57 protein-coding genes and 2 pseudogenes (1 of these 59 running past the window's edge) are annotated in these 55,734 nt (G+C 69.0%); 24 read left to right on the plus strand and 35 right to left on the minus strand.

Annotation, left to right across the window (positions count from 1 at the left end):
- Positions 1-136 precede the first annotated feature (136 nt).
- A complete protein-coding gene (locus OIE13_RS28560) occupies positions 137-1,300 on the minus strand; it encodes an acetoin utilization protein AcuC (protein WP_326646780.1) in 1,164 nt (387 codons plus the stop codon).
- A gap of 479 nt (positions 1,301-1,779) precedes the next feature.
- Positions 1,780-2,574 carry a pyrroline-5-carboxylate reductase gene (gene proC / locus OIE13_RS28565; RefSeq protein WP_326646779.1) on the minus strand — a complete coding sequence of 265 codons (795 nt, stop codon included), beginning with the start codon at positions 2,572-2,574 and terminating at the stop codon, positions 1,780-1,782.
- Between the two features lie 250 nt (positions 2,575-2,824).
- On the opposite strand from proC, the gene OIE13_RS28570 reads away from it, so the two are divergent.
- From OIE13_RS28570 to OIE13_RS28600, 7 genes and pseudogenes are all read left to right on the plus strand, one after another.
- The gene (locus OIE13_RS28570) at positions 2,825-3,301 is read left to right on the plus strand and encodes a hypothetical protein (protein ID WP_326646777.1); all 477 of its coding nucleotides are present in this window, start codon (positions 2,825-2,827) and stop codon (positions 3,299-3,301) included.
- Between the two features lie 242 nt (positions 3,302-3,543).
- Entirely contained in the window at positions 3,544-5,415 is a 1,872-nt protein-coding gene (gene dnaK / locus OIE13_RS28575; RefSeq protein ID WP_326646776.1) for a molecular chaperone DnaK, read from the plus strand.
- 28 nt (positions 5,416-5,443) lie between these two features.
- Positions 5,444-6,055: a nucleotide exchange factor GrpE gene (grpE, locus tag OIE13_RS28580; protein WP_326646775.1), complete on the plus strand. Its 612-nt coding sequence runs from the start codon at positions 5,444-5,446 to the stop codon at positions 6,053-6,055.
- A gap of 34 nt (positions 6,056-6,089) precedes the next feature.
- Positions 6,090-7,292: a molecular chaperone DnaJ gene (gene dnaJ / locus OIE13_RS28585; RefSeq protein ID WP_326646773.1), complete on the plus strand. Its 1,203-nt coding sequence runs from the start codon at positions 6,090-6,092 to the stop codon at positions 7,290-7,292.
- Between the two features lie 2 nt (positions 7,293-7,294).
- Positions 7,295-7,547: pseudogene (locus OIE13_RS28590) on the plus strand (heat shock protein transcriptional repressor HspR); the annotation flags it as partial.
- Positions 7,548-7,805: 258 nt separating this feature from the next.
- Positions 7,806-10,388: an ATP-dependent chaperone ClpB gene (gene clpB / locus OIE13_RS28595; protein ID WP_326646771.1), complete on the plus strand. Its 2,583-nt coding sequence runs from the start codon at positions 7,806-7,808 to the stop codon at positions 10,386-10,388.
- A 120-nt stretch (positions 10,389-10,508) separates the two neighbouring features.
- On the plus strand, positions 10,509-11,462 hold the full coding sequence (locus OIE13_RS28600) for a hypothetical protein (protein WP_326828956.1): 954 nt from the start codon (positions 10,509-10,511) through the stop codon (positions 11,460-11,462).
- A gap of 95 nt (positions 11,463-11,557) precedes the next feature.
- Here the strand turns inward: OIE13_RS28600 and OIE13_RS28605 are convergent, their stop codons facing one another.
- Entirely contained in the window at positions 11,558-12,097 is a 540-nt protein-coding gene (locus OIE13_RS28605) for a tetratricopeptide repeat protein (RefSeq protein WP_326828957.1), read from the minus strand.
- Positions 12,098-12,266: 169 nt separating this feature from the next.
- Here OIE13_RS28605 and OIE13_RS28610 point away from each other — a divergent pair, with 169 nt between their 5' ends.
- The gene (locus tag OIE13_RS28610) at positions 12,267-12,713 is read left to right on the plus strand and encodes a hypothetical protein (protein WP_326646768.1); all 447 of its coding nucleotides are present in this window, start codon (positions 12,267-12,269) and stop codon (positions 12,711-12,713) included.
- On the opposite strand, the gene OIE13_RS28615 is transcribed toward OIE13_RS28610, so the two are convergent.
- The 6 genes from OIE13_RS28615 to OIE13_RS28640 all read right to left on the minus strand — a co-directional run bounded on the left by OIE13_RS28615 (position 12,689) and on the right by OIE13_RS28640 (position 16,186).
- Positions 12,689-13,336, minus strand: coding sequence for a TetR/AcrR family transcriptional regulator (locus OIE13_RS28615; RefSeq protein WP_326646766.1), 648 nt, complete (start codon positions 13,334-13,336; stop codon positions 12,689-12,691). The genes OIE13_RS28610 and OIE13_RS28615 overlap by 25 nt on opposite strands.
- Before the next feature lie 59 nt (positions 13,337-13,395).
- Positions 13,396-13,581, minus strand: a complete 186-nt coding sequence (locus OIE13_RS28620) for a hypothetical protein (RefSeq protein ID WP_326828958.1) — start codon at positions 13,579-13,581, stop codon at positions 13,396-13,398.
- 49 nt (positions 13,582-13,630) lie between these two features.
- Positions 13,631-14,746, minus strand: coding sequence for a CapA family protein (locus tag OIE13_RS28625; protein WP_326828959.1), 1,116 nt, complete (start codon positions 14,744-14,746; stop codon positions 13,631-13,633).
- Positions 14,747-14,850: 104 nt separating this feature from the next.
- Positions 14,851-15,042 carry a hypothetical protein gene (locus tag OIE13_RS28630; RefSeq protein WP_326646763.1) on the minus strand — a complete coding sequence of 64 codons (192 nt, stop codon included), beginning with the start codon at positions 15,040-15,042 and terminating at the stop codon, positions 14,851-14,853.
- 3 nt (positions 15,043-15,045) lie between these two features.
- Complete coding sequence (locus OIE13_RS28635; RefSeq protein WP_326646761.1) at positions 15,046-15,237, minus strand: DUF397 domain-containing protein; 192 nt, start codon at positions 15,235-15,237, stop codon at positions 15,046-15,048.
- Positions 15,238-15,325: 88 nt separating this feature from the next.
- Complete coding sequence (locus OIE13_RS28640) at positions 15,326-16,186, minus strand: helix-turn-helix domain-containing protein (protein WP_326646760.1); 861 nt, start codon at positions 16,184-16,186, stop codon at positions 15,326-15,328.
- Positions 16,187-16,652: 466 nt separating this feature from the next.
- On the opposite strand from OIE13_RS28640, the gene OIE13_RS28645 reads away from it, so the two are divergent.
- Together OIE13_RS28645 and OIE13_RS28650 are read left to right on the plus strand one after the other, a co-directional pair.
- Entirely contained in the window at positions 16,653-16,913 is a 261-nt protein-coding gene (locus tag OIE13_RS28645; RefSeq protein ID WP_326646759.1) for a hypothetical protein, read from the plus strand.
- Positions 16,900-17,583, plus strand: coding sequence for a hypothetical protein (locus tag OIE13_RS28650; RefSeq protein ID WP_326646758.1), 684 nt, complete (start codon positions 16,900-16,902; stop codon positions 17,581-17,583). The genes OIE13_RS28645 and OIE13_RS28650 overlap by 14 nt, the downstream gene beginning before the upstream one ends.
- Before the next feature lie 195 nt (positions 17,584-17,778).
- Here the strand turns inward: OIE13_RS28650 and OIE13_RS28655 are convergent, their stop codons facing one another.
- Positions 17,779-17,964 carry a hypothetical protein gene (locus OIE13_RS28655; RefSeq protein WP_326646756.1) on the minus strand — a complete coding sequence of 62 codons (186 nt, stop codon included), beginning with the start codon at positions 17,962-17,964 and terminating at the stop codon, positions 17,779-17,781.
- 165 nt (positions 17,965-18,129) lie between these two features.
- On the opposite strand from OIE13_RS28655, the gene OIE13_RS28660 reads away from it, so the two are divergent.
- Together OIE13_RS28660 and OIE13_RS28665 are read left to right on the plus strand one after the other, a co-directional pair.
- A complete protein-coding gene (locus OIE13_RS28660; protein WP_326646948.1) occupies positions 18,130-18,684 on the plus strand; it encodes an HD domain-containing protein in 555 nt (184 codons plus the stop codon).
- Positions 18,685-18,773: 89 nt separating this feature from the next.
- Positions 18,774-19,640, plus strand: a complete 867-nt coding sequence (locus tag OIE13_RS28665) for a Rieske 2Fe-2S domain-containing protein (protein ID WP_326646754.1) — start codon at positions 18,774-18,776, stop codon at positions 19,638-19,640.
- Positions 19,641-19,712: 72 nt separating this feature from the next.
- Here the strand turns inward: OIE13_RS28665 and OIE13_RS28670 are convergent, their stop codons facing one another.
- The 3 genes from OIE13_RS28670 to OIE13_RS28680 form a co-directional block, all read right to left on the minus strand.
- Positions 19,713-19,958 (minus strand): hypothetical protein, encoded by a 246-nt coding sequence (locus tag OIE13_RS28670; protein ID WP_326646753.1) that lies wholly within the window; start codon positions 19,956-19,958, stop codon positions 19,713-19,715.
- A gap of 29 nt (positions 19,959-19,987) precedes the next feature.
- Complete coding sequence (locus OIE13_RS28675) at positions 19,988-20,743, minus strand: sulfite exporter TauE/SafE family protein (protein ID WP_326646752.1); 756 nt, start codon at positions 20,741-20,743, stop codon at positions 19,988-19,990.
- Between the two features lie 130 nt (positions 20,744-20,873).
- Positions 20,874-21,668, minus strand: coding sequence for an ABC transporter ATP-binding protein (locus OIE13_RS28680; RefSeq protein ID WP_326646751.1), 795 nt, complete (start codon positions 21,666-21,668; stop codon positions 20,874-20,876).
- 66 nt (positions 21,669-21,734) lie between these two features.
- On the opposite strand from OIE13_RS28680, the gene OIE13_RS28685 reads away from it, so the two are divergent.
- Positions 21,735-22,454, plus strand: a complete 720-nt coding sequence (locus OIE13_RS28685; RefSeq protein ID WP_326646750.1) for a hypothetical protein — start codon at positions 21,735-21,737, stop codon at positions 22,452-22,454.
- Between the two features lie 20 nt (positions 22,455-22,474).
- Here the strand turns inward: OIE13_RS28685 and OIE13_RS28690 are convergent, their stop codons facing one another.
- Entirely contained in the window at positions 22,475-25,168 is a 2,694-nt protein-coding gene (locus OIE13_RS28690; protein WP_326646749.1) for a protein kinase domain-containing protein, read from the minus strand.
- 172 nt (positions 25,169-25,340) lie between these two features.
- On the opposite strand from OIE13_RS28690, the gene OIE13_RS28695 reads away from it, so the two are divergent.
- From OIE13_RS28695 to OIE13_RS28705, 3 genes are all read left to right on the plus strand, one after another.
- Positions 25,341-26,066 (plus strand): hypothetical protein, encoded by a 726-nt coding sequence (locus tag OIE13_RS28695; RefSeq protein ID WP_326646748.1) that lies wholly within the window; start codon positions 25,341-25,343, stop codon positions 26,064-26,066.
- 378 nt (positions 26,067-26,444) lie between these two features.
- Positions 26,445-26,990, plus strand: coding sequence for a hypothetical protein (locus OIE13_RS28700; protein WP_326646746.1), 546 nt, complete (start codon positions 26,445-26,447; stop codon positions 26,988-26,990).
- A 164-nt stretch (positions 26,991-27,154) separates the two neighbouring features.
- Complete coding sequence (locus OIE13_RS28705) at positions 27,155-27,712, plus strand: hypothetical protein (RefSeq protein WP_326646745.1); 558 nt, start codon at positions 27,155-27,157, stop codon at positions 27,710-27,712.
- A gap of 77 nt (positions 27,713-27,789) precedes the next feature.
- Here the strand turns inward: OIE13_RS28705 and OIE13_RS28710 are convergent, their stop codons facing one another.
- The 4 genes from OIE13_RS28710 to OIE13_RS28725 form a co-directional block, all read right to left on the minus strand.
- Positions 27,790-28,677, minus strand: coding sequence for a VOC family protein (locus OIE13_RS28710; protein ID WP_326828960.1), 888 nt, complete (start codon positions 28,675-28,677; stop codon positions 27,790-27,792).
- A gap of 99 nt (positions 28,678-28,776) precedes the next feature.
- The gene (locus tag OIE13_RS28715) at positions 28,777-29,070 is read right to left on the minus strand and encodes a Dabb family protein (protein WP_326646743.1); all 294 of its coding nucleotides are present in this window, start codon (positions 29,068-29,070) and stop codon (positions 28,777-28,779) included.
- Positions 29,070-29,588 carry an aromatic-ring-hydroxylating dioxygenase subunit beta gene (locus OIE13_RS28720; protein WP_326646742.1) on the minus strand — a complete coding sequence of 173 codons (519 nt, stop codon included), beginning with the start codon at positions 29,586-29,588 and terminating at the stop codon, positions 29,070-29,072. Before OIE13_RS28720 ends, OIE13_RS28715 begins: the two co-directional genes overlap by 1 nt.
- Before the next feature lie 19 nt (positions 29,589-29,607).
- Entirely contained in the window at positions 29,608-30,903 is a 1,296-nt protein-coding gene (locus tag OIE13_RS28725) for an aromatic ring-hydroxylating oxygenase subunit alpha (RefSeq protein ID WP_326646741.1), read from the minus strand.
- Positions 30,904-31,100: 197 nt separating this feature from the next.
- Between OIE13_RS28725 and OIE13_RS28730 the strand changes: the two genes are divergently transcribed.
- On the plus strand, positions 31,101-32,204 hold the full coding sequence (locus OIE13_RS28730; protein WP_326646740.1) for an acetamidase/formamidase family protein: 1,104 nt from the start codon (positions 31,101-31,103) through the stop codon (positions 32,202-32,204).
- A 20-nt stretch (positions 32,205-32,224) separates the two neighbouring features.
- On the opposite strand, the gene OIE13_RS28735 is transcribed toward OIE13_RS28730, so the two are convergent.
- The 7 genes from OIE13_RS28735 to fdxA all read right to left on the minus strand — a co-directional run bounded on the left by OIE13_RS28735 (position 32,225) and on the right by fdxA (position 37,997).
- Positions 32,225-32,596 (minus strand): cupin domain-containing protein, encoded by a 372-nt coding sequence (locus OIE13_RS28735; RefSeq protein WP_326646739.1) that lies wholly within the window; start codon positions 32,594-32,596, stop codon positions 32,225-32,227.
- 11 nt (positions 32,597-32,607) lie between these two features.
- On the minus strand, positions 32,608-33,381 hold the full coding sequence (locus tag OIE13_RS28740; protein WP_326646738.1) for an HpcH/HpaI aldolase family protein: 774 nt from the start codon (positions 33,379-33,381) through the stop codon (positions 32,608-32,610).
- Positions 33,378-34,535, minus strand: a complete 1,158-nt coding sequence (locus OIE13_RS28745) for an amidohydrolase family protein (protein WP_326828961.1) — start codon at positions 34,533-34,535, stop codon at positions 33,378-33,380. Before OIE13_RS28745 ends, OIE13_RS28740 begins: the two co-directional genes overlap by 4 nt.
- A 50-nt stretch (positions 34,536-34,585) precedes the next feature.
- Positions 34,586-35,392, minus strand: coding sequence for a fumarylacetoacetate hydrolase family protein (locus OIE13_RS28750; RefSeq protein WP_326828962.1), 807 nt, complete (start codon positions 35,390-35,392; stop codon positions 34,586-34,588).
- A gap of 482 nt (positions 35,393-35,874) precedes the next feature.
- Entirely contained in the window at positions 35,875-36,651 is a 777-nt protein-coding gene (locus OIE13_RS28755) for an IclR family transcriptional regulator (RefSeq protein ID WP_326646735.1), read from the minus strand.
- A gap of 54 nt (positions 36,652-36,705) precedes the next feature.
- Complete coding sequence (locus OIE13_RS28760) at positions 36,706-37,683, minus strand: NAD(P)/FAD-dependent oxidoreductase (protein ID WP_326646734.1); 978 nt, start codon at positions 37,681-37,683, stop codon at positions 36,706-36,708.
- On the minus strand, positions 37,680-37,997 hold the full coding sequence (fdxA, locus tag OIE13_RS28765; RefSeq protein ID WP_326646732.1) for a ferredoxin: 318 nt from the start codon (positions 37,995-37,997) through the stop codon (positions 37,680-37,682). Before fdxA ends, OIE13_RS28760 begins: the two co-directional genes overlap by 4 nt.
- A 98-nt stretch (positions 37,998-38,095) precedes the next feature.
- Here fdxA and OIE13_RS28770 point away from each other — a divergent pair, with 98 nt between their 5' ends.
- From OIE13_RS28770 to serB, 3 genes are all read left to right on the plus strand, one after another.
- The gene (locus OIE13_RS28770; RefSeq protein WP_326828963.1) at positions 38,096-39,373 is read left to right on the plus strand and encodes a hypothetical protein; all 1,278 of its coding nucleotides are present in this window, start codon (positions 38,096-38,098) and stop codon (positions 39,371-39,373) included.
- Between the two features lie 98 nt (positions 39,374-39,471).
- A complete protein-coding gene (locus tag OIE13_RS28775) occupies positions 39,472-40,263 on the plus strand; it encodes an IclR family transcriptional regulator (RefSeq protein WP_326646730.1) in 792 nt (263 codons plus the stop codon).
- A 76-nt stretch (positions 40,264-40,339) separates the two neighbouring features.
- Entirely contained in the window at positions 40,340-41,560 is a 1,221-nt protein-coding gene (gene serB, locus OIE13_RS28780; RefSeq protein WP_326646729.1) for a phosphoserine phosphatase SerB, read from the plus strand.
- A 42-nt stretch (positions 41,561-41,602) separates the two neighbouring features.
- Here serB and OIE13_RS28785 read toward each other — a convergent pair whose 3' ends face one another.
- The 5 genes from OIE13_RS28785 to OIE13_RS28805 form a co-directional block, all read right to left on the minus strand.
- Entirely contained in the window at positions 41,603-43,696 is a 2,094-nt protein-coding gene (locus OIE13_RS28785) for an FUSC family protein (protein WP_326646728.1), read from the minus strand.
- Positions 43,697-44,073: 377 nt separating this feature from the next.
- Positions 44,074-44,547: a SixA phosphatase family protein gene (locus OIE13_RS28790; RefSeq protein ID WP_326828965.1), complete on the minus strand. Its 474-nt coding sequence runs from the start codon at positions 44,545-44,547 to the stop codon at positions 44,074-44,076.
- 181 nt (positions 44,548-44,728) lie between these two features.
- The gene (locus OIE13_RS28795) at positions 44,729-47,062 is read right to left on the minus strand and encodes a sodium-translocating pyrophosphatase (protein ID WP_326646726.1); all 2,334 of its coding nucleotides are present in this window, start codon (positions 47,060-47,062) and stop codon (positions 44,729-44,731) included.
- 423 nt (positions 47,063-47,485) lie between these two features.
- Complete coding sequence (locus tag OIE13_RS28800; protein WP_326646725.1) at positions 47,486-47,932, minus strand: ATP-binding protein; 447 nt, start codon at positions 47,930-47,932, stop codon at positions 47,486-47,488.
- Positions 47,933-47,934: 2 nt separating this feature from the next.
- Positions 47,935-48,285 carry an STAS domain-containing protein gene (locus tag OIE13_RS28805; protein ID WP_030916965.1) on the minus strand — a complete coding sequence of 117 codons (351 nt, stop codon included), beginning with the start codon at positions 48,283-48,285 and terminating at the stop codon, positions 47,935-47,937.
- Between the two features lie 223 nt (positions 48,286-48,508).
- On the opposite strand from OIE13_RS28805, the gene OIE13_RS28810 reads away from it, so the two are divergent.
- Positions 48,509-50,791 carry a DEAD/DEAH box helicase gene (locus tag OIE13_RS28810; protein WP_326646947.1) on the plus strand — a complete coding sequence of 761 codons (2,283 nt, stop codon included), beginning with the start codon at positions 48,509-48,511 and terminating at the stop codon, positions 50,789-50,791.
- A gap of 208 nt (positions 50,792-50,999) precedes the next feature.
- Here the strand turns inward: OIE13_RS28810 and OIE13_RS28815 are convergent, their stop codons facing one another.
- The 3 genes from OIE13_RS28815 to OIE13_RS28825 all read right to left on the minus strand — a co-directional run bounded on the left by OIE13_RS28815 (position 51,000) and on the right by OIE13_RS28825 (position 52,077).
- Positions 51,000-51,374 (minus strand): Rv3654c family TadE-like protein, encoded by a 375-nt coding sequence (locus tag OIE13_RS28815; protein ID WP_326828966.1) that lies wholly within the window; start codon positions 51,372-51,374, stop codon positions 51,000-51,002.
- 80 nt (positions 51,375-51,454) lie between these two features.
- Positions 51,455-51,844 (minus strand): TadE family type IV pilus minor pilin, encoded by a 390-nt coding sequence (locus tag OIE13_RS28820; protein ID WP_326646721.1) that lies wholly within the window; start codon positions 51,842-51,844, stop codon positions 51,455-51,457.
- Entirely contained in the window at positions 51,841-52,077 is a 237-nt protein-coding gene (locus OIE13_RS28825) for a DUF4244 domain-containing protein (protein ID WP_326828967.1), read from the minus strand. The genes OIE13_RS28820 and OIE13_RS28825 overlap by 4 nt, the downstream gene beginning before the upstream one ends.
- Positions 52,078-52,766: 689 nt before the next feature.
- Between OIE13_RS28825 and OIE13_RS28830 the strand changes: the two genes are divergently transcribed.
- The 3 genes and pseudogenes from OIE13_RS28830 (at position 52,767) to OIE13_RS28840 (ending at position 54,995) form a co-directional block, all read left to right on the plus strand.
- Entirely contained in the window at positions 52,767-53,375 is a 609-nt protein-coding gene (locus OIE13_RS28830; protein WP_326828968.1) for a helix-turn-helix domain-containing protein, read from the plus strand.
- Positions 53,348-53,899, plus strand: a complete 552-nt coding sequence (locus OIE13_RS28835; RefSeq protein ID WP_326830281.1) for a transposase — start codon at positions 53,348-53,350, stop codon at positions 53,897-53,899. Before OIE13_RS28830 ends, OIE13_RS28835 begins: the two co-directional genes overlap by 28 nt.
- A gap of 89 nt (positions 53,900-53,988) precedes the next feature.
- A pseudogene (locus OIE13_RS28840) lies at positions 53,989-54,995 on the plus strand (IS5 family transposase).
- A gap of 34 nt (positions 54,996-55,029) precedes the next feature.
- Here OIE13_RS28840 and OIE13_RS28845 read toward each other — a convergent pair.
- Positions 55,030-55,620 (minus strand): IS630 family transposase, encoded by a 591-nt coding sequence (locus OIE13_RS28845; protein ID WP_326830317.1) that lies wholly within the window; start codon positions 55,618-55,620, stop codon positions 55,030-55,032.
- A protein-coding gene (locus OIE13_RS28850; protein ID WP_326828969.1) for a helix-turn-helix domain-containing protein crosses the window boundary here: on the minus strand, positions 55,554-55,734 show its 3' end. Its footprint extends 428 nt past the window's final position; the window shows 181 of its 609 coding nt (coding positions 429-609); the start codon falls outside the window, past its right edge; its stop codon occupies positions 55,554-55,556. Before OIE13_RS28850 ends, OIE13_RS28845 begins: the two co-directional genes overlap by 67 nt.

Genomic DNA, 55,734 nt, shown 5'->3' on the forward strand with positions numbered 1-55,734 from the left:
CGACGCTGCGCGTCATGGTTCGGCCGCTCAGGCAGTCCCTCGGACGGATCACTCATCCCGCCTCTCACCCGCGCCCCCTCTCCCGTGGCGTGCCGATTCCCCTCCTGGAGGGACCTGGGAGATCCGGGGACCCCGGTCACGGGAAGGGGTCGAGGCCGTGGAAGGGGAAGACGGCCTTCCTTGTCGCCATGATGGCCCGGTCGATCGAGTCTGCTGGGTCATAACCAGTTGAGAAATAACGAAATTCCGGATTTCGGCCATCGGTCAGTGTCAGGGGTGCCGACTGGTCGGTCCGTTCCTTGACGAACTTGCGCCATGTCTCGGGGGTGGTGGTCCTCGGATCGAGCGGGTGGCCCGCCACCTCCGCGAGCAGATGGGTCCACGCCCGGGGCACGACCTGCACCAGCTCGTATCCCCCTCCGCCGGTCACGACCCACCGCCCGCCCGCGGTCTCGTGTGCCAGCTCGTGCAGCGCCGCGTACGCGGCGCGCTGGCCGTCCAGGCTGAGCATCAGGTTGGCCAGCGGGTCGAGGGCGTGGCTGTCGCAGCCGTGCTGAGTGACCAGGACGTCGGGGGCGAACTCCCGCAGCAGCGGCGGGACCACCGCGTGGAAGGCCCGAAGCCAGTCACTGTCGCCGCATCCGGCGGGTAGGGCCACGTTGACCGCGGTGCCCTCCACGCCGCACTCCTCGGGGAAGCCCGTGCCGGGGAAGAGCGTGCGGGGGCTCTCGTGCAGGCTGATGGTGAGAACCCTGGGATCGTCGTAGAACATCGCCTGCACGCCGTCGCCGTGATGCACGTCCACATCCACGTAGGCGACCCTGGACGCCCCCTGGGCCAGCAGCCACGCGATCGCCGCGCCCGGGTCGTTGTAGACGCAGAACCCGCTCGCCGAGGCGGCCATCGCGTGGTGCAGACCACCCGCGATGTTGACCGCGTGCTCGACCTCACCGGTCCACACCGCGCGTGCCGCGGCCAGGCTGGCCCCGGTGATCAGCGCGGACGCCTCGTGTACCCCGGCGAAGGCGGGATTGTCCTCGGTGCCGAGCCCGTAGGCCAGGTCGCGTCGCCCGGTGGCGGAAACCCGCTTGACGGCCTCGATGTAGTCACGCTTGTGGACGAGCGCCAGTTCGTCGTCGGTGGCGGGCGCACAGCCGCTCATCTCCACCAGGTCCAGCACACCGAGCTCCCTGGCCAGCGCCATGGTCAGCTCGACTCGTACGGGCGCGAGCGGGTGCCCCGGACCGAAATCGTAGGAGATGAGCGCATCGTCCCAGACAACCCGCACGGACCGGCTCATGCGCACTCCCTGTCTGGTCGCGACGTCGCGCGCCACGGCCCGATCTTCCTACTCCCAGATCGACGTTACCGCACGTGTACGGAATGCGGTTTACGCAGGCGTCTTGGAGGATGTGACCGTTTTCATCTGAGCGAAATATCATGATTTATTGCAATTAATGGTCCTGCGTCCCGGTACGCGGCACCGCTGCCCGGGACACCACCTGGAATGTCCTTCCCCGGCCGGCCGGACGCGGGACGGCACGGTCAGGCGGGGGACACCCGGCGCAGTCCCCGGACCGCGGGGACCAGGAGAAGATCGACCTGGCGGTGAAGAAGAGCAGGAAGCTCCGTGTCCAGACGGCGGGTCCGCCGAGTTCCCGCTGATCATCAGCCAGTACGGCCTGCTCCACGATCGCCCCATCTCCCCCGGAGTTCCGTGGGAAATGATGCCGTTTTATAGGAAAATTTCCTAATAGATTTCCTGGCGGAGGGGCGAACTCAGCCCTCGGCGAGCTGGCGTCCCCTGTCCCTGGCGGCCTCGATGGCGGCCAGGAAGGCGGCGCGGACACTGTGCCGCTCCAACTCGGCGATGGCGGCGATGGTGGTGCCACCCGGCGAGGTGACCGCCTCGCGCAGTATCACCGGGTGCTCGCCCGAGTCACGGAGCATGATCGCCGCGCCGACGATCGACTGGGTGACCATGTCAAGGGCGGCGGCACGGGGCATGCCGAGCAGGATTCCGGCGTCGACCATGGCCTCGACGAGATAGAAGAAGTAGGCGGGACCACTGCCCGACAGGGCCGTGGCCGCGTCCTGCTGCGACTCGGGGATGCGCAGCACCTTGCCGACCGGGCTGAACAGGTCCTCGGCGCGCCGCAGGTGCTCCTCGGAGGCGTGTGCTCCCGCCGAGATCACGCTCATCGCCTCGTCGACCAGCACCGGCGTGTTGGACATGACCCGGACCACCGGGATCTCGGCGCCAAGCCACGACTCGACGAACGAGGTCGTGATCCCCGCCGCCGCCGAGATGACCAGGCGGTCGGCCGGCAGGTGCGCCGCGATCTCGGCGAGCAGGGCCCCCATGTCCTGCGGCTTGACCGTGAGGATGATCGTGTCGGCGCTCTTGGCGGCCTCGGCGTTGGAGACCACCCGCACGCCGTACCGCTCCGCGAGGGCCTCGCCCCGCTCGGCACGCCGCGCCGTCGCCATCACGTCGCCCGGCTTGAACCCGGCTCTGAGCAGCCCGGACAGCAGGGCCTCCCCCATCTTGCCGGTTCCAAGAATCGCGATCATGTGAGCACCTCGAAATCGGGGATCGAAACTCCTCGCAGCCTATCGGCACCGTTCCACCGGGCGGATCGACCCGACGCCGTGCGCGACCGCCGTGCACCAAGGGTTGACGCCGCCACACGTCGACGATGACTTCGTCACGGTTCAGGCGATGACTTCGTCACGGTTCAGGCGGTCATGACCGAGGTGCGGCACCGCGACGTCAGGGCGTCCTGAACCCGGCGGGACTCCGATCCGTCTTAGGGGTATGCGTATGATCGCGACCCCCATCCTGGCCGGAAGCCTTCTGTTGGCCCTGGGCTGCGGCACCGACCCCAGCGCCACGGCCCCCTCGCAGCCTGTGAGCCGGAGCACCGCCCTTACCGGCGGCCCCTCGGAGCCGGCGAGCCACACCGTGGCACCCCGGGACGAACCCACCGGCGGCGCCCCCAGACCGACGAGACCGGAGGGCCACACAGTCAATCCCCGCAAGGTCAGGTGGCTGAAGGCGAAACCGTCGAAGGACGGCCGGAGCCTGCGGATCACCTGGTGGTCCGGGGTGGAGCCGTGCAACGTGCTCGACCGGGTCACCGTACGAGAGACCTCCAAACGGGTGACCGTCACCCTGTGGGAGGGCCCGAGCAGCAAGGCCCAGAACGTCGCCTGCATCGAGATCGCCATCCTGAAGGTGACGACGGTCAAGCTCAAGAAGCCTCTCGGCTCCCGCAAGGTGGTCGACGGCGCCCGCTGACGCGGCGCCCCTGCAGGACCCCGTCCCGCCGACGGTGACCGAACGGCCTTCGGTCACCGCCGGGAACGACCACGCGCGCTCCCTCGTCGGAGGGGATGGAGAACACTACCCGTTTCCTGGAAATCGGGAATGCTCCCACCCGGTCGAAGGTTGAGCCCAATAGACTCAAGTCGTTTGACAAACCTCACCCGAGGTTCCACTATGAGTCCCATCGACTCAACTTTGACTACAAGGACGTACTCATGGCACGTGCGGTAGGTATCGACCTGGGGACGACCAACTCCGTCGTCTCGATTCTTGAGGGCGGTGAGCCCACCGTCATCGCCAACGCCCAGGGTTCGCGGACCACGCCGTCCGTGGTCGCCTTCGCGAAGAACGGCGAGGTCCTCGTCGGAGAGGTCGCCAAGCGGCAGGCCGTCACCAACGTCGACCGGACGATTCGCTCTGTCAAGCGCGAGATGGGCACCAACTGGTCCGTCGAGATCGACGGCAAGAAGTTCTCCCCGCAGCAGATCAGCGCCTTCGTCCTGCAGAAGCTCAAGCAGGACGCCGAAGCCTACCTGGGCGAGAAGATCACCGACGCGGTGATCACCGTTCCCGCCTACTTCAACGACGCCCAGCGTCAGGCCACCCAGGAAGCCGGCACCATCGCCGGCCTCAACGTGCTGCGCATCATCAACGAGCCCACCGCCGCGGCGCTCGCCTACGGCCTGGACAAGGACAAGGACGAGACCATCCTCGTCTTCGACCTCGGCGGCGGCACCTTCGACGTGTCCCTGCTCGACGTCGGCCAGGAGGACGGCCACGGCTTCGTCGAGGTCAAGGCCACCAGCGGCGACAACCACCTCGGCGGTGACGACTGGGACCAGCGCGTCGTCGACGAGCTCGCCACCCGGTTCAAGAACGCCCACGGCGTCGACCTGACCAAGGACAAGATGGCCCTCCAGCGCCTGCGTGAGGCCGCGGAGAAGGCCAAGATCGAGCTCTCCAGCCAGTCGGAGACCTCCGTCAACCTGCCCTACATCACCGCCTCGGCCGAGGGTCCCCTCCACCTGGAGGAGAAGCTCACCCGCGCCGAGTTCCAGCGGCTCACCGCCGACCTGCTCGAGCGGTGCAAGGGCCCGTTCAACCAGGTGGTCAAGGACGCCGGCATCAAGGTCTCCGACATCGCCCACGTGGTGCTCGTCGGCGGCTCGACCCGCATGCCCGCCGTCGCCGACCTCGTCAAGGAGCTGACCGGCGGCAAGGAGCCCAACAAGGGCGTCAACCCGGACGAGGTCGTGGCCATCGGCGCCGCCCTCCAGGCCGGTGTGCTCAAGGGCGAGGTCAAGGACGTCCTGCTGCTCGACGTGACCCCGCTGTCGCTGGGCATCGAGACCAAGGGCGGGATCTTCACCAAGATCATCGAGCGTAACACCACGATCCCGACCAAGCGCTCGGAGGTCTTCACCACGGCCGAGGACAACCAGCCGTCGGTGCAGATCCAGGTCTACCAGGGCGAGCGCGAGATCGCGGCGTACAACAAGAAGCTGGCCACCTTCGAGCTGACCGGCATCGCCCCGGCGCCGCGCGGTATCCCGCAGATCGAGGTCACCTTCGACATCGACGCCAACGGCATCGTCAACGTCTCCGCCAAGGACCTCGGCACCGGCAAGGAACAGACGATGACGATCACCGGCGGCTCCGCGCTGCCGAAGGACGACATCGAGCGCATGATGCGCGAGGCCGAGTCCTACGCCGACGAGGACAAGAAGCGCCGCGAAGAGGCCGAGACGCGCAACAACGCCGACTCGCTCGTCTACCAGACCGAGAAGTTCCTCGGCGAGAACGCCGAGAAGGTCCCGGACGACATCAAGAACGAGGTCAACGAGGCCGTCGCCGAGCTCAAGAAGGCTCTGGAGGGCACCGACTCGTCCGAGATCCGCGCCTCCGCGGAGAAGCTCGCCACGGTCAGCCAGAAGATGGGTTCCGCCATCTACGCTCAGTCGCAGGGGTCCGAGGCCCCGGACGGCGCCCCCGAGGCGGACGCCACCGCCGGACAGAAGGCCGACGATGACGTGGTCGAGGCCGAGATCGTGGACGACGAGCCGAAGCGCGACAACAGCGCCAAGTGATGATCGGAAAGCCGAGGGGAGCAGCAGCGTGAGCACGCGCGAGAACGGTTCCGAGGAGGAGCCGGTGATCCGCGACAACCGGAAGATAGACCCGGAGACGGGACAGGCCCGCGGGGCGGCCCCGGCGGAGGCCACGGGTCAGAACGACAGGGAGCAGGCCGACAAGCCGTCCTCCCTGGCGTCCGACCTGGCCTCGATCGAGCTGGCCACCCAGCTCGCCGAGCGCACCGCGGACCTGCAGCGTCTTCAGGCCGAATATTCCAACTATCGCAAGCGGGTCGAGCGGGACCGGGCGCTGGTCAAGGAGCAGGCGGTGGCCGGCGCGTTGGCCGAACTGCTGCCCGTCCTCGACGACATCGGCCGAGCCCGCGACCACGGCGAGCTGACCGGCGGCTTCGCCAAGGTGAGCGAGTCACTGGAGGCGGCCACGGGGAAGCTGGGGCTGAGCTCCTTCGGCACCAAGGGTGAGCCGTTCGACCCGACGGTGCACGAGGCACTGATGCACAGTTACTCCCCCGACGTCACAGAGCCGACCTGCGTGGAGATCCTGCAGCCCGGTTACCGGATCGGCGAGCGAGTGCTCCGCCCCGCGCGAGTCGCGGTGGCCGAGCCCGAAGAGCCCGCCGCGGACGACAACTGACCCCCCAAGATCCAATCTCTAAGAAGGAACGTGGATGAGCACCAAGGACTACTTGGAGAAGGACTACTACGCCGTCCTTGGTGTGCCCAAGACCGCCACGGCCGATGAGATCAAAAAGGCGTACCGGAAGCTGGCCAGGAAGTATCACCCGGACGCCAATCCCGGAAGCTCGGCGACCTCCGAGAGCACCGCCAAGTTCAAGGAGGTCTCCGAGGCCTACGACATCCTGTCCGACACCAAGCGCCGCAAGGAGTACGACGAGGCGCGGACGCTGTTCGGATCGGGTCTGGGCGGCTACGCGGGGGGTGGAGGGGCTCCGCGCACCGGTGCGGGTGGTTTCCCGTTCGACCTGGGAGACCTGTTCGGGGGCACCCATCAGCAGCAGAGTGGCGCCGGGGAGCGCATCGGCGACATCTTCGGCGGCCTCTTCAACCGGGGTGGCGCGAGCCGCCCCACCGGGACGACGAGCAGGGCACGGCGCGGCCAGGACATCGAGTCCGAGGTCTCGCTCTCCTTCTCCGAGGCGGTGGAGGGCAGCACGGTCTCGCTCCGCCTGACCAGTTCCTCCGCGTGCACCGTGTGCGGGGGCACCGGCGCCAAGGCCGGCACCACCCCGCGGGTCTGCCCGACCTGCGAGGGCACCGGGGCGGCCAGCCGTAACCTCGGAAACTTCGCCTTCTCCGAGCCGTGCCGCGACTGTAAGGGCCGCGGCCTGCTGGTGGACGACCCGTGCCAGGTGTGTGATGGGAGCGGGCGGGGCAAGAGCACCCGCACGATCCAGGCCCGCATCCCGGCAGGGGTCGGCGACGGCCAGCGCATCAAGATCAAGACGAAGGGCGCGCCCGGTGAGAACGGCGGCCCCGCCGGTGACCTCTACGTTCAGATCCACGTCAAGCCGCACTCCGTGTTCGGCAGGACGGGAGAGAACCTGACGGTCACCGTCCCGGTCACCTTCACCGAGGCGGCGCTGGGAGCCGAGATCAAGGTGCCGATTCTCAAGGGAATGCCGGTCACGCTGCGCATCCCCGAGGGCACCCCGAACGGCCGCACCTTCCGGGTGCGCGGCAGGGGTGTGGCGCGTAAGGACGGCACCAAGGGCGATCTGCTCGCCACGATCGAGGTTCTGGTGCCACAGCAGTTGGAGGACAAGGCAAGGGGTGCCCTTGAGGAGTTCCGCGACGCCACCTCGGGTGGTGACCCGCGGGCGGACCTGATCGAACAGGCCAGAAGCGAGTAGCCATGGAAGCCAACTACTTCGATCTGTCGGACGACACACCCGTCTACGTGATCTCGGTGGCCGCCCAGCTGTCCGGTCTGCATCCGCAGACCCTTCGCCAGTACGACCGTCTCGGCCTGGTCAGCCCAGGTCGTACGGCGGGACGCGGACGTCTGTACTCCACCCGCGACATCATGATGCTCCGCGAGGTCCAGCGGCTCTCCCAGGAGGAGGGCATCAACCTCGCGGGCATCAAGCGAATCCTGGTACTCGAGACGGAGGCCCTGCGCCTGCGTGACGAGAACCACCGCCTCCGCGCGGAGATGAACATGATCCGCGCCCTCATCCAGTACCAACTGCCTCCCGCCTGAATCTCCCGTGGGGAAGTCGCCAGGCAAGAGCGTCCTCACCGCGACGCGCGGCGTCGCCGTCAACCCGTGAGACCGCGCCGCTGACCGGCCCGTGGGAAGGCTGACCGGCCCATGGGAAGAAGGGCCGCGAGGAACGAACGGCCCTGAACTACGAGGGAAGTCAATGGACTACAAGCTCACCCAGAAGAGCCAGGCCGCGGTCTCCTCCGCCATCCGGCGAGCGGCCGCGGAGGGTAATCCCGAGGTCGCCCCGGCCCATCTGTTCACCTCACTGCTGGCCCAGACCGGCGGCACCGCGGTGCCCCTGCTCGAAGCGGTGGGCGCCGACTGGAAGCAGCTGCGGATCGAGGCCGAGAAGCAGCTCGCGGCCCTGCCGAAGGCACAGGGCGCCACGGTCAGCGCCCCGTCGAGCTCCCGGCAGCTTCTCACCGTGCTGAACACGGCGGCCCAGCGGGCCCGCGGGCTTGAGGACGACTACGTTTCGACCGAGCACCTGCTGGTCGGTCTCGCCACGGACGGCGGCCCCATCGCCGAGCTGCTCAAATCGCGTGGCGCGAGCCCGAACGCGCTGCTCGACGCCTTCGAGAAGGTACGCGGACACGCCAGGGTGACCAGCGAGACGCCTGAGGACACCTACCAGGCGCTGGAGAAGTACGGGATCGACCTGACCGAGCGGGCCCGGGCGGGCAAGCTCGATCCGGTGATCGGCCGCGACTCGGAGATCCGGCGCGTCGTCCAGGTGCTCAGCCGCCGCACCAAGAACAACCCGGTGCTCATCGGCGAGCCCGGCGTCGGAAAGACCGCCGTGGTGGAGGGGTTGGCCCAGCGGATCGTCGCGGGTGACGTGCCCTCCAGCCTGCGCGACAAGCGCCTGATCGCGCTCGACCTGGGCGCGATGGTCGCCGGCGCCAAGTACCGCGGCGAGTTCGAGGAACGTCTCAAGGCGGTGCTCGGGGAGATCAAGGAAAGTGACGGCCAGGTCGTCACCTTCATCGACGAGCTGCACACCATGGTCGGCGCGGGCGCCGGCGAAGGCGCGATGGACGCGGGCAACATGCTCAAGCCCATGCTGGCCCGTGGCGAGCTGAGGATGATCGGCGCGACCACGCTGGACGAATACCGCGAGCGCATCGAGAAGGACCCCGCGCTGGAGCGGCGGTTCCAGCAGGTCTACGTTGGCGAGCCCACCGTCGAGGACACAATCGCCATCCTGCGCGGCCTCAAGGGGCGCTACGAGGCACACCACCAGGTCCAGATCGCCGACGGCGCGCTCGTGGCCGCCGCCGCCCTCTCTGACCGCTACATCACCTCCCGGTTCCTGCCCGACAAGGCGATCGACCTCGTCGACGAGGCCGCCTCCCGGCTCCGCATGGAGATCGACTCCCGTCCTGTCGAGATCGACCAGCTCCAGCGGAACGTGGACCGGATGAAGATGGAGGAGCTGGCGCTCGCCAAGGAGACCGACGAGGGCAGCCTGCAGCGGCTGGAGCGACTCCGCAGGGAACTGGCCGACCGCCAGGAGGAGCTCAACGCCCTGGTCGGCCGGTGGGAGCAGGAGAAGGCGGGGCTCAACCGGGTCGGTGACCTGAAGAAGCAGATCGACGAGGTGCGGAGCACCGCCGAGCGCGCGCAGCGCGACGGTGACTTCGAGGCCGCCTCGCGGCTGATGTACGCCGAAGTGCCCAGGCTGGAGGCCATGCTCGCCGAGGCCAGCAAGACCGCCCAGCCGGAGAACCCGATGGTCAAGGAGGAGGTCGGCGCCGACGACATCGCCCAGGTCATCTCCTCGTGGACCGGCATCCCCGCCGGTCGGTTACTCGAAGGCGAGACCAGCAAGCTGCTCCGCATGGAGGAGGAGCTCGGCAGGCGGCTGATCGGCCAGCGGCAGGCGGTCGGAGCGGTCTCCGACGCCGTACGGCGAGCGCGGGCGGGCATCTCCGACCCGGACCGGCCGACCGGCAGTTTCCTGTTCCTCGGTCCGACGGGCGTCGGCAAGACGGAGCTGGCCAAGGCACTGGCGGACTTCCTGTTCGACGACGAGCGGGCGATGGTCCGCATCGACATGAGCGAGTACGGCGAGAAGCACAGCGTCTCGCGACTGGTGGGCGCCCCACCCGGCTACGTGGGCTACGAGGAGGGCGGGCAGCTCACCGAGGCCGTGCGGCGCAGGCCGTACACCGTGGTGCTGCTGGACGAGGTCGAGAAGGCCCATCCGGAGGTCTTCGACATCCTGCTCCAGGTGCTCGACGACGGGCGGCTCACCGACGGGCAGGGCCGGACCGTCGACTTCCGCAACGTGATCCTGATCCTCACCTCCAACATCGGCTCGCAGTTCCTCGTGGACCCGGGCATGACGAAGGAGGCTCAGCGAACCGCCGTGATGGCCGCGGTCAGGAGTGCGTTCAAGCCCGAGTTCCTCAACCGGCTCGACGACGTGATCCAGTTCGACGCGCTCGGCACCGAGGAGCTGTCCCGGATCGTTGACCTGCAGGTGACCCATCTGGCCAGGCGCCTGGCGGACCGGCGGCTCACCTTGACGGTGACCCCGGCGGCGCGCGACTGGCTGGCGCTGACGGGCTACGACCCGCTGTACGGCGCGCGCCCGCTCCGCCGCCTCGTCCAGTCCGCGATCGGCGACAAGCTGGCCAAGGAGGTGCTCTCCGGCGAGGTCCAGGACGGCGACGAGGTGCTGGTCGATCTCGACGAGGCGAGCGACTCCCTGGAGATCGGCCCGGTAAGGGCTTGACCAATGCCGGATGAGGTCCGGTAATGGCTCGGCCACCATTGGGTTAAGCGCGCCCCTGGGCAAGACCCCCCTGTTACGTTCGGCATTCGTTGGATTACCGAACGCAACAGGGGGATGTGCATGTCGAACGCATCACGGAACATCCGGGGAATCCTCGCGGTGGCGCTGCTCACCGCCGGCACCGGCTGGACACTGGTCTCTCCGGCCTCGGCGGAGGTCGCGCCCTGCCAGGAGCGCGAGGCGGCGGGGGCGCCGCAGGCGCCCGGGGCCATGGCGGCCGCCTGCGAGGAGGTCGGCGACGCCGGGGGCACCGCGGCGGCCGAAGGGACGACGACCACCGACAACGCCGGAACGCCGGCGACCACGGACGGTCCCGGGGCATCGGTGACCGCGAACACGGGTGAGACACCGGCGAGCACGGACGGCGCCGGAGCATCGGTGACCGCGAACACGGGCGAGACACCGGCGAGCACGGACGGCGCCGGAGCATCGGTGACCGCGAACACGGGCGAGATGCCGGTGACCGCGGACCGGCTCGCACACGTCACCGAGCTGCCCGATCTCTCCCAGGCCTCCGCGCTGGTCAGCTTCGCCGATGCCGGGGGCGTCGCCGCGGGCACGGGCTTCCACGCGCTGCCCTTCGGGCTGTCGAGCCCTCCCAGCCACGAGTGGACGAACTCCTGGGTGGGCATCATGGCCGAAGGGCCGGATCTGCCCGGCCTGCCGGGCGCGCCGGGCGCTCCCGGCGATGGCATCAGCTGGCTACGGGCCCCGGTGCCCCCGGCGCCCGAGCGACCCGCCGGAGCGGCGGTCGCACCGGACGACGACACCGCGCCGCTGCCCCAACCGGCGCAGGCGGACGCCGTCACCGAGGACCTGCCGTCGGCCGAACCGTCGTCGGCCGAACCCCCCTCCGCCGGATCGCCGGTGGCGGAGTCACCGGCCGCCGCGGGCCCGGAAGCCCCCGCTGTGCCGGACACCTCCGCGGGTGGCGCCCACCTGACGGAGGGCAGTGCGGAGGTCTCCGTTCTCCCGGCACTGGAGAGGACGATCCCGGACCTCAATGTGGGGTAGCCACCGGAGTTCGAACCACGACGCAGGGAGGGTCGTGCCCCAAGGGGCACGGCCCTTTTCCGGCCTTGTGACAGGCCGCGGGAGCGACGGCCGCGTCAGTACGAGGCGTCGAGGAGGGCGTCGAGTTCGTCTTCGGGGAGCCCGAGGTCGACGCGGATCCGGTAGCGGGTTCTGAGCAGGGCGATGTGCTCGCCACCGCCTTCCACCGCCCGATGCGCCCCCTCGGTGGCCCAACGGTGGGCCTCCCCGAGGTCTCCATAGGCGACGAGCGTCTCGGCGACCGTGAGAGCGGTGGCCGCGCTGACCCCGCCGACCGCGTGAATCGCCGCGATCACCTCTCTCGCCTCCTCCGGCTGTTCGAGCTCGAAAAGGGTGTCGGCGATCCCGGCCCGGGGATCGACGCTCACCTCGCCGCCGTCGTCCACCGCCCGCTGGAAGCAGTCGAGGGCCCGAGCGGGCTGTCCGGCCTGCCGCCACTCCTCGGCGGCGAGCATGAGGATCGCCGCCCGCGACATGTCGCCGGACGTGTACGCCTCGACCAGGGCTTCGAGTCGCCGGGCCAGGGCTTCGTGATCGTCGGCCAGAAGTGTCTGCTCAAGCAATCGATCAAGTTGCTCACGTGTCACATGCGCCACATCGCGAGAGTACCGAGCGACGCTCGACCACGTACGGCCAACGGCAGGTATTGGCCATGCGACCTTGAGTAAACAAACGGCTACGGTGCGCGTTTTTCTCCAGTAAAACGGGCATATGAGCGACGACTCCTGCTACAGGAGCACATCATGGGGAGGAGCTGCGATGGGCATGTCCAGGCAGACGGCCTTCACTCTGATGCTTCTCCTGGTCTTCTCCGTGATCGTTCCGGGGTCCGCCGGATACCTGTCGGTCAAGATGGAGGCGATCGGGCAGGCCCACCAGGAGCTGCTCACCCTGGAGAACAGGATCCGTCACGAGAAGCTCGCCGCCCGGATCAAGAGGATGGAGCGGGTCCATCGGGCCCGGCGTCTCCAGCCGGTCGCCCCCTCCGGCCGCGAGCCCGCAGAGCCCGTCCGGAGCTCCCGGGTCGAGTTGGGGACACCGCCGCTCGAACGCCGGGGCGGGGTCCCGCAGTACCGGGAGCGGCTCACCGGCTCGGGGTCCGTGTCCACCGCGCCGGACTCGATCGGCGGCGGCCCGCGTGAGGGCACCGGCGAGTCCCTCGAAGAGGGTCTCCTCCCCCAGCTCTCTCAGACCGAGACCCGGGCGAACTGACGGTTCAGATAGCCACGGATCAGACGCTTGGCCTCGGCCACGATCTCCGGGGCACCGTTCGGATCGCGGCGGAACGCCAGCTTGAGCACCGCGTCTCCGGCCTCCACCGCGACCAGGATGGCCAGGTCGAACTCCTCACTGTCGGCCAGGCCGTACTCCTGCAGGAGGAGGCCGCGCAGCCGTCCGGCGATCACCGTGTGGTTCTCAGAACCGGCGTCGAGCAGGTTGAGGTCGACCACGTCACCGAAGTGCAGGGACCGGAAACCCGGCACGGTCCTGTGCATCTCCACGTACTCGTCGATGATCGCGTCGACCGCCTCCCACCAGCCCGCGTAGTCCTCCGACAGGAAGCGTCTCCCGATCCGGGAGACGAACCCCTCGATGTGGCGCCGGGTCACCGCCTGGGCGATGGCCCGCTTGTCGGGAAAGAACTGGTAGACCGAGCCGATCGCGACCCCCGCGCGCTCGGCGATCCGTGTGGTGGAAAGCGCGTCGTAGCCGATCTCGTCCAGCAGGTCGGCACACGCGTCGAGCATTCGCTCCACGCGCCGTGCGCTCCGTCGCTGGGTGGGCTGACGCCGCAGTGAAGCTTCGCCGGGCTCCTCGGCAGGCACGATGGACACCCCCCCATCTTGCCCGCCTGACACCGTCGGGTCGGTGCTTATTCGTCAACCCCTGTCCGTCAATCGCGAGATTTCTCCGCCCCCGGCGAGCCGCCGACGGAGGTGGAGGAGGAGAAGAAGGAGGAGGAGAGGATCCGCTCCTGGACTCCCGGCCTGCCGATCAGCTTCCAGCCCTGGATGGAACCCTGGCCGTACCCGACGAGGCGCACTCCCGGCTTGCCCACCGCGCCAAGGACCGCGATCATGTCGGCGGCCGGGTGGTCGTGGCCTCGGTGGCACGTGCGGAAAACGGGGCTAGCCGGACTGGCCGGGTCTGGCGGTCAGCCCGGTGCAGTCGCGCAGCGCCTTCCAGTTCGCGATGGCCGGTTGCCGCCCGAGCCCGGTGATCGGGACCGGCACCCCGCCCTGGATGCTGGCCGGAGTCCACTGGTCCTTGAGCACCTTGCGACCGTTGATCGTCAGGGTGAGCACGCCGGTCCTGCCGGTCTCCGGGCCCCAGTTGTAGAAGACGAAGTTGCCCAGGCCGTAGTTGACGTAGCTGTTCTTCAGGTAGCCGCCGCCGAGCAGGATGTGCGCGTGGCCGCCCACGATGACGTCCGCCCCGGCCGCGACCAGCTTGGGGGCCAGGCCGCGCTGCGCCTCGTTGGGACACTTCTGCAGTTCGGTGCCCCAGTGCAGGTGGACGATCACGGTGTCGGAGTTCCTGCGGGCCCTGCGCACCTCCTGGATCAACCGTGCCTCGTTCTTGGCCGAGGCGAGGCCCGCCTTGTCGCCGGAGGCGGTCCACGCCCCGACGAACTCCGCGTCCAGCACCTGGGTGGCGCCGATGATGGCGACGCGGTTGCCGTTCACAGTGGTCCGCCACGGCCTGTAGGCCTCGGCCTCGTTCCTGCCCACGCCCACGACGGGGAATTTGGAGCGTTTGATGGCGGCAAGGGAGTCGCTCAACCCGCTCTGCATGTAGTCCATGCCGTGGTTGTTCGCCAGGGAGGCCACGTCCACCCCGGACGCCTTCAGCGCGGTCAGCGCGGCCGCCGGGGCGCGGAAGGTGTACTGCTTTCCCGGTGCGGGGGTACCACCGGTGGTGATCGCGGTTTCCAGGTTGACCATCGCCAGGTCAGCGCGGCTGAGCACCTTGGAGATCGGGCCGAGCGCGGTCTTCGGATTGGCGTTCAGACGGGTTCGCAACACGCCTTCGAAGTGCACGTCGCCACCGAAGGAGATGGTGTACGGCCTGCGCTCCGGCTCGGGCTCCGGCGTGGGTTCCGTCTGGGGGGTCGGCTTCTCCTCGGCGTCGGCGAGCGCTCCGGGGGTGACCGACTCGGCCGTGGAGCAGGCCGCGAGGAGCACGGCTGAGGCGGTGACCGTGGCGGCCAGGGCAAGGCGTCGGGCGGTGCTGTACGTGTCCATCGGTATCCGAGGATGCCATCTCACCCGCACTGTTTGGCACAACTCGCCCTACGAGATTCGATTACCATAAATTAGAGTAAGTCGCTTATTTGAATAGGTCAGCTTTAGATCGCACCGTGTCGTCCGTGGAGGGCGAGGACCGGCTCCGGCAGGCGGGCCTTCGGATGACCGCGTCCCGGCCGGTGATCATGCAGACCGTACGGGAGGGTGACCACCTCGATGTGGACACCGTCTATCACGGCGTGCGCGGTCAGGTCGGTCGGGTCTCCCCGCAGGCCGGCTACGACTCCCTGCACGCGCTACCAGGGAACGGCCTTCCGCGGCGGATGGAAATCAAAGTCTCCGCCCTTCACCGCGGCGATGAACGCGGCCCACCCGGCCCCACCGAAGATCAGCACCGGCCCCGTCCGGTCCTTGCTGTCCCTGACCGCGAACCCTCGTCCGGGCAGGTGAGCCACCTCGACACAGTTGCCGTTGAGGCCGCTTCGCACACTCTTCTTCCATATCACATCGTTGTGATTTTGCGCGTTCATCATTCTTCCCACCAATGACGGAATAGCGGCAGCGGTAAATCTGTCGCTAGTTGTTCCAGTATTCGATTGTTTCCTTGATCAGCTCCTGTGACGCCATCTCGTCGAGAGCCCGTTCCATCAGAAGGCCGAAGGCACGCTCGTACAGGTAGACCATTTCCGCATCCTCGACGATTCGTCCTCCGGGGAGCGACTCCTCGTAGACGACGTCCTGGAAGTCGGAAAACGCCAGGTGCATGAACGCGCCGGTGGACACCGGCGGTGGAACGGCCTGGGGAAGAATCCTCATCTCCACGTGCGCCAGCTTCGAGACCTCGATCAGGTGCGCGAGCTGGTCCCGCATGACACGGGCGTCGCCGTACTGGTTCCGCAGCACGGATTCATGGAAGACGCTCATGTGGATCAGCGGATCGGGCCCGTACAGCAGTGTGCGCTGCCGCGCCATCCGTATCTCGACCCGGTCCTGAAGCCAGATCGGTGGAACCTGGCCGGCATGCTGGCCCGCCTGGACGACCGACCGGACATATCCCTCCGTCTGGAGAAGGCCGGGCACGATCTGGGGTTCCCAGTTTCGCGCCACCGTGGCCTCCGCCTCCATCCCGATGAGCGTGATGTAGTCATCCGGAGTGGAACTTCGATATCTCTCCCACCACCCTTTCCGGGCGGCGTCGCGCCGCAGCGCGACCAGAACCCCCCGGAGGGCTTCCTCGACTCCATAAAGCCCGGCGAGGGCCTCGACGTCGCTCTCCTTGGCCAGCGTCTTGGCGTTCTCGATTCGGCTCACCTTGGCGGTCGACCACCCCAGACGGCCGGCCACCTCCTCACCGGTCATGTTCAGGCTTTCGCGGAGCCGACGCAGCTCCAGACCCAGCCGACGCTGACGGAGCTCTGGACTACCACGCTCCGACATCACGACCTCCTCACCATGACGGGTGGGCAGGTGTCATGGCCTCAACAGGAACCAGACGAATGGTAGTGCAAATTACACGAACGGTTGCAGTGCACGTGTAGAAGTTTATTGCTTTTTTCCTTACGGCAAGCCTTGCAGGTAAATCTCCGCTGAGCGACTATCAGGACAGGAAGGTTCTCGGAAGATCGGGGAAGCCGCCGGTGATCATCCGGCGGGATGTCTCCGAGGGCCTCTGTGAGCCGCGCACGGAGCGGAACGGGCGCGCACCCGATCGGCAACGGCGCCGTCTTCGACCTGGCGGAGTTGAACCGGGGAGGCCAGCAGGGGCAGTGGAGAAAACCGGCCGGCGACGGCCCAGAGTCGCACGCACCAGAAGCGTCCGATCGGGCGCAAAAAACACCGGGCCGGCGGCCACCGACCCGGTTGGCACAAGAACTCCGCGTCAAAGCCACGAAGGGAGTCTCCTATGTCCCTCCACCGTACCAAGGGACTCTGCGGAATCAAGACCTTCATTCTCGATTTGATCTACATAGGCGACCGAGAGCTCTGCATGGACCAGGACGAGTGGGCCCACCGGCTCGGCTGGATCGTGACCAGGACCGGTTTCGGGGCCAGGCACTACCGCGAGCCCCGCTTCGACCTGCTCAAAGCCGAGCGGATCGCCGCTCCCGCCCTCGCCCTGGCACCCACCCCCGACAAGGGGGTGGGTGGCGATGTCACGGCGTAGCCTCCGCAACAACCGCTACGGTCGCCCCGACGACCGGCCGTCCGGGAGGGCGGGCCTTCTCGTCCGGCTGTGGCGCTGGCGGACGGAGATCGTTCTGCTTGCCGCCGCCTCGACCGTCCTGACCGCCGTGGCCCTCTCCTTCAAGGAGGGCCACTGGTGGCCCTCCGCCGTTCTGGCCTGTACCTCCAGCGTCCCCGCCGCCTCCCACTACGGGCGGAGATGGGTGAGCACGCACGCCTGGTGTCTGATCTCCCGGCATCGCATTCGGCGGGCGTGCGCGGAGACCGGGATACACACCCGCTCGGGCCGGCTCCCGGCGGTGCTGTGGATCACTCCTTCCGCCGCCGGGGAGAAGGCGCTGATCCTCGCCAGGGCCGGGATCTGCGCCGAGGACTTCGAGGCGTTCTCGGCCGAGATCGCGTCGGCGTGCTACGCCCGCGACGCCGTGGTCCTTCGGCACCGCAGGTGGGCTCACCTGCTGACCGTCGAGATCGTCCGCAGGGACGAGGCCCTCGCCTCCCCGATGGGACTCGACCGGCTGTACGGGCGGGCGAACTGGGTGAGCCCGCGGGCGGGTCGGACCGCGCGGGAGGAGCCCGATACCCGCTCCGTCGCAGCCCCGCTCCCCGTGCCGCGCGAGCCCGCCGACCACGGGCAACGAGCCGCGTGAACCACCCGACCACGGGCAACAAACCACGTGAACCACCCGACCACGGGAAGCAGATCGCGGACCGCGTGAGTCTCCCGACCACCGGACGGCGGCCCACCTGGGTTCCAGGGACCGTCCTGCTCTCCGTGCGGTGCGAACGCCCCCGAGTTCACCCTCGGGGGCTTCCCCCCACCCCGGCCTGCAGCCATGATGAGTTCACTTGCCGCACTCAGGAGTGCCGATGAGAACAGCGCACCGGACCTGCTCGACGAGCTGATCCTCGACCGGATGCTCCGCAAGGCGGTCGAGACGCCCGGCTCGCCGGTGGAGGGCGGGCACCTCGCAGCTGGTGGCCGCCAAGCACGCGGGAGTCAACGTGAACGCGCTGACAGACGATTCCATCGTGGACGTACCCTCGGGAAACGCCGTGTTCAACGGGGTTCCTGTCACACTCGGTCGTGCATGATCCCATGATCGCTCGGAAAAGGGGGATCGACGCGCATTAGGCTTACGCGCGTGACCACCCCTTTAGCACAGGACCGTCTACACGCTCAGCTCACCTTCGCCATGGAGATCGACAAGCTCAGACGCATCGTCCGCCGCAACACCCTCATGGACGGGTCGCGGCGGGAGAACGACGCCGAGCACTCCTGGTACGTGGGCATGCTGGCAATGGTCTTGGCCGAACACGCGCCACCGGGCACCGACCTCGACAGGGTCGTCGCGATGCTGCTCGTCCACGACATCGTCGAGATCGACGCTGGAGACACCTTCATCTACGACGCCTCCGCCGTCGAGGCCCAGCTGGGCATCGAGCGCAAGGCCGCCGACCGGATCTTCGGGCTGCTCCCCGATGACCAGGCCGTGCGGTTGCGCGAGCTCTGGGACGAGTTCGAGGAGCGCAGGACTCCGGAGGCCAGGTTCGCCAAGGCCCTCGACCGGATCGCGCCAATCATGGCCAACCACCACAACGAGGGCGGCACCTGGTCTCTCTACAAGGTGACGGCCGAGCAGGTGCTAGAGAAGGTGAAAATCATCGAGGAGGGGTCGGCGACGCTGGGCGCCTATGCCACCGAGATCATCGCCCTCTCCGTCAGTCGAGGACATTTGGCGCGTGCATAACACCGTTCCCGGGTAGGTCCCTATGGGTCGAGAAGGGGGCGATAGTGAAGGAAACCGTCAAAACAGGGCGTCGAACTTTCAGGCGCCTGGTGCCCGGAGTCGAGTTCACCGATCGGATCGAGCGATCGCCCAGGGCCGACAGGCCGATCCGCATACTCGCCAAGGCCGTGCGCCGGCGGATCGGCCCCGGTCTGCTCCGTGATCTGCTGCACGGGGTGCCGATCGGCAAACCGCTCCATCCACCGCTCGCCAACCTCAGCCTGGGCCTCTGGGCGGCGACCGCGGTGCTCGACGTGACCCGCTCGGATCCACGCGCGTCGCAACTGCTGGTCACGGGCGGGCTCGTCACCGCGACGCCCGCGGTGGCCGCGGGCATCGTCGACTGGTCCGCGCTCCATCGCGAGCAGCAGCGGGTGGGATTCGTGCACGCGATCGCCAACCTGACCGCCCTCGGGCTCTACGCCGGATCGCTGGCGTTCCGGATGACCGGGCGCGACCGGACCGGACGGCTGCTGTCGTTCGCCGGGCTGGGCGCCGCGAGCCTGGGCGGCTACCTCGGCGGCCACCTGGCCTACCGGCAGGCGGCCGGGGCCAACCACGCCGAGTCGGTCGCCCACCTGGTCCCGCTGGGCTGGCACGACCTGTGCGAGATCGGCGACCTGCCCGACGGGCGTCCGGTGACGCGACGGCTCGGCTACATCGACCTGTTCGTGCTCCGTGTCGGGGGCGCCGTCACGGTCCTCGCCGACCAGTGCGCCCACCTGGCCGGGCCACTCCACCAGGGGCGCCTGATCTCTGAGGACGGCACCGCCTGCGTGGTCTGCCCGTGGCACGGAAGCACCTTCAGGCTCTCCGACGGGGCCGTCGTGCACGGCCCGGCCACGGCTCCCCAGCCGTCCTTCGAGACCCGGATCCGCCGTGACGGCGTGCTCCAGGTCCGTCCCGCCCAGGCATGACGAACCACCTGGCCCGGGCGCGATGAGAACCGGCCCGCCACCGGTTTTGACCTATTCGAGCCTACTTCGGGCCTATTCCCTGCTTCGGGCCTGTTCGGGCTTGCCGTCGGCGGGGTGTTCGACCAGGGCGAGGATCCGGCTGGACATGAACCGGGCGGTGCGCACGGCCGTTCCGCTCCGGGTGACCTCGCTCACCTCGACGACGCCGCCGCGCGCGTTGGCCACCTCAACGCGGCGCCCCGCTCTGGTGGCACTGACCTCGTAGGTACGGGAACTGTCTCCTGCGTCGATGACAACCTCGACCTTGTCACCTTTCATGCCTGATAAGTACCCAATAGTGGGCAGGTTCACCCGTACACCAGTTTGACTATCGCCACCACACCGATGCAGACGATGAACCAGCGCAGCACCGGGGCGGGCAGCCTCCTGCCGACCTTCGCACCCAGGAAACCACCGATCGCGGCGCCCAGCGCCACCATCAGCACCGCCAGCCAGTCGATCTCCGCGATCAGGATGAACAGCGTCGCGGCGGACGCGTTGATCAGCAGCGAGAGCACGTTCTTGGCCGCGTTGATCCGCTGCAGGCCGTCGTCGAGGAAGCTGCCGAGCAGCCCGATGAGCAGCACACCCTGCGCGGCACCGAAGTAACCGCCGTAGATGCCGCAGGCGAAGACACCGGCCCAGAGCCAGAGGCCACCGTGCGGCTGGGCGTGCTCCCGCCGGGCGCTCAACCACCTGTTGAGTCTCGGCTGGGCGATCACCAGCACGCACGCCACACCGATCAGGACCGGCACGACGATGTCGAACGTCTCCGGGGGGAGGTAGAGCAGGAGCACCCCGCCGATCACCGCGCTGATGACGGTCGGGATTCCGAGCCGGATCAGCCGCTGGCGCTGCCCCTTCAACTCCGCCCGGTAGCCGAGCGCGCCGGTCAACGAGCCCGGGACCAGGCCGACACTGTTGCAGACGTTGGCGACGACCGGAGGCATCCCCAGCGCGACCATGGTCGGAAACGTGATCAGAGATCCGGAGCCGACGACGGCGTTGATACCTCCGGCCCCGATACCGGCCACGAAGATCGCGGCTGCCTCCCACGGCGTCATGAACTCTCCCTCACTGGTAAGGCTCGCGCCCATGACAAGGTGCACGGCACTCACCGGATGGTAAGAGGAGGTCGACGACTATCTCACGGCAGGGGTGTCCTTTACCGGGTTTCAGATGGCCGGAACCGCCTCAGAGCTGGTGCGCCCGCGCGTACCACCGGCCGTCCCGCCCCTGGTCCAGGGTGAGCGGGACACTGAAGGTGTGCGACAGGTTCTCCGCCGTCATCACCTGCTCGATCGGCCCCTGAGCCACCACGGAGCCATGCCGGAGCAGCAGCGCGTGGGTGAACCCGCTGGGCACCTCCTCCACATGGTGGGTGACCAGCACCATGGTCGGCGCCTTCGGATCGTGCGCGAACGTCGCCAGGCGGCGGACCAGGTCTTCGCGCCCGCCCAGGTCCAGGCCGGCGGCGGGCTCGTCCAGCAGCAGCAGCTCCGGGTTCGGCATGAGCGCGCGGGCGATCTGCACCCGCTTACGCTCTCCCTCGGACAACGTGTTGAACCGGCGCCGGATCAGGTGGGCACATCCGAACTGGTCGATCAGCTCGACGGCGCGCGTGACGTCGTGGGAGTCGTACTCCTCCGTCCAGCGGCCGAGGATGGCGTACGAGGCCGTGAGCACCAGGTCGATGACCTTCTCCTCCGGCGGCACCTTCTCCGCCAGTGAGGCGCTCGCGAGCCCGATGCGGGGCCGCAGTTCGAAGACGTCACTCTGGCCGAGCCGCTCGCCCAGGATCTCGACGATGCCCTCGGTGGGGAACAGCATCGCCCCGACCACCTGCAGCAGCGTCGTCTTCCCCGCACCGTTGGGACCGATGACGACCCACCGCTCGTCCTCGTGAACGGTCCAGTCGATCTCCCGCAGCAGGGCCGCCCCGTCCCTGCGGACGGTGACGTCCTGTAGCCGAAGCACCTGACCGCCCATCCCTTACGCCTCCTTGTGAATCGCTGGAACAAAACCTATTGCAGGGCAAGCGCATATCGTGGATCGGTGCACCCTGATTCACCGATCTCGGCCACCCTGGTCTGCTGGGGCAACGCCTGGCTCGCCGGACAGGTCGGCCTCGACGAGGCCGCCGACCGCGTGGAACGACAGGCAGGCCCCCAACTCGTCGCCGCGGAAAGCGGCGACCTTCCCCTCCGCGAGTTCCTCGCCGACCTGCGGATCGAGGGCATGAAGTCGCTGCGACTGGCCCTCCCCGTCCCGGGCGACCCGCTCGGACTCACCGGACCGCCCCCCTTCAACTCCGCGGCCATCGAGGCCGGACAGGCGGCGACGGCCGTGCTCGGTGACAGATGCCTCGGCCTGGTCCCGGTAAAGGACCGCCGCGGGTCATCGTACGCCGGGGTTCGCTGGAGCGTGCTGGAGGCCCGCACCGCGGCACCCGACCTGCCCTCTCTCGCCGACGCGGAGCACGAGCTGACCCGCGCGATGCGCGTGGCCACCGACGCCCTGCTCGGCGTGGAGGGCCCGGCCCAGGGCCGCCGGCAGCCGAAGATCACCGATGACGGCCTGGCCCCCGGCTACCCCGCCCGCGCCCATCGGGTCGCCGCCCTGGCCGCCCGCCTCTCCGCGGTGCTCCGCATCGCCGACGACCGGGGGCTCACCTCGGGTCAGCTCGCCGTACGCGGCGAGGCCCTGCGTGAGCTCGACCGCGCGGTGCGCCGGGCCCGCGTGGTCGCCCACCACGCCATCACCGAGCTGGTCTGACGGCGAGGTCGCGGGACGGGCTACCGGCTGGAGGTCAGCTTCCAGAGCTTGACGGCGCGGTCCTTGCCGGCCGAGACGACCACCATACGGTCGCCGACGGTGATGACGGTGACCGAGTAGACCCCACCCTTGTGTGCCTTGATCGCCTTGCCGAGAGGCCTGCCCTTGGCCGGGTCCCAGAGCCGGACGGTCCCGTCCGTGCTGCCCGACACCAGCACGGTGCGCCCGTCCACCGTGCCGAACGCCAGGGAGTAGATGTTGCCGCCCTGGCCCTTGAACGGCTTGCCGATGGTCTTGGAGGTCTTCGGGTCCCAGATCCTGATCCTCTTGTCCTTGCCGCCCGAGGCGATCACGGTGCGGTCGCCCAGCTTGCCGAAGGCCACCGAGAAGACCCGCCCGCTGTGCCCCCTGTAGACCTTGCCATATCGCTTCCTGGTGACGAGGTCCCAGATCTTCAGCGTCCTGTCGGCGCTGGCGGACACGACGACGGAGCGCTTTCCGATCTTGCCGAAGGCGAGCCAGTTGACGTCGTCGCGGTGCGCGGAGATGACTTTGAGCAGTCTGCGGCTCTTCAGGTTCCAGAAGTAGAGCGTGCCGTCGCCGTCCCCGGTGACGGCGAGCGGTGAACCGTTCACGACGCCCGCCGCGGCGGAGAAGACCGCGATGGGGTGGTGGCCCAGAACCCTGCCTTTGCGGGTCTTCAGGTTCCACAGGCGGACGGAGTGGTCGTAGCCGCCGGTCACCGCGTACGGCTTGCCGCCGAAGGTGACGGTGGCGACCGCGTAGACCTCGCCCCGGTGGCCGCGGAGCCGGTGGAGCCTCTTGTGCTTGGCGGGGTCCCAGATCCCGAGCGAACCGTCCTGGCTGCCCGAGACCACCGTGGGCCTGCCCTTTATCTCGATCTTGGCGAGGGACTGTACGGCCTTGCTGTGCCCCTTGAGCGTCTTGCCGTCCTGGCCGTCGAAGAGCACCGCGGTGGGCGGCAGGGCGGGCGGCTCGGACGGCTCGGAGGCCGGCCCTGTCGTGAGGCTCACCGTGGGGGCCGGGGTCAGATCCTGGGTGACAGGTGTCGGGGCCTGCGTGGGAGCCTGCGAGGCGGCTGCAGGGGACCGCGTGGAGAGGGTTGGGGACGGCGACGTCCGCGTACCGTCACCGGGAGCCGGGGAGCTCACCGCGGGATCGATCCGCATGCTCGGCACCGCCACCAGCACGGCGCTGGCCAGAGCCAGGGCTCCCACGAGCACCCCGGTCACGAGGGCGGCCCGCCTGCTCCGCGACCTGTGCTCGCCGGGCGCGACGGGTAGCGAGTCTCCGAAGAGGTCGGGGCGCCGCGGCGGCGGCGGGGGATACGCCCCCTGCGGGGATGTGGCCTGCCGGCCGACGGGCGTCAGGTTGCCTGGGTAGCGCATCGGCCCCGCGGGTGAGGCGAAGGGAATGACCGCGGGCGGAGGGCCGGCCGATGAGCCACTGGGAGAGGTACCGGGCTCGCTCCGCGCGGCACCGTCGGGACGGCCGGGGGAGGCGCCCGCCTTGCCGCCCGGGGCGCGGCCGGGGGCGGCACCGGGCTCCCCGCCCTCCGGATCCGTCCCCGACGGCCGCACCCACAACGTCTCAGGAGCGGGCGGCGTGGACGGGGCGGCGGGCGAAGGCACGGGAGTGGAAGCGGGAGTGGAAGCGGGCGCGGGAGTGGAAGCGGGCGCGGAAGCGGGCGCGGAAGCGGAAGCGGGCGCGGAAGCGGAAGCAGGGGTGGAAGCGGGCGCGGAAGCGGAAGCAGGGGTGGAAGCGGGCGCGGAAGCGGAAGCAGGGGTGGAAGCGGGAGTGGAAGCGGGCGCAGAAGCAGGGGTGGGAGCGGAAGCGGGCGCAGAAGCAGGGGTGGGAGCGGAAGCGGGAGTGGGAGCCTCATCGGACTGGGTGTCCAGAAGCGCGAACAGCACCTCGGAGGCGCTGAGCCGTTCCTCGGCCTGCTTGCTGAGGCATGAGGCGACGATCGGCCGCAGCGCGTCGGGGAGCTCGGACAGGTCGGGCTCCCCGTTCATCACCCGGTAGATGACCGCGGGCACGCTGTCCTGGCCGAACGCGGGCCGCCCGGTCGCGGCGAACACCATCGTCAGCGCCCAGCTGAACATGTCGGAGGAGGGCTCGACCCGATGCCCGGAGACCTGTTCCGGCGACATGTAGGCGGGGGTGCCGACCACCCCGCTCGTCACGGTCATCGCCGAGTCGAGAGCCCTGGCGATACCGAAGTCGATCACGCGGGGTCCGTCGGGACCGAGCAGCACGTTGCTGGGCTTGAAATCGCGGTGCACGATGCCCGCCCGGTGGATGGCGGCCAGCGCGGTCACGGTGCCGACCGCGAGCCGGTGGAGCACGTTGCCGCCGCGGGGCCCCTCGGCCTGCACCACCCGCTGCAGGGAGACCCCCTCCACCAGTTCGCTCACGATGTAGGGGCGGTCACCGTCCATGTGGGCGCCCAGCACCTGAGCGGTGCAGAACGGTGCCACCCGGCGTGCGGCGGAGACCTCGCGAAGGAACCTGTCGCCGTCCATGCCGGTGTCGCTCAGCCTGGGATGGAGCAGCTTGATCGCCACCATCACCCCGTCGTGCCCCCGGCCCGCGTAGACCACACCCTGCGCCCCCTCGCCAAGGCGGCCGAGCAGCCGGTAGTCCCCCAGTGACTCCGGGTCCTCCCTGCGCAGCGGGCTCGTATCCGGCACCTGAGCCTCCCCTTTGTCCAGCCTGTGAACCGCCGCTGTCCCCGAGTCACCAAAGATACGCAAATAACTAATCTTCAGGTAGATCATTCGCTCTTCTGGCGTGTCCTACTTAAGTCATAATCGTTGAAACAAATGGTGACTACGGTCACCCCTAGCTCGTGCGGAGACGCCCATGCGCCGAAGCTTCGGCACGCTCCTAGGTCTCGGCCTCATCACTCCACTCGCGATCGTCCCCAGTGCCTCCTCCGCCGCCGCGAACGCGCAGTCCCCGGCCTCCTCCAACGTCCCGTCGGCAACCCGCACGGACGTTTCGGCCGCGACCCCGTCCGCGACGAGGCAGGACAGGCCCTGGTCTGCTTTCAAGGTCTCGGTGAAGGCCCCGAAACGGGTCAGGAACGGCAGCGAGTTCATGTACGAGGTCAAGGTCACCAACCGGGGACCGCAGAAGGCCGACTACTTCTACGTGGGAGGGACCCTCCTGCCCAAAGGCATCAGCCGCACCGTCTACTACAAGGGTCCGAAGGGCACCGACTGCGACTTCTACACCGACGGCTTCTGGTGCGTGACCCCCTGGGCCCTCGACAAGGGCGAGTCGGAGACGGTGCGCATCTGGATCAAGCTCAACAAGCGGACCAAGGGCACCGCGGTCGCCAGGCTCGGTGCCGACACCTGGAACGTCCCGACCGGGGGCGGCGAGCTTGGCCGCGATGAGTGGAAGCGACTGGCCTTCCCCAACTGGTACTACCTCAAGACAGTGAAAACCAAGATCGTCCACCCCGCGCCACCCAAGCCCAAGCCCAAGAGCGGAGGGGGCAGGACCTACACCCCGCCACCACCGCCGCCTCCCCCGCCGCCGCCGCCACCGCCGGGCCGGCGCGAGGAGAAGAAGGACATCTGACCCGGCACGCTGGTCAGGCCAGGCCGTTCCGCACCGCGTAGAGGGCGGCCTGGGTCCTGTCCCGCACGCCCGGCTTCATCGGCCTCCCCGGCACTGACCGAGGTCGGCACGAGCGCCCTCGGCGACGGTCCCAGCCGACACGGCGTCCCGGCCCTCATTCCCGGAACTCACGGAACTCACGGAACTCACGGAACTCACAGAACGACTCCAGCCTCGGCCTGACGAGAGTCGGGAGTCGCCGTTCGGCGGCCCCCTGTGCGTCGTCCACCTGCTCACCGTTCGGCCGGCCAGTCAGTCACAAGGGTTTTCCAAGTGGGCCCCCGCATGCTGGTCGCAGTAACCAACGGGGGATCACCGAATTCCGACTGGAGTAAAGAAATGCGCCGGCACCTGACCGCCTTCGCCGCCATCGCCCTGGCGGGAGGCATGCTGCTCACCCCGGGAACCGCGAACGCCGCGGCTCCCCAGATCGCCGCCCCGCAGGGGACGGTCCACGCCGACCAGCCGCTCGCGCCGCTGAAGCTGACCGTCACCTACCCGCGCAGGGCCTGGGCGGGTGACTCGTACATCTACACACTCACGACCAAGAACGTGGGCAGGTGGTACACCGACATCGCCTACGTCGGCGGCTACCTTCCCTCGCAGGTCTCCAAGGTCCGCGTCATCCGCAAGCCCGCCGGATCGTACTGCGAGACCTCCGGTCGCGAGGTGGGCTGCCTGCTCGACACCCTGAACCCCGGGAAGTCGGCCACCATCAAGGTCAGGGTCTGGCTGAAGAACAGCGCCAGGGGCACCGCGACCGCCGAATTCGGCTCGGCCTCGATCGACGTTCCCGCAGGTGGGCTTGGCACCTTCGACATCCACGGCATCGATATCGGCAGCGACGTCAAGTACGTGCGGGTGAAGACCCGGGTCCTCCGCTAACCAGGAATTCCACGCGTGCCGCCGTCCTACCTGGGGCAATCACCAAAAACAGCGACGATCGTAGTGAAATATGATTTCTCTCCACATCTATATATGTGGTAAAACGCTGGAACTTTATGGGACGCCCCTTGCGTCCCACTGACTCTTCAGCTGGGAGACGTTCGATGCGCCACCCGATCTCCAAGATCGTCGCTCTTGCTCTGGTCGCCCCGCTGGCCGGCGGCATGCTGCTCACCACCCCTGCCTCCGCCGCTTCCACGCAGGCGCCGACGGCGGCGGTCAAGTCAGCGGACGAACCGTACGCCTCCTTCGCGGTCAGCGTCTCCGCGCCGAAGAAGGTCAGGTCCGGCGGAAAAATCACTTACACCATCAAGGCCGTCAACAAGGGCCCCTACAAGGCCGACTACTTCTTCATGGGCGGCCTGCTGCCCAAGCACTCCAAAATCACCTCGGTCTCCGCGGCCAAGGGCACGGAATGCGACAACTACCAAGACGGCTTCTGGTGCTGGACCCCCTACGCCGTTGATGTCGATGAATACGAGACCATGAAGATCACGGTGAAGCTCGGCAAGAAGTCGGGGCGAACCGCCGAGGCCATCCTGGGCGTCGACTCCTACGACGTCCCGACCGGGGCCGAGACCCTCTCCCGGGACGAGCTGGAGCGCCTGGGCACCAAGAGCTGGTACTTCGTGAAGAAGGTCAAGACCAAGATCGTTCGCTGACCGTACCTGACGAGAAACGAGGAGCCCCGTCCTGCCACAGGCCGGGGCTCCTCGCCTTCTCCGTTCGGGAACACCGCTCAGAAGCGGCCCCAGTCGTCGGCGGCGGCGCGCCAGACGTCGATGTTGCGCGGGTCGAGGGCCATCCTGCGGGGCCGGTGCGTCTCGTGCTCCTCGGGGGTGAAGACCCGGTGACCGTCGCACAGCTCAAACCTGGGCCCGTGCTTGGGGTCGAACATGTAGAAGGCGATCGAGGTCGACGCGGAGTGGTTGACCATGTCGGACGCGATCGGCACGCCCTTGTACAGGGCGCGCGCCCTGCCGCGCATGACGTGGTCGAGGCTCTTCATCATGAAGCACAGGTGGGCGACGTAGTACTCGTTGTTGCGCTGCAGGGCCAGGCTGTGGTGGTAACGGTCCTCGGCCCGCAGGAACACGGTGCCGTCCCCGACGTAGTCGGAGGCCATGAAGCCGAGCACCCCGGTGTAGAAGGCCAGGGACTCGTCGTACCTGTCGGTGGCGATGAAGGGGTGCACGAGGTCGAGCGGGCGCAGCTCGATGACAGGAGCCTCGGCGTACTCCTGGAACTCGGTGAACAGCTCCACGATCAGCCCGTTCGGGTCGCTCACACCGAAGCCGCGCTGGCACAGGCCCTTCATCCGATCCTGCAGGGGCAGCACCTCCAGCCCCGCCGCGATCACCCTCTCCCTCAGGTCGTCGAGGATCTCGTCGGACTCCACGCTGAAGCCGATCGCGACCGTGTGCGACGTCTCCCTGCCGGGCTCGTGGAGCAGTTCCACGCAGTGGTGCTCGATGTCGGCACGGAGGTAGGCGTACTCGTCGTCGTGCTGTTCAAGCTGGAGACCCACGTGATACTGGAGGAACTCAATGGTCGCGGCCATATCCGGCACCGCGATCCGGGCGTACTCCATCCCGTACGGTGCCCGGGGACGGGCGTCAGCTGTCATGGTGCCTTCCTCATTCCTTCTTGGTCCTTCGTGACGTGCTTGGTCCTTCGTGACGTGCTCGTCGTGTGGTGCCGGCGCGGGCGTCGCGGCGCGGCGGGGTCAGCAGTGGAAGCTGACGATGGCCTGCCGCTCGATCACCGGCCGCCAGCGCAGCCGTACGAACTCCTCGTGCGAGGAGCTGTGCAGGTAGTCCAGCAACTCCTGCTCGGAGTCGAACCCGACGACGAAGCCGTGCGTCATGCTCGTGTCGCGCGTGCTGACGTTGGGACCGCAGGCCCAGTCGCGCATGGCCGGATACTTGCCGGGGAACGTCTCCAGCTCCGCCAGGACCGCCGCGACCGTCTCGGCCGGCACGTCCTCCTTGAAGCGGAAGACCAGCATGTGCTTGATCATCAGAGGATGAAGCTCAGTCGTGCGCCCGCGTCCATGGCCTCCATGGCGGGAATCGACCTGCGGAGCCTGAAGCGGAGCCCCTCGTCCTCGACCAGCAGGACGTGCTCGTAGCGGCCCACGTAGCTGTAGGCCCCGCCGTCGCGGTAGCGGTGGATGATGAAGTTGGCACTCACCCAGACCGTTTTGTCGCCCTGTTCCAGGATGATCACGTTGGAGATCATCCGGTGGGTCCTGGAGTGCGGGTTCTCCGCGTGCGCCTTACGGCTCTTGAGCCGCTTCACCCTGGCCTTGATGAGGTCGTAGTCGTCACACATGAAGGAGCCGGCCGAGGCGCTGTCCCAGCCCTTCCAGTCGGTGGTGGCGACCTCCATGCGTCCGCCCTCCTCGAAGAGGGTGAACCACTCGTCGAGGCGCCACTCGTCGAGCAGCGACGCCTCGCGATAGAGGAAGTCCTCCACCTCGTGCCGGGTGATGGTCCTGCCGCCCACGGCGCTCTCCTTACTCTTCTTACCGTCCATCGACTCGGTCCCGGCCCGCTCAGTCCCGGCCCACGACGCCGGCCCAGTGACGCCAGAAGCTGCGCATCGCGCCCTCGTCGATGGAACGGCCCTGGTTGCCCTTTTGCTCGTTGGCCATGCCGCGCGACATGTCGCTCCAGTCGAAGCCTGGGTCCGCCGCGTTCGCGGTCGCCTCGATACCGCGCTGCACCGCCTCGTACGCCTCGATGTCGTCCGGCGTGGCGAGGCCGCCGGGGCCGACGAAGCTGACCATCGTCTTGATCCGCAGTGCCCGCACCTCTGCGGGCTCGTCCACCTCGACGAACTGCCAGGCCCGCACGCTGGTCTGGTCGGCTGCGACCGGATCGATCTGGCGGATGGTCAGCGCCTCCAGGTCGAACAGGAGCAGGTTGGGGAAGACGAAGAGGATGCGGCTGGCGTCGGCGATCTCCTTGGCGAGCTCGGGGCCGAGCCGGTCTTCCATCTCCTGGCGCTTGGCGACGGTGCGATCCTTCTCCGCCTCGCCGAACCTCGGCTCCCAGACCATGCCGATCCGCCCGTTGTGGCCGGTCAGGATGAGCAGTCCGTGGCCGCCGCCGAGGTCGTAGGCGTACTGGTCGTCGTCGGTGACCGCGAAGCCGGTCTCGCGCAGGTAGCCCACGAAGGTGTTGTGGGTGGGCGCGAAGTGGTAGCCGTCCATCGCGTTCTCGACCGCGAGCTTCCAGTTGCCCTTGACCGAGTACAGCTGCACCCCGGGCACGGTCTCCATGCCCGCGGGGCCGATCCTCGCGGTCAGCGACATGTAGTGGGCGGCCTTGCCGAGGTGGGTCATCAGGTCGGGCACGTCCGGGTCGAAGGCGATGAACACGAAACCCTCGTGGCTCTGGACCCTGGGCACGGAGCGCAGCCTCATCGCCTCGCGGAACTCCGGCACGTCGACGTACGCGTCGTCGCCGGGCAGCGCCGAGAGATCACCCGAGTTGCTGAACACCCACGCGTGGTAGAAGCACTGGAAGAACTTCGTGTTGCCCTCGCTGTGGCGGCACAGCACGGTGCCCCGATGGGTGCAGGAGTTGAGGAAGACCTGGATCTCGCCGGAGGAGTCGCGGCAGAAGATCAGCGGGCGCCCGCCGAGGGTCCTCGTCTTGAAGTCACCCGCCTTGGGGATCTCCGTCTCGTGGCCGAGGTAGAGCCAGGTGTGCCCCCAGATCTTGGAGATCTCCTCCTGGAAGACCTCCTGGGACCGGTAGGCGGATCTGTGCACCTTGAACGACAACGCCTCCCCGTCCTCCTTCACGAGGGAGGAGAGCGGATATCCCTGTGTCAGCTGCGTCATCGCGGCGCCTGGCCTTCCTACGGACTTTGAACGAGAATTCGAGATGCCATCTCGCTATGTGATGCTGCTACCGCGCCCTCGCGGTGTCAAGTGCCAGTCTTCGCACCGAAATCTTCGGTTACTCCCCGTTAACGACGACGCAACACCTGTCGAGTTTTCTCAGCCGGTGACAGCGACGTATCCCCCGTGGAGGGACAATGCTCCAGCCGAAGACCGGCCGCATCGATGGTTCCCACTACCTCCCCACCAGCCCGGACACCAGCCTCTGGGGCCTGCTGCCCAACCGCGATCACCAGCACGTGCTCCACGTCGAGTCCGGCGACACCGTCACCATCGATACTCTCAGTCACGAGGGAATCCTGGAGGACCAGGGCCGTGATCCGGTCTCCTACCTCGCGGGGTTCGGCGTCGGCGCCGACCGGGTGCTCACCGACGCACGCGACCTGGCCGCGTCCGACGTCGCCCACGACTACGACAACGACGGCCCGCACGTGGTGACAGGACCGATCTCCGTCGCCGGGGCACGACCCGGCGACGTGCTCAGGATCGACGTGCTCAGCCTGCTGATCCGGGCGCCGTACGGGTTCATCAGCAGCAGGCACGGCTACGGCGCGCTCCCCGAGGAGTTCCCCGAGACCGCCGCCGACACCGGCCCGCTCACGGACGGCGCACGGGAGTACAACAGCGTCTGCGTCTTCACCGAGGTGGTCGAGGAGGCCGGGCGCCTGCACGGCGTCATCCCGTTCGGCACGGGGCGGGCGGCGCGCTTCCCGCTCGCCCCGTTCCTGGGCCTGATGGGGGTGGCGGTCGACACCGGCGACCCGGTCCACTCGGTGCCGCCCGGCTCCTTCGGCGGGAACCTCGACATCAACGAGCTGCGGGTCGGGTCCAGCCTCTACCTGCCGGTACAGGTCCCGGGTGCCGGGTTCTACGCGGGCGATCCGCACTACGCCCAGGGCGACGGCGAGGTCGCCCTGACGGCGCTTGAGGCACCGCTGCGCGCCACGCTGCGCCTGTCGGTGATCCCCGCCGAGGAGGCCGGCACGCTCCTCGGCGCGCTCGGCGAGCCGTTCGCCGAGACCTCGACCCACTGGCTCCCCGTCGGCCTGCACACAGACCTCAACGAGGCCATGCGGCGTGCCGTACGGGCAGCCGTGACGTTCCTCGAACTCACCCAGGGCATGGAACCCTCAAGGGCGCTCGCCTACCTCAGTGCGGCGGCCGACTTCGAGATCAGCCAGGTCGTCGACCAGGTCAAGGGAGTGCACTGCCTGATCAGGAAGGCCGACTTCGGGCTGTAGCCTCCGGACCGGCCGGGATGCTAGCTCCCGGGCAGCCAGACGGAGTCGCCGAAGTCCGCCCGCGGGGGGCTGAACACGTCAACGTTGACGCACGGCCCCTCGGTGGGCTCGACGTAGTGCTCGGACCCCCGGGGGACCAGCATCATCGAACCCGCGGACATCTCGTGCGGCACGCCGTCGACGTAGTAGTTGCACCTGCCCTGCAGGATCAGCACGAGCTGGTCGAAGTCGTCGTGCTTGTGCGGGTTGAGCGTCATGCCGACGGCCAGTTCGTGCCAGGCGAGCATGGTCTCGTCAGTGGAGTACACCTTGCGCCGGACACCCGGCCGGATCTCGGTGGCGGGGATGTCGTCCCAGTTGACGGCGGTGGCGTACAGCCGCTGGTTGAACACGGGCGTTCCTTTCATTGATCCCACTTGTCCATTACCTCGCGCAGGGCCGAACCGAGGAGCTGCAGGTCCGAGCCGACGATGAGGTAACGCGCGGCGCCGAGGCCGCTCCCGGCGGCCGACTCGGCGTCCGCGCGGGCGAGCCAGCCGCCCGATGCCACCCCGACGGAACGGGCCGCGTCGACGATCTCCCCCACCCGCGCGAGCAGCGCCTCCGCACCGGGGAGGCCCAGGCTGACGGCCAGGTCGGTGGTCCCGACGAAGGCCACGTCCAGGCCGTCCAGCAGCTCCGGCAGCGGGTCGCGGGTGGTGGCGGTCTCGATCTGCCCGACGAGCAGGGGCGGCTCCGCCGCCTCCGCCGCCAGGTACGTCGCCAGGTCCACGGCGCCGAAGCCCGCGCTCGGATGGGAGAGGCTGATGCTCCGTCGCCCGTGGGGGGCGTAGCGGGCCGCGGCGACCAGGGCCGCGGTCTCGGCCGCGGCGGTCAGCGTGGAGAGCTGAACTCCCGCCGCGCCCGCCTCCAGCACCCTGTTGATCAGCGGCGGATCCACGACGGGCACCCGGACCAGGGCCGGGACGCCCGTCGCGGCGGCATGTCGCACCAGGGAGATCACCGTCTCCACCGGCAGCGAGGAGTGCTCCAGATCGACGACGACGAAGTCGAACCCGGCCTGCCGGGCGAGATCCACGCTGTCGACGGTGGGCAGCTTGACGAACGTGCCGACGACCCGGCCTCCACCGGCCAGCGCGGTCCGCAGTCTCCGTCTCGCCTCGGCGACCGGCGTCACCGGCCGGCGTCCAGGCCGCGCCAGGGCGTCGTCTCCACCCGCTGCCCGCCGTGCAGGACGAGGACCGGCTCCAGTCTGGGGGCCACGATCGAGTTGCCGGACGCGTCGGGCAGGGTTGTCTCCTCGGTGTCCTCCAGCACCGTGACGTGGGCGGGACCGCCCTCGACGAGGGTGCCGTACCCCTCCGTGTCCAGGCCGAGCCGCCGGGCGGGGGCGATGGTCATCCGCGGCACGATGTCGTCCATGGACATGCCGAGCGCCCGCAGCTTGGCGGCGCTGGTGACCAGGTCGAAGACCGGGCCGCGCCAGTTCCTGGCGCTGGTGTCGGAGGTGAGCAGGTCGGGCAGGAAGCCCTCCGCGATCGCCTTCCTGGCGACCTCGAAGCTGAGGTTGCTCTTGCCGTGGGCGCTGTCGAAGAGCACACCGCGGGCCCGTGCCTCAAGCACCTCGGGGATGACCTTCCCGTCGTCGAGAATGCCGTGCGGCTTGCCGGTGTAGCAGTGGGCGACGATGTCCCCGGCGCGGAGCAGCCCGAGGACCTCGGGCAGCGGCTCCTCGGTCTCCCCGATGTGGACCATGAGGGGCAGACCCGCGTCGGCCGCGAGGTCGAGCGAGCTCTTGAGCAGCGAGCGCCAGGCGGAGCCGACCACGTCCTCGGAGAGACGGATCTTGAAGCCGCGGACCACGTCCGGGTTGTCACGTGCCACGGCCAGCGCGTCCTCGGCGACCAGCGTGTCCGGGTTGAGCAGCTCGCCGAAGCGGAAGTCGATCAGTCCGAGCACCGAGACGTTGAGGAAGTTGACCAGGCGCATCTCGGCGGGCTGGACGACGAACCTGTTGAAGGCGGCGAAGGTCGAGGCGCCGACCGTACCGGCGTCGGCGGCGGCGACCACTCCCCGGCGCAGATGGGCCTCGTCCGGCGGGGCCCCGACCTTCGAGACGTTCTCGAAGACGTGGGTGTGCGCCTCGACCAGACCGGGGAGGACCCACTTCCCCGCGCAGTCGACGACCTCCTGGGCCTGCGAGGCGAGCGAGGGCGCGATGCGCGCGACGCGGCCATCGGTCACGGCCACGTCGGTGACCGCGTGGGTGCCCGCCACGGGGTCGAAGACGGTACCGCCGGACAGAACAAGGTCAAACGAAATCTCGATCATCTCACATCTCTCATCTATGGGGGACTGTGCGGGCTTCAGGAGCACGAAACTCAGCGGTACCGGGTACACAGCGGCAGCACACCGGCGACGGACACCTCCACCTCGTCGCCGGGACACAGGAAGACCCCGCGGTCCTGGCCCGTGCCCGCCGGGGTACCGGTCAGCACGACGTCGCCGGGTCGCAGCGCGGCGAAGTGGGAGATCCTGGAGATGAGCTCGGGCACGGCGAAGATCAGTTCCGCCGTGCTGGAGTCCTGCCGAACCGTTCCGTTCACGCTGGTCCTGACCGCGATCCTCTCGGGGTCGTCGACCGCCGAGAGTTCGAGCACCGAGGCGCCGAGCGCGCCGAAACCGGGGAAGCTCTTGGCCAGGGTGGGGGTCGCGGTGGCGACCATGACGTCGCGCGCGGTCATGTCGTTGGCCGCCGTGATGCCGGCGATGTGGTCCCACACCTCACCGGGCGGGGTGCGGAGCATCGGCCGCCCGATCACGAAGGCGACCTCGCCCTCGTAGTCCACCTGGCTGGAGCGGTCCTGCGGCAGCGGCACCTCCGCTCCCGGCGCGGACACCGCCGAGGGCGACCGCAGGAAGAGGATGGGGGCGGAGGGGACGGACCTCCCGGTCAGGCGTGCCTTCGACAGGTAGTTCAGCCCCACCCCCCAGATGGCCCCGGTGCTGCCCAGCGGGGGCCGGAGCTCTCCCAGCGGGATCCGGTCCCGCTCCCGCGCGGCGTGCGCGGGAGCGAAGCCCTCACCCGCGGCGAGCATCTCCGCCACATCGGCGAAGGGCAGGTCGAGGAGGACGGCGCCGTCGTCGTCGAGACGCGCCAGGCCCTGCGATGTCGCGATCAGGTTCATGCCTCCCCCCCGGAGAACGAGCCGCCGCAGGCGGTGGCGAGGAGAACTGTCGCGAAAGCCATGACGGCCCCTGCGCGTCGCATACCCATGCTTGCTCCTAGTCCTCTCGCCGCCGCTCTGGGGGGAGACGGCGAGGGTTCAGGGGGGTGGTTTTTCTCAGGGCATCGGCGGGCGGTCGCGCCAGTGGCGGGGTTCCCCACCGTCGTGCCAGGCCAACCGGGCTTCATGAACGTACGAGGAACGCTTGGCGCGTGTCAAGATGCGGAATCACATCTCGCATTGCGTCACACTGCAGGCGTGCTTGACGGCTGCGGAGACCACCTGCGATTTCTGGAAAGAATGTCTGATCAGCGAGAACGCATGCCGACGGGACAGGCCGCCCACCCGTGATTTCCGCTTCCGAGCCCGCCGGCCCACGCTCGAACAGGCGCGGTGCCACCCAGCCCGGCGCTCAGACGGGCGCGGCGCCACCCGGCCCACGCTCAGACGGGCGCGGTGCCGCCCAGCTCGCGCGACAGGTCGCGCGCCACCCTCAGCAGCGCGGCGGCGGCCTGCGGCTCCAGGTCGCCCGCGAGGGATGCCACCGTGCCGAGGACCGCCATCGAGGCGACCACCTGGTCACCCTCGAAGATCGGCGCCGCGAGCACGCGTACCCCGTGGTCCACCGGGGAGTTGACCGCGATCCCGGTCCGCCGGACCTCCTTGAGGAGTTCGCGCAGCTCCGCGGATGCCCGCAGTCGCCGCGCGAGCCCGGGAACCTCTCCCGCGGGCAGGTAGGCGCAGAAGATCCGGCCCTGGGCCGAGCGGACGACGTCGAGCTGCGAGCCGGTGCGGACGCTCAGCCGGACATCGCCGACGGTGTTGTCCACGCAGCCGACCACCACCGGGCACTCGCCGTTCCAGACGCTGAGCACGACCGTCTGGTTGATCTCGCGCATGAGCAGTTCGAGGTGGGGTCCGGCGGCCGCGGCGATGGGCAGCCCGGCCCGCGCGGCGGCCTCCAGCCCGAGCAGCTGGGGACCGAGCGAGTACAGCGCGCTGCGCGGGTCGTAGCGGAGCAGATTGGCCGCCCGCAGCGCCCTGGCGTACCGGTGGGCCGTGGGCTTGCTGACCCCCAGCCGCGCGGTGATCTCGTTGAGGCTCAGCCAGGGGTGCTCGCTGGTGAAACCACTCAGGATCAGCGCGGCGCGCCGCACCGTCTGGATGGCGGGCACCTCGTCGGCCACGTCGGCGTCGCCGGAGTGCGCCTGATCCGCCATGCCGACTCCTCCGCACAGATCATTCGTTGGACCGGACTCTACCGACTGTCAAGCTCAGGCCGCATCGGAAGAATGACCCGGAGTGGTACCGAGGGCGGGATTCACCAGGGGCGCCAGGTTGTTGACCGCCGCCGCGGCCTCGCCGAACCCGACGGAGATCAACCTGACCTTGCCGTCGTAGTCGCTGATGTCCCCCGCGGCGAACACCCTGGGCAGGTTCGTCCTCATCGACCGGTCGACGAGCACGTGCCGTTTTCGCAGTTCAAGGCCCCACTTCTGGACAGGCCCGAGGTCGGCGACGAAACCGAGGGCCGCCACGACGGTCTGGGCGGGCAGCGTGATGCGGTCGCCCTCCTTGACCTTCTCGACGACGACCTCCGCGACCTGGGGGTCGCCGCCGATCTCGGCGATCTCGTACGGCGTCAGCACCCGTACCGACGACGTGTGCAGCGTCGCCACGCTGCGCTCGTGCGCACGGAAGACGGGCCTGCGGTGCACGAGCGTCACCGAGCGCGCCAGCGGCTCCAGGGCGAGTGCCCAGTCCACCGCGGAGTCGCCGCCGCCGACCACCACGACGTCGTGGCCGGCCACCTCGTCCAGCCTGCGGACGAAGTAGCGCAGCCCGCGGCCCAGGTAGTCCTCGCCCACGGGCAGTTCCCGAGGGGTGAAGGTGCCGATGCCCCCGGTGAGGAGCACGGCCTTGGCATGTACCCGGGTGCCCGCGTCGGTGACGACCTCCACGCCCTCCTCGTCGTGCAGCAGCTCGCAGGCGCTCTCCCCGAGCAGGAAGAGCGGATCGGCCTGCGCCGCCTGCGCCACCAGCTCGTCGACCAGTCGCTGGCCTTTCACCGAGGGAAACCCCGCGATGTCGAAGATGTCCTTCTCCGGGTAGAGCGCCGAGATCTGGCCGCCGGGCTCGGGCAGCGAGTCGATCACGGCGACGGACATGCCGCGAAAGCCCGCGTAGTAGGCGCCGTACAGCCCCGAGGGGCCCGCGCCGATGATCACTAGGTCGACGTCGTACGCCGTCACGACCCACCGCCGGGAGGCACCGCGGCGGGATGGTCGCTGCCGGTACGGCCGATCTTCCTGGCGCCTCCGGGAGAGCCCAGATCGGCGAAGAACCCGGCGTTGATCTCGGCGAACCTGGCCGTCTCCGCCGGGAGGTCCTCCTGATGGAAGATCGACGTCACGGGGCAGACAGGCTCGCACCGGCCACAGTCGACGCACTCATCCGGGTGGATGTACATCATCCGGTCACCCTCGTAGATGCAGTCGACCGGGCACTCCTCGACGCACGATCTGTCCTGCACGTCCACACACGCGTCGGTCACGACGTAGACCATCAGTCCTCCCTCGTCGGCAACGTGGGGGAACAGTAGGATCCAGCCGCAAGCATTGTCAATATGCGAGATGGCGTCTTGCATAGAGTTAATATGTGGGCATGAAGAGCGACGCCCTGCGAAACCTGCGGCACGCCACAGTCGCGGCGATCTCCAGCGAGCCGATCATCGAGGCGATCCGGGTGATGGCCGCCGGCCCCAGCCCTCGGGGCCGGGAGCGCGCGACCGCGACCCGGCTGGCGGCGTGGGCCCGGAACCGCTGGCCCGAGCTGCCCTGGAACATCGAGGCGGTCGGGGACGAGGGGGCGAACCTGACGTCCACCACCGGCGGCTCGGGGCCCGAGCTGCTCCTCTACTCCCACCTGGACACCTCCCTGTCCGGCGACGTCGCACACGACCGGTGGGCGACCGGGATCGACGGACCGGTGGCGCCGCTCTCCCTCGATCCGGCGTCCGGCCTGCTGGCGGGTTTCGGCCTCGGCGTCGCCCGCGCACCTGCCGCCGCGGCGCTGGCGGGATACGCGGCCGCGGCCGCGACCCTGCGACGCGACGGCCTGCCGCACCGCCTCTCCCTGCTCCTGGCCTCAGGCGGCACGCACTCGTCGCCGTTCGCCCCCGCGGGGCCCTCAGGCATCGACGAGCATCTCCGGTCACACCCGCTGCCCTCGGCCGCGGTGGTCGCCAAGTGCGGCCCGCGCGGCGTCCTCCACGAGGAGCCGGGGGCGATCTTCCTTCGCGTACGGCTGACCGGCCCCTACCGGCCGGTGCTGGCCAGGGACGCCGGTGGCGGGCTCCTCGCCAACCTGGGCGCCGCCACCGCGATCCTGGAGTCCTGGCGCACCGAGCACGTGGCGGCCAGGGCGGGCGCCGGACGCCAGCTCGCCGCCGAGGCCGGCATCGGCGCGATACGGGGAGGGCTCCTGGAGAAGCCCGACCTGCTGCCGGGCGTCGTGGAGCTCCACCTCTACCTGGTCACCGTCCCCGGCGACGACCCTGACGAGATCGCCCAGACCGTACTCGCCAGGATGCGGGCCGGAATCCCCGGCGGGCCGCTGGACGGCTGCGGGGTGAGCGTGGACGCGCGGATGGTCCATCCCGCCGGGGTGACCTCACCTGACGCCCCGGTGATCCGCCACGCGATCGCCGCCTGGCACGACGAGCACGGCGAACCCCCGCCCGCCGTCTCCGGCTGGAAGGGCTCGACGGACGGCGTGGTGCTGCGCGGCCACGGGATCCCGACCGCCAGGGTCGGCCCGGCGGCCGGAGCCGATCCGGCCGACCCCCGGCGGGACGTCTTCGATCCGCTGACGCTGGTGCGCTTCGCCCGCCTGTACGCCGGGATCTCCGTCAGGCACGCGCTCGGCGATGTCGACGAGTAGGGACATCGACATTAAATGTTATGAATGGCAGGATGCTGTCTCGCAATGCAAAATGCATACCGTCGCTGAGCCTCCATACATAACGCGAAGGAACCGACATGGGTGACGACCCCGCGCCTAGCCTGAAGGGGGTCGCCGGCGAGAACAGAACCCCGGCGATCCAGACCGTCCAGCGGGCCGCGATGATCCTCAGCGCGTTCACGGTGAGCCGCCCGCACCTGACGCTCAATCAGCTCACCGCCAGCCTGGGCACCAGCAAAGCCACCGCGCACCGATACACCAAGGCCCTGCGTGAGAGCAATCTGCTGCGCTACGACGAGCGCGAGGCGCTGTACTCCCTGGGACCGCAGATCCTCACCCTCTCCGCCGCCGCCCGCGTCGGCATGCCCGTGATCGGCATCGCCGGGCCGTACATGCAGCGGCTGGTCAGGGAGATCGACGAGACCGTCGTGCTGAGCGTCTGGGACGGCGACACCGCCGTCGTCGTCCGCGTCGACGACAACACCGACCGCACCATAAGGGTCAGCGTCCGGATGGGCTCCCGCCTCTCACGGACCGAGTCGGCCCAGGGCCGGGTCTTCTGCGCCTTCCTCCCCGCGGAGGATGTTCCCGGCCTCGAAACGCAACTCGCCGCCTCCCCCGAGCTCCGCCAGGAACTCGTGAAGATCCGCGAGGACAACATCTCGGCCAACACCCCCTCCGTCAACGGCGTGCGCAGCATCGCCTCCCCCGTGTTCCGCGGCCCGGTTCTGCTGGCCGCGATGGCGATCGTCGGCACGACCTCCTCGGTTCCCACGGGCACCCACTCCCCGCTCGCCGAAGCCCTCAAACAGGCCGCGGCCGAGGTGACGGCTGAGCTGGGCAGGGAGCAGACACCCCCTGGTCACTGACGTTCCGTGAACTCCGGGCGTCCGGATGATGAACCACATTCACGGTCGAAACCGGAGCCAAGTAGCGTAGGAACCGATGAACCAGCGCACGCTTCTGATCACGTTGACCGGGCCGGACCGACCAGGCGTGACCTCACGCCTCTTCTCGGTCCTGGCCGGATTCCCCGTCGTCGTCGCCGACGTGGAGCAGGTCGTCATCCGCGGTCGGCTCACCCTCGGCGTCCTTGTCTCCTACGCGGGCGATCCACCGACCGGCACCGGCGGCACCCTCGGTGCCCTCTGGACCGCCGTCGAACGGACCGCCGAGGACCTCGGTCTGCACGTGGAGATGTCCACCGGCTCCGACCCGAAAGAGAAGCGGCGCAGGGGACGGCTCAACGTCACCGTGCTCGGCGCACCGCTGCAGCCCGCCGCCATGGCGGGCATCGCGGGGCGCATCGCCGCGGCCGGTGCCAACATCGACCGGATCGAGCGCCTGTCCAGCTACCCGGTGACCTGCATCGAGCTCTCCCTCTCCGGTGCCGACCCCGACACCCTGCGGGCCGAGCTGGCCATCGAGGCGCACGCCCAGCAGGTGGACGTGGCGGTGCAGCGGACCGGCCTGCACCGCAGGGCCAAGCGGCTGATCGTGATGGACGTCGACTCGACGCTCATCCAGGCCGAGGTGATCGAACTGCTGGCGGCGCACGCCGGCTGCCTGGACGAGGTCGCCAGGGTCACCGAGGAGGCGATGCGCGGCGAGCTCGACTTCGCCGAGTCACTGCGTCGCCGGGTCGCACTGCTGGAGGGCCTCTCCGAGGAGGTCTTCGAGAAGGTGCGCGAGGAACTCGTGCTGACCCCGGGCGCCCGCACGCTGGTACGGACCCTCAAGCGGCTCGACTACCGGTTCGCGATCGTCAGTGGCGGTTTCACGCAGCTCACCGATGCCCTCGTGGACGACCTCGGGATCGACTACTCCGCGGCCAACACCCTGGAGGTCGTCGACGGCGTGCTCACCGGGCGGGTCGTCGGGGAGATCGTCGACCGGCCCGGCAAGGCGCGGGCGCTGGAGCGCTTCGCCCGCGAGGCGGGGATCCCGATCAGCCAGACCGTCGCCATCGGCGACGGCGCCAACGACCTGGACATGATCGCGGCGGCCGGCCTCGGCATCGCGTTCAACGCCAAGCCCGTGGTCCGCCGCGCCGCGGACACCGCGGTCAACGTGCCCTACCTCGACTCGATCCTCTACCTGCTCGGCATCCCCCGTGCCGAGGTGGAGGACGCCGACGCCGAGGACGGCGTCATCACCGCCCGCTGAACACACCCGCCCCGGCCGCCTTCGCTCCGCGGACGATCGCGGCTACCGGGTCCTCGGGGCGGTGAGGGAGGCCAACCGTACGGCTTCGGCGCTGAGACCCCGCAGGGCGGGCCGCGCGGCGGCGGCGTGCCTGATGCCGCGCCGCAGGCCCGTCATCCTGTCGCCCACCCCCTCGGCCAGCTCGTCCAGGCGGCGGGCGGCCAACTCGTCCACGTACGCGCCGACCTCGTCGAGAGCCCTGTCCAGATCGTCGGGCGGCGTTCCCGGCCGTTCTGTCCTGACCTCCTCCGCGGCCCTCTCCAACCGGTCGGCGACCAGGTCGAGGACCGTCATCGCGGGCCCGGGCTCGTTCCCGGGTGGCGGTATCGCGAACAGCGCGAGCGCGTTGTCCCGCAGCCGCCCGGCCGCCGTCACCGAATCCCGCAGGCGTCGCGGCGCACCGCCGCCCGGTTCCTTGTCCAGCCTGTCGAGTGAGTCGGCGAGCCGCCCGGCGGCATCGGACGCCGAGGAGATCCGGGCGTTCACCTCCTCGGGGTCCTGGTCGATCAGTGACCGCACCAGCGCGGCGTGCCGATCGAGCATCTCCGCGATCTGGGCGGTCAGCCTGGCCCGGTGCCCCCTGGGCCACAGCAGCCGGGCGAAGAGCAGCGCCAGCACGCCACCCATGATCGTGAGCACCACCCTGGCCGCGGCCGCACCCCAGTCGAGCGAAAGGGCGAAGTCGGCCAGCATCAGCGAGAGCGGTGTGGCGAGGATCATCCAGTACCCATAGCTGTACCCGCGCAGCGCGAAGCCCAGCGCCGCGCAGACAGAGATGAACAACGTCAGATACAGATGACCCGGAGCGACCGCCAGCACCGCCGCCCCGGCCACCGCGCCCACGGCCGTACCCAGCACCCGCAGCAGCACCCGATCCACCGTGTCGCGATAGGTCGGGCGAAGACTGACGGCCACGGTCACCACGAACCACTTGGCATAGTGCTCGTGGATCACCAGCATCAGCACCATGGCCACGGTCACCGCCAGGCCCACCCGGACCGGGTGGTAACCGGCCGTGATCACCGGTTTTCCGGACCGTACGAACCTCGGCAGGCGCGGCCCCACCTCGACACCCTCGGCCGCCTGCCGCTCCACCGAGCGCACCGCCATCGCGATCCGGTCCACGCACCGGCTCACCTGCCCCAGCAGCGCGGCCCCGGGCAGCGGCACCTCACCCGCGCGGGCGCCCCTTCGGATCTCCTCCACCCTGTCGGCGAACCGCCCGACGGCGGCCAGCGCCCCCGGCATCCCGGCCGAGCCGCCGAGCAGTACCGCCTCTCGCAGCGCGCGGGCCAGCATCCCGACCGCCTCGTCCAGTTCCCGGGTCCACTCCGTCCCGATCCCCGCCTCCATGGCCGCCGCGCGCAGCACGCGCAGCGCGATCGTCTGCTGGAAGATGCGAGTCAGCGTGGCCGGGAGCCGCTCCGACGACCCGTCCTCCTCCTGGGAGACCCGGTAGCGGGAGAGCGCCCTGTCCAGGTCCTTCAGCGCGGTGTCGGCCCGGCGGCGCAACGACTCCCAGCTCTCGTCCGCGAGCGGTGCCCGCCCTCCGGCGGCCAGGAGGTCGGCGAGCGCCGTACCGGCCTCCTCCACCGCCTTGCGAAGCGGCTGGAGGCGGCGTAACGGCCAGATCACCATGACCAGCAGCACGGCCAGCAGGCCACCGCAGGCCGAGGCCCCCATGTGGAACAGAACGCCCGTTGTGGAAGACGCGAAGTAGGTCAGGGTCACGGAGAGAATCGCGGGTATGCCCAGCGCCCGCCAGTAAATGGCCGCCGCCGCGACCAGGCCGACCACCACGGCGGCGATCGGCCACGGGTGGGGATGGATGAGCGCGCCGAGTCCGGCGCCGAGCGTGACGGTGGCCGTGGTGACCAGCAACCTTCTGACCCGGTCACCGTACGGCTGTCCGGGGGCATCACCGAAGAGCGTCAGATAGCCGCCCAGAGCCGCCGAGGCGCCCTCCTGGAGGTGACCGAGGAGGACGCCGAGCAGCAACGGGAGGGAGACGACCAGCATGCACAGCAGGCCGTACCCCCAGTTAGGACGCCCGGAGGGCCGAAAGTCGGCGCGCAGCGCGTCGGCGATCCTCCGCATGCCACCCCCAATCCCAGGAGACGGACACCTGGCACGCCTCCCCGAGTGCCCCGGGCACCCCCGAGCACCCCCGAGCACCCCCGAGCACCCCCGAGCACCCCCGAGCGCCCCCGAGTGCCCTGTGCGCCCCGTGCCCCCGAGTGCGCTGTCAGGCTCCCCGGGGCCTTCACCCGTGCCTTCGTCGCACCTCGGTACTGCCTGTGCGGCTCCGCATGGCCTGCGCGACCTGTGTAGCCTGCGCGGCTCTGCGTGACTTTGCAGCGGCTTGCGCGGCTCTGCAGCGGTTTGCTGGCTTGCGTGGCTCTGCGTCGGCTTGCGTGGCTCTGCGTCGGCTTGCGTGGCTCTGCGTGGCCGGTGTTCCTCGACCGGGCCGGGCCTCAGTGCCCCTTCGGGCTCCACCAGGCGACCACCCGGCCGGCGTCGAGCTCCGCCCACTCGCCGTCCACCTCGATGACGGCGAACGCCCCGGGCGAGAACCCGGTGTCGTCGTCACCTTTGGTGAGCTCCCTGACCAGCTCCTGGACGCCGGGGTTGTGCCCGACCAGGACCAGCGTGCGCACCTGCGGATCACTCCGTCGAATCAGCGTCAGCAACTCGTCGGGGTAGGCCTCGTAGATGGCCGGTTCGAAAAGGACGTCCGCATCGGGAAGGGCCAGGCCGGCGGTCTGCCGGGTCCGCACCGACGGCGAGCAGACCACCAGGTCGGGGCGGAGATCCAGGCCGGCGAGGGCCTTAGCCACCTTGTGAGCGTCGTGCTCGCCGTCCTTGCTTAGGGGACGCTCGCGATCGGCGAGACCGGCGGCGCTGACCGCCTTGGCGTGGCGCAGGACGACGAGCGTGCGCGCCGTCATCTCGAAGCCCACATGGCGAGGCCCACGATCACCGCGAACACCGCGGCCATCGCCAGCAGGATGAGGACGAGTGTTCTGCCTCCGGAGGGCTGCTGTTCCATACCGGCCAGTTTCCCACCAGGAGGGCCCGCACATGCGAAAGGGGTGCACGCGGCCCGTGCACCCCTTCGTCAAACCTTGCTCAGCTGGAGACCTGCTCCGGCTCGCGGTCGGTGTTGTTCTCCTCCGTCGGGGCGATGCCCGCCGAACGACGCTTGGAGATGACGACCGCGGCGACGACGATGCCGACCGCGACCACCGTGATGCCGATGCGCAGCACCGGGTTGTCGGCGTAGGCCACCACGGCCGGGGCCACCAGCAGAGCCACCAGGTTCATCACCTTGAGGAGCGGGTTGATCGCCGGTCCGGCGGTGTCCTTGAACGGGTCACCGACGGTGTCACCGATGATGGTGGCCTCGTGGGCCGGAGAGCCCTTGCCGCCGTGGTGACCGTCCTCGACCAGCTTCTTGGCGTTGTCCCAGGCACCGCCGGAGTTGGCCAGGAACACCGCCATGAGCGTGCCGCACGCGATGGCACCGGCCAGGAACGCGCCGAGCGGCGCGTAGCCGAGGGCGAAACCGACGGCGATCGGGGTCAGCACCGCCAGCAGACCTGGCGTGGCCAGCTCCCGCAGCGAGTCGCGGGTGCAGATGTCCACCACCCTGCCGTAGTCGGGCAGCTCCGTACCGGCCATGATCCCCGGCTTGGTGCGGAACTGCTCGCGCACCTCGAAGACCACCCGGCCGGCCGCGCGGCCGACCGCCATGATCGCAAGGCCGGAGAACATGAACACCACCGCGGCGCCGATGATCAGGCCGACCAGCACGTTCGGGGAGTCGACGCTCAGGCTGAACGTGCTGAAGGAGCCCAGCGCCTCCTTGGCGGACGCGCTCGCCTTGACCAGCTCGCCCTCGACCGCCGTACGGAACGCGCCGAACAGCGCGGTCGCGGCGAGCACGGCCGTGGCGATCGCGATGCCCTTGGTAATGGCCTTGGTGGTGTTTCCGACGGCGTCCAGCGAGGTGAGGACCTGGGCGCCCTCGCCCTCGACGTCGCCGGACATCTCGGCGATGCCCTGGGCGTTGTCGGAGACAGGGCCGAAGGTGTCCATCGACACGATCACGCCGACCGTGGTCAGCAGGCCCGTACCCGCCAGCGCCACGGCGAACAGCGCGACGGTGACGTTGCCGAAGCCCAGCAGGAACGCCCCGTAGACGGCGGCTCCGATGATCAGCGCGGAGTAGACGGCCGACTCCAGGCCGACGCTGATGCCGGACAGGATGACCGTGGCGGGACCGGTGCGGGAGCTCTCTCCGATGTCCCGCACCGGACGGCGGTTCGTCTCGGTGAAGTAGCCGGTGAGGATCTGGATGGCGCTTGCCAGCACCAGGCCGATGAGCACCGCCCCGATCGCGATCAGGCGCGGGTCCGAGGTGATCGCGGCGATCTCCGGGCTCACACCGGACAGTCCGGAGAAGCTCTCCGGCAGGTAGAGGTAGGCCGCGACGGCGACGAGGACGGCCGAGATGGCCGCCGAGATGAAGAAACCCCGGTTGATCGCGGCCATCGCGTTGCGGTCGCCGGCGCGCGGTGCGGTGACGAAGATACCGATGATCGCCGTGATCACACCGATCATCGGCACGATCAGCGGGAACACCAGTCCCTCGACGCCGAAGGCCACCTTGCCCAGGATCAGGCTGGCGACGAGCATGACCGCGTAGGACTCGAACAGGTCGGCGGCCATGCCCGCGCAGTCGCCCACGTTGTCGCCCACGTTGTCGGCGATGGTGGCGGCGTTGCGCGGGTCGTCCTCGGGAATGCCCTGCTCGACCTTGCCGACCAGGTCGGCGCCGACGTCGGCGGCCTTGGTGAAGATGCCGCCGCCGACTCGCATGAACATCGCGAGCAGCGCGGCACCGAAGCCGAAGCCCTCCAGCACGGCCGGGGCGTTGCCCCCGTAGGTGATCACCACCACGGCCGCGCCGAGAAGGCCCAGGCCAACGGTGATCATTCCGGCCACGCCGCCGGTGCGGAAGGCGATCCGCATCGCGACCTTTTCACCCGACTCGCGGGCGGCGGCGGCGACGCGGACGTTGCCGCGGACCGCCAGCCACATGCCGATGAATCCGGTCAGCGCGGAGAACAACGCGCCGACAACGAAGAAAGCCGATCTGCCGATCCTCACGCCGGTCGTCTCCGCCGGGAGGAGGTACAGCAGGAACGGGATCAGGACGACGAACAGCGCGAGCGTCCGGAACTGCCGCGTAAGGTACGCGGAAGCCCCTTCCTGGACGGCTCGCGCGATGTTCTGCATACGTTCGGTGCCTTGGCCGGCGGCCAGCACCTCCCGCACCAGTGTGCCGGCGACGGCGAGTGCGAGCAGGGCCACGACGGCGACCACGATCACGATGTTGAAGTGGTAGCCACTCAGGGATACCGCTGGCTCTTCGACAGCGGCGAGATGGAGCACAGACATCCGACTCTCCTTGGCAAGACGGGAACACGTCCTGCCCGGAGTGCGCTGCTATGGGTGTTAGACGAGCGAGGCGGCGCACATCCGGGATGGTTGGCAGTGCCGCTTCCAGTTGCAGACCCCCACGGAGGGCGGCTCGCGTGCGGGCCGCTCCGAAGGATAAACCTTGGCCGGTTCCGGGAGTCTACGCAGCAAGGACGCGGATATGAAGCCTCTGCCCACGGACAATTGACGCCGAGTCCAGCACCTTTTACCGACCGGCCTGCTTATAACGGCATTTCGCCTGTCACACCTACCCCACCAGCCCCTGTTTCCACTCGATTTCAGCTGAGGTGTATCGCGATTATGTTCCATCCGAAACCGGGTGCCCCATGACGAACAGCCGGGCGTGTCCACGTGGACACGCCCGGCTGTCAAAGTCTTCTGTCAGGCCGGAGACAGACCGTTCGTCGCCGCCGGCCAGCTCATGCGGATGCACATGCCCTTCTGGCTCGGGTAGACCTGAACGTCGTCGGCCAACCCCGCGATGACCGCGATGCCGAAGCCGGACATCAGGTCATCGGGAAGTTGCTCGAACGGATCGTCGAGCCCCAGGAGGCCGCGATCGTGCTCCAGCTCATCACTGGGGGCGGAGTCGGTGACGGTCACCTCGAAGCGCCCCAGGTCATCACGTAGCTCGATACGGATCGGCTCTCCCGGACAGTGGAGGCGGTGTGCCTCCACGGCCCGAGAGCACGCCTCACCGACAGCGAGCCTTACCTCATCCAGCAACGACTCCTGCACACCGGTGCGCCTGGCGATCGCCGTGGCGACCAGACGTGCCGTCCGCACATGCGCGGGGAGAGCACTGAACGTCAGTTCAACGGTAGCCACGACTACTTGTCTCGACCGTGAGCTTCCTTGGCCTCGTCGACCGAGGCGTAGATACCGAAGACCTTCGTCAGCCCGGTGATCCGGAAAATCTTCAGGATGCGCTCCTGAGTGCAGACAAGCTCCAGTGAGCCATCATGCGCCCTAACTCGCTTGAGCCCGCCGACCAGGACACCAAGGCCCGTGGAGTCAAGGAAGTCGACCTTCTCCATGTTGACGAGCAGGTGGAAATTCCCCTTGTTGACCAGGTCGATCAAGAGCTCACGCAATCTGGGCGCGGTGTAGACATCAATCTCACCCTCGACCTCAACGATGGTGAGACGGTCCTCGGAATGGTGGTCCAACTTCAGATCCACAGATCCTCCAGCGCCTTGCCTGCGAAAGTACCGATTCGAGCATGCCCTCCTGGGACCGGATGACCCCCGGACGACAAGCCCCGACGCGCGGCATTCAACCATGCGTACGCTCAGTGTCTATACGAAATCACGATTCCCGGCGACTCTGCCCACAGATGTGAGACTGAAACCAGTGACCCCGCCCTCATCCTCGTCCCTCCGAGCGGGTACCGCCCTCAATCGCCTGCTCGATGTTCCCTCACGTCGCGAACGTGTCACCCACGTTGAGCACGTTCCCGCACGTCAGGCCGGTGAGACCCGATGGCCGGACTGGGTTGACCAGCGATTGGTTACGCGCTGGGCGAACCACGGCGTTTCCGGCCTGTGGCCCCATCAGGCCGAGGCCGCCGAGCTGGCCCACCGTGGCCAAAACGTGATCATCTCCACCGGGACCGCCTCGGGCAAATCCCTCTCCTACCTGGTCCCGGCGCTTTCCGCGACGCTTGACGGCGGCACGATCCTCTACCTGTCCCCCAGCAAGGCTCTGGCCGCCGACCAGCTCCGCGCGCTGCGCGAACTCGACCCGCCCGAACTCCGTGCCGCCACCTACGACGGCGACACCTCCTTCGAGGAGAGGACCTGGGTACGCAGGCATGCCAACTACGTCCTCACCAACCCGGACATGCTCCATCGCGGCCTGCTGCCCCGTCACGCCCAGTGGTCGGCCTTCTGGCGGCGGCTCCGGATGGTCGTCGTGGACGAGTGCCACGGCTATCGGGGCGTGTTCGGCTCCCACGTCGCCCAGATCCTGCGCCGCCTGCGCCGGATCTGCGCGCGCTACGGCTCGCGACCGACCTTCCTGCTCTCCTCGGCGACGGCCAGCGAGCCCGGGACCTTCGCGAGGCGCCTGACGGGCCTCCAGATGGCCGAGGTGACCACGGACGCCTCTCCCCGAGGCTCGACCACCTTCGCACTGTGGGAACCGCCCCTGACCGACCTGCGGGGCGAGGGCGGGGCACCCGTCCGCCGCCCCGCGACCGCCGAGAGCGCTGACCTCCTGGCCGACCTCGTCGTCTCCGACGTGCGGACCCTGGCCTTCGTCCGCTCCCGGCGGGCCGCCGAGTCCGTGGCCCTCACCACACGGGCCAGGCTCGGCGACCTGGTGGCCGACGGGAGCGCGCCCGCGGACCTGCCCGACAAGGTGGCGGCCTACCGGGCGGGATACCTGGCCGAGGATCGCAGAGAACTGGAAAAGGCACTGCGCTCAGGTGAGCTGCTCGGCCTGGCGACGACCAACGCCCTGGAACTCGGCGTCGACGTCTCCGGGCTGGACGCCGTGCTCATCGCGGGGTGGCCGGGAACCCGCGCGTCACTCTGGCAGCAGGCAGGGCGGGCCGGACGGGACGGGCAGGACGCGCTGGCGGTGCTGATCGCCAGGGACGACCCCCTGGACACCTATCTCGTCCACCATCCCGAAGCCCTGTTCGGCAGGCCCGTGGAGACGATCGTGCTCGATCCCGGCAACCCGTACGTGCTGGGCCCTCACCTGTGCGCGGCGGCCGCCGAGATCCCGCTGACCCACGACGACATCGACATCTTCGGCCCGGCCAGCAAGGAGGTGCTCGCGGATCTGGTCGGTGACGGGCTGCTCAGGGAGCGCGCCGCGGGCTGGTTCTGGACCAGCAGGGGACGCGCCACCGACCTCGCCGACATCCGGGGGGCGGGCGCCGCACCGGTCCAGGTCGTCGAGATGTCCACCGGACGGCTGCTCGGCACCGTGGACGAGCCCTCTGCTCACTCCGCCGTGCACACCGGCGCCGTCTACGTGCACCAGGGAGAGACGTTCCTGGTGGCCGAACTCGACCTGGAGGCGGGGGTCGCGCTGGTCGAGGCCGGAACACCCGACTACACGACCTTCGCCAGGGATGTCACCGATATCTCGGTCATCGAGTCCTTCAGCTCGCATCCTCTCGGTCCCGGAGAGCTCCACTTCGGCTCGGTGGAGGTGACCAGCCAGGTCGTGGCCTATCTCAAGCGCGGAACCCAGGGCGGTGCGCTCATGGGAGAAGAACCCCTGGACCTGCCCCCGCGCACACTGAGGACCCGCGCCGTCTGGTGGACGCTGCCCACCTCGGCGATCATCCCCCTGATCGAGGACGGCCTGGACCTCGGCGGCGCCGCGCACGCGGCCGAGCACGCCTCCATCGGCCTGCTGCCGCTCTTCGCGACCTGCGACCGCTGGGACATCGGCGGCGTCTCCACCGAACTCCACCCCGACACCGGGCTGCTCACCGTCTTCGTCTACGACGGTCACGAGGGCGGTGCCGGCTTCGCCGAGCGCGGTCACGCCCGCGCGCGTGACTGGCTCACGGCCACCCGCGAGGCCATCGCCTCGTGCGAGTGCCAGCGCGGCTGCCCCTCGTGCATCCAGTCCCCCAAGTGCGGCAACGGCAACGAACCTCTCGACAAGGCCGGAGCCCTCCGCCTGCTGGCCGTCCTGCTCTCCTCCGACGAGCCGCAGCTGTGAGGGCCGCGGAACACACCGGCAGCGGGCCGGGGCGCCGGCCTGGCCAACACCCCGATCCACACAATCCGCTTCACGCCGGCGGGAACGTCTTGCCGACTGCCACTGGCGGGCCCAACCCATCTGTGATCAAGCTATTTATGATCAAGCTTCCCAGGATCCTTATCTGGTCGGCTCCCATCGGATTCTCGACGTGCTTTCATCCCCTCCGTCACCGGTCTGAATCAGCGATGTGAACAGGGCCGGCACGTGCCCTGGCGTTGATCGCCACCTCTCCTTTCAAGAGGAGTGAAACGTCCATGGTCACCTCGATCTCCGCGATGCCGTCATTTCCCACAGAACAGCGGGTGACCCTGACCCCGTTGTCCGCGGCGAGCAGGGAGGCCCTCGCGCAACTCCGGTCCGGGTCCGCGAAGGCCAGCCGAGCGGCGGTGAGCGCGCTCAGGTCGGCGGCACTCTGCGCTCGGTGACGCGCGACCCGAGCCGTGCCCGCGACCATGACCGCCGCCGCGACCGCGAAGAGCAACGCCATGAGCCCGACCGTCCAGATGGTGGCCGACCCCCGCTCGGCCCCACCGTCATCCATGTCCTGCGGGCAGGGCTTGTCCCCCGTGAAGCCGCAAAAGCGGCTTGACGAGAAGCCACCCTCCCCGGGGAGCGAAGGAGTCACGGGCCTACCAACTCCAGCCCTGGCTCGGTGACGGAGGCGGCACTCGCGTGAACGGTGACGCCCGGGAGCGAGGCGCCCCAGCGAGGCCTGACGTTCACCGACACCTCCACCCGTGCCACCTCCGCACTCCGGGTCACCGTGACAGTCGCGCCCGCGGGAGCCGCGGACAGAGCGCTGCCTCGGACCCGCTCCAGCGACTCACCGCGTGACGCGGCCCGAGCCCCGGCCCGGGCCGCGTCCACACACTCCAGCTGCGCCTCGACCGCTGCCACCGCCCAAAGCCCGGCTCCCAGCACGACCAGGAGGGCGGGCAGCACCGCGGCTGTCTCCGCGGTCACCGACCCCCTGGTCCGGCGCGAGAGGGGCACCGCCACCCGGAGGATCATCCCGCCACGGTCAGCGCTCGGTTGATCAGAGTTGTGATCATCTGTTGGACGTCGGGACTCGTCACCACCTTGAAGAGAAGGGCGGCGAAGGCACAGGCGGCGATCGTTCCGACCGCGTACTCGGCGGTGGACATGCCACGGTCGCGTCGCGCGCCGGTGGTCAGCAGCGCCCACCGGGCACGCAGCCATCGCAACCGATCACGTCGCCCACGAATCGCGCTCGTTCGAGCCATCTGCTCCTCCTGGAGATCCCCGCCGAGCCCACCGCCCGGCATCGGTCACGCCAGGGTTCTCCATGCGCCTGCGGTCCCGTCAATCCGAACGCCATTCTGTGGATAACGCCGTAGGCCCGCCCCTCAATTGGGGATACCGCACTCAGGCGCCGGGCGGTGCGCGCGGGTCGGCGTGACCCCGCACGAACGCGAAGATGATCCGTCACCCTTCGTCGGTAATGGCCCGCCGCCCTTCCGCAAGGAACGTCGAACTCTCCACAACCAGGGAAAACGTGGCACAACGCCAAAGCGCGAAACACTCCCTCAACCGGAGGAAGCCACTTCAGGCCCTAGATGGCGAGATTTCAGGATGCTTGTCCACAGCCCCTATCGATCTTCTGTGGATAACCCGGAGATTTGAGGAAAAACCTGTGGATAACTCAAGGAAGTGGCAGCCGACGTGACCGCTCTAGCCGGGCCTGCGTGCTGAAACGGGCGTGCTTACCGGTCAGGGATAGGGCAGCCCCGATGGTGAGTGTCACCACCTCTTCACCTCGTATCGGAAACTGTGGCTGTCAGCGGACACGGTCGACGTTCACTGCCACCGCGGACGGCCAGAGCCTAGGGACCTGGGCCCTAGTGCTGCGTTCCTGAATGGGGGCGGAGATCCCTGCTGACCTGGGGTGATGATGGTCTCAGGGGGGATTGTCATGCCGAAACTGCTGCATGCGCGTCCACCGATGGACGCCGAAGAGAAACGACAGATCTGCAAGCTGGCCGGGGCCCGTCATGCCCCGGCCGACTGGATCATGAGAGCGCGGATCATCGTGTTCAGCTGGCGGGGGCTGCGCACCAGCGCCATCGCCGCCAAGCTGGGCTGTCACATGCAGACCGTGCGCGAGCGGATCGAGCGCTTCAACGCCGAGGGCCTGGCCGGGCTGGGCGACCGGCCCGGGGCAGGCCGCAAACCACGCATCACCGAGCTCGAACGCGGACAGCTCATCGCGCTGGCACGCTCGACTCCGCCCGGACGGCCGGTCCGCGACGAGGCCGGGGACCTGGCCGCAGACGAGGAGGCCGGCCCCGCCGAGTGGACGCTGGACAGCCTGACCGCCGCCGCCCGCGCGCAGGGCATCGTCATCGCGCGCAGCCAGGTCCGCCGGATCCTGCTCAAAGAGAAGGTCCGCTGGCGGCACACCCGCTCCTGGACCACCTCGACCGATCCGGACTTCGCCCCAAAAGGGCCGAGGTCATCGCCCTCTACACCGACCCGCCGCCGACCACCACGGTCATCTGCGCCGACGAGCTGGGGCCGGTGACCCCGCGCACCTTCCCACCGGCGCCCGGCTGGTCGGTCGACGGACACCGGATCAAAGCACCGCTGACCTACTCCCGCGGCACCGACAAGACCTGGGTATACGGCGGCCTGCGCATCCGCGACGGCATCGAGCTCACCTTCTGCGCTCCCTCGCGCAACAGCGACGGCTGGATCGGGCTGCTTCAGCAGATCGCCAGGGCCAACCGGCGCGGTGCGATCGTGGTCATCACCGACAACCTCTCCAGCCATTCCAGCTGGAAGGTCCGCCAATGGCTACTGCGTCACCCGCGCATCCGCCAGGTGTTCATCCCGATCAAAGCCTGCTGGCTGAACCTGGCCGAGGGCTGGTGGCGGCTGCTGCGCAAGGCGGCGTTCGCCGGGCAGACCTTCGCCGACGCCACCGAGATCGCCCACGCGGTCACCCTCGCCACCGTGCAACTCAACGCCCATGCTCATCCCTGGGTTTGGGGGCGACCGCCCCCGCAGCCCCGAGCCCTGCGCCGCAAATTCGTCTACCTGCTATGAGGAACGCAGCACTAGGGCCTGTTCCAGGTTCAGATCACTGTTCGGTTGAACCGGCCATCTGATCACCCTCGGACTGGTAAACGTCTTGAGTGACGCGTGGTGATCTGACGGATTCCGAGTGGGAGTTGATCGAGCCGCACTTGCCGCTGGGTGAGCGCGGACCGATCCCTGACCTGCGCAAGCAGCTGAACGGCGTGATGTGGCGGTTCCGTACCGGAAGCCCGTGGCGCGACCTACCCGAGTGCTACGGCTCCTGGTCGACCGTCTATGGCCGCTTCCAGCAGTGGGCGCTCAATGGCACCTTCGAGACGCCGATGGAGCAGATGATCGCCGAGGCCGCCCGGCGCGGGCAGGTCGATCTCGGCCTGGTCAGCGTGGACTCCACCGTCGCGCGCGCCCACCACCACGCCGCCGGCATGGCGATCGATCCCAAGCTGCTCCAGGAGTTGGAGAAGGCCGCCGAGGAGGAAAAGGGGCTGCGCCAAAGGGACAAACCGCCCCAGTGACGGCAACGGACGACACGGCCGACGCCGAGGCAGAGGCCATGCGCGTCCAGCGCCGCCGGGTGCGACGACGCCTCAAGGTCCGCCTCAAAGCCGCCGCCCTGGGCCGCTCGCGGGGCGGGCTGACCGTCAAGACGCACCTGTCCACCGACCGCCGCTGTCGCCCGCTGTCTTTCGTGGTGACGCCCGGCCAGGCCGCCGACAGCCCGCGCTTCGCCGCTGTCCTTGACCGCGTCAAGGTCCGCGGACCGGTCGGCCGGCCCCGCACCCGGCCCGACGCGGTCGCCGCCGACAAGGCGTACTCCTCCCGCGCCAACCGCGTCTACCTGCGCCGACGCAACATCCGGGCGGTGATCCCGGAGAAGGTGGACCAGGCCGCCAACCGGAAGAAGCGGGGCTCGCGGGGCGGCCGCCCAATCTCCCACGACGCCGGACTCTACAAGGACCGGAACACGGTCGAGCGCGGTATCAACAAGATCAAGGAGTGGCGAGGGCTGGCCACGCGCTACGACAAGACCCCCGCCAGCTACCTCGCCGGACTCCACTTACGCGGAGCGGTCATCTGGCTCCGCAGCCTCCACCCCGCAGCATGATCCGAACTCAGAACAGCCCCTAGTGCTGCGTTCCTCATAGCAGGTAGACGAATTTGCGGCGCAGGGCTCGGGGCTGCGGGGGCGGTCGCCCCCAAACCCAGGGATGAGCATGGGCGTTGAGTTGCACGGTGGCGAGGGTGACCGCGTGGGCGATCTCGGTGGCGTCGGCGAAGGTCTGCCCGGCGAACGCCGCCTTGCGCAGCAGCCGCCACCAGCCCTCGGCCAGGTTCAGCCAGCAGGCTTTGATCGGGATGAACACCTGGCGGATGCGCGGGTGACGCAGTAGCCATTGGCGGACCTTCCAGCTGGAATGGCTGGAGAGGTTGTCGGTGATGACCACGATCGCACCGCGCCGGTTGGCCCTGGCGATCTGCTGAAGCAGCCCGATCCAGCCGTCGCTGTTGCGCGAGGGAGCGCAGAAGGTGAGCTCGATGCCGTCGCGGATGCGCAGGCCGCCGTATACCCAGGTCTTGTCGGTGCCGCGGGAGTAGGTCAGCGGTGCTTTGATCCGGTGTCCGTCGACCGACCAGCCGGGCGCCGGTGGGAAGGTGCGCGGGGTCACCGGCCCCAGCTCGTCGGCGCAGATGACCGTGGTGGTCGGCGGCGGGTCGGTGTAGAGGGCGATGACCTCGGCCCTTTTGGGGCGAAGTCCGGATCGGTCGAGGTGGTCCAGGAGCGGGTGTGCCGCCAGCGGACCTTCTCTTTGAGCAGGATCCGGCGGACCTGGCTGCGCGCGATG

Source organism: Streptosporangium sp. NBC_01810, assembly GCF_035917355.1.
Classification (GTDB): Bacteria; Actinomycetota; Actinomycetes; order Streptosporangiales; family Streptosporangiaceae; genus Streptosporangium.

What these genes read in the sequence shown, in the direction of transcription:
- dnaK (WP_326646776.1), top strand. Translation starts at nt 3,544, where the DNA reads ATGGCACGTGCGGTAGGTATCGACCTGGGGACGACCAACTCCGTCGTC.
- OIE13_RS28745 (WP_326828961.1), bottom strand. Translation starts at nt 34,535, where the DNA reads ATGATCGAGATTTCGTTTGACCTTGTTCTGTCCGGCGGTACCGTCTTC.
- OIE13_RS28755 (WP_326646735.1), bottom strand. Translation starts at nt 36,651, where the DNA reads ATGGCGGATCAGGCGCACTCCGGCGACGCCGACGTGGCCGACGAGGTG.
- OIE13_RS28730 (WP_326646740.1), top strand. Translation starts at nt 31,101, where the DNA reads ATGCTCCAGCCGAAGACCGGCCGCATCGATGGTTCCCACTACCTCCCC.
- OIE13_RS28660 (WP_326646948.1), top strand. Translation starts at nt 18,130, where the DNA reads ATGGAGATCGACAAGCTCAGACGCATCGTCCGCCGCAACACCCTCATG.
- OIE13_RS28570 (WP_326646777.1), top strand. Translation starts at nt 2,825, where the DNA reads ATGATCGCGACCCCCATCCTGGCCGGAAGCCTTCTGTTGGCCCTGGGC.
- OIE13_RS28700 (WP_326646746.1), top strand. Translation starts at nt 26,445, where the DNA reads ATGCGCCGGCACCTGACCGCCTTCGCCGCCATCGCCCTGGCGGGAGGC.
- OIE13_RS28830 (WP_326828968.1), top strand. Translation starts at nt 52,767, where the DNA reads ATGCCGAAACTGCTGCATGCGCGTCCACCGATGGACGCCGAAGAGAAA.
- OIE13_RS28775 (WP_326646730.1), top strand. Translation starts at nt 39,472, where the DNA reads ATGGGTGACGACCCCGCGCCTAGCCTGAAGGGGGTCGCCGGCGAGAAC.
- OIE13_RS28675 (WP_326646752.1), bottom strand. Translation starts at nt 20,743, where the DNA reads ATGACGCCGTGGGAGGCAGCCGCGATCTTCGTGGCCGGTATCGGGGCC.
- OIE13_RS28785 (WP_326646728.1), bottom strand. Translation starts at nt 43,696, where the DNA reads ATGCGGAGGATCGCCGACGCGCTGCGCGCCGACTTTCGGCCCTCCGGG.
- clpB (WP_326646771.1), top strand. Translation starts at nt 7,806, where the DNA reads ATGGACTACAAGCTCACCCAGAAGAGCCAGGCCGCGGTCTCCTCCGCC.
- OIE13_RS28750 (WP_326828962.1), bottom strand. Translation starts at nt 35,392, where the DNA reads ATGAACCTGATCGCGACATCGCAGGGCCTGGCGCGTCTCGACGACGAC.
- proC (WP_326646779.1), bottom strand. Translation starts at nt 2,574, where the DNA reads ATGATCGCGATTCTTGGAACCGGCAAGATGGGGGAGGCCCTGCTGTCC.
- OIE13_RS28695 (WP_326646748.1), top strand. Translation starts at nt 25,341, where the DNA reads ATGCGCCGAAGCTTCGGCACGCTCCTAGGTCTCGGCCTCATCACTCCA.
- OIE13_RS28790 (WP_326828965.1), bottom strand. Translation starts at nt 44,547, where the DNA reads ATGACGGCGCGCACGCTCGTCGTCCTGCGCCACGCCAAGGCGGTCAGC.
- OIE13_RS28815 (WP_326828966.1), bottom strand. Translation starts at nt 51,374, where the DNA reads ATGGATGACGGTGGGGCCGAGCGGGGGTCGGCCACCATCTGGACGGTC.
- dnaJ (WP_326646773.1), top strand. Translation starts at nt 6,090, where the DNA reads ATGAGCACCAAGGACTACTTGGAGAAGGACTACTACGCCGTCCTTGGT.
- OIE13_RS28715 (WP_326646743.1), bottom strand. Translation starts at nt 29,070, where the DNA reads ATGATCAAGCACATGCTGGTCTTCCGCTTCAAGGAGGACGTGCCGGCC.
- OIE13_RS28655 (WP_326646756.1), bottom strand. Translation starts at nt 17,964, where the DNA reads ATGGAATCGTCTGTCAGCGCGTTCACGTTGACTCCCGCGTGCTTGGCG.
- OIE13_RS28705 (WP_326646745.1), top strand. Translation starts at nt 27,155, where the DNA reads ATGCGCCACCCGATCTCCAAGATCGTCGCTCTTGCTCTGGTCGCCCCG.
- OIE13_RS28645 (WP_326646759.1), top strand. Translation starts at nt 16,653, where the DNA reads ATGTCCCTCCACCGTACCAAGGGACTCTGCGGAATCAAGACCTTCATT.
- serB (WP_326646729.1), top strand. Translation starts at nt 40,340, where the DNA reads ATGAACCAGCGCACGCTTCTGATCACGTTGACCGGGCCGGACCGACCA.
- OIE13_RS28710 (WP_326828960.1), bottom strand. Translation starts at nt 28,677, where the DNA reads ATGACAGCTGACGCCCGTCCCCGGGCACCGTACGGGATGGAGTACGCC.
- OIE13_RS28720 (WP_326646742.1), bottom strand. Translation starts at nt 29,588, where the DNA reads ATGGACGGTAAGAAGAGTAAGGAGAGCGCCGTGGGCGGCAGGACCATC.
- OIE13_RS28680 (WP_326646751.1), bottom strand. Translation starts at nt 21,668, where the DNA reads ATGGGCGGTCAGGTGCTTCGGCTACAGGACGTCACCGTCCGCAGGGAC.
- OIE13_RS28725 (WP_326646741.1), bottom strand. Translation starts at nt 30,903, where the DNA reads ATGACGCAGCTGACACAGGGATATCCGCTCTCCTCCCTCGTGAAGGAG.
- OIE13_RS28610 (WP_326646768.1), top strand. Translation starts at nt 12,267, where the DNA reads ATGTCCAGGCAGACGGCCTTCACTCTGATGCTTCTCCTGGTCTTCTCC.
- OIE13_RS28825 (WP_326828967.1), bottom strand. Translation starts at nt 52,077, where the DNA reads ATGGCTCGAACGAGCGCGATTCGTGGGCGACGTGATCGGTTGCGATGG.
- fdxA (WP_326646732.1), bottom strand. Translation starts at nt 37,997, where the DNA reads ATGGTCTACGTCGTGACCGACGCGTGTGTGGACGTGCAGGACAGATCG.
- OIE13_RS28625 (WP_326828959.1), bottom strand. Translation starts at nt 14,746, where the DNA reads ATGGACACGTACAGCACCGCCCGACGCCTTGCCCTGGCCGCCACGGTC.
- OIE13_RS28770 (WP_326828963.1), top strand. Translation starts at nt 38,096, where the DNA reads ATGAAGAGCGACGCCCTGCGAAACCTGCGGCACGCCACAGTCGCGGCG.
- OIE13_RS28795 (WP_326646726.1), bottom strand. Translation starts at nt 47,062, where the DNA reads ATGTCTGTGCTCCATCTCGCCGCTGTCGAAGAGCCAGCGGTATCCCTG.
- OIE13_RS28600 (WP_326828956.1), top strand. Translation starts at nt 10,509, where the DNA reads ATGTCGAACGCATCACGGAACATCCGGGGAATCCTCGCGGTGGCGCTG.
- OIE13_RS28640 (WP_326646760.1), bottom strand. Translation starts at nt 16,186, where the DNA reads ATGTCGGAGCGTGGTAGTCCAGAGCTCCGTCAGCGTCGGCTGGGTCTG.
- OIE13_RS28560 (WP_326646780.1), bottom strand. Translation starts at nt 1,300, where the DNA reads ATGAGCCGGTCCGTGCGGGTTGTCTGGGACGATGCGCTCATCTCCTAC.
- OIE13_RS28670 (WP_326646753.1), bottom strand. Translation starts at nt 19,958, where the DNA reads ATGAAAGGTGACAAGGTCGAGGTTGTCATCGACGCAGGAGACAGTTCC.
- OIE13_RS28620 (WP_326828958.1), bottom strand. Translation starts at nt 13,581, where the DNA reads ATGATCGCGGTCCTTGGCGCGGTGGGCAAGCCGGGAGTGCGCCTCGTC.
- OIE13_RS28650 (WP_326646758.1), top strand. Translation starts at nt 16,900, where the DNA reads ATGTCACGGCGTAGCCTCCGCAACAACCGCTACGGTCGCCCCGACGAC.
- OIE13_RS28820 (WP_326646721.1), bottom strand. Translation starts at nt 51,844, where the DNA reads ATGATCCTCCGGGTGGCGGTGCCCCTCTCGCGCCGGACCAGGGGGTCG.